We start from the raw sequence: 57,351 nt of genomic DNA on the forward strand, positions 1-57,351 counted from the left end.
TGGCACGGCTGGGACGGAAGTCGCTGTCGTTCTCAAAATCGGTGGAGCTGCATGACAAAGTCATCGGGCATTATCTGAACATAAAACACTATCAATAAGTTGGAGTCATTACCGAAGAGTCGAACACAATATGGCTGGCGGCATCCCCAAGGCTATAGCCAATCTTCTCTTTGATAGAAATCCTATCCCCTGTAGACATATAAACTCCCGTTTTTGGTTTTACGTTATGAAACCGGTTTCTGCGGGAGCTATTTTTTACAGTTCTCAGGTCGGGATCTATTATGTTTTTCAGCTATCCTATTATGTTTTTCGCTTTATGTGATCGCGAAACGGATCTAATAAATAGGGAAAAGGTTTTTTGTTTTATGGCTCACAAATTAAAAATCGTCACACTTATTTTAATTATGAATTGTTTTGTTGCAGAGAAACCACAAATATAACAATGGTGGGGAATAAAAAACCCGGAGCATTCCGGGTTTTATCAGTCTGCTGAATATACAAACGACACAAACTAGATGTGCAGTTCTTTCAGCGTCTCTTTTGGCAGCGCCAGTTCATCATTGCTATTGATGCGTACACCACGGTCGATAATGTGGCGCGCAATCTCCTGCGCTTCGCTGAGGGAGTGCATCTCATAAGTCCCGCACTGGTATACGTTCAGCTCTGGGATCTGATTTTGATCCTGCACTTTCAGCACGTCTGCCATTGCCGCTTTCCAGGCATCGGCTACGCGCTGCTCGTCCGGCGTACCAATCAGGCTCATGTAGAAACCAGTACGGCAACCCATTGGCGAGATATCGATAATCTCAACGCCGTTACCGTTCAGATGGTCACGCATAAAGCCAGCAAACAGGTGCTCCAGGGTGTGGATCCCTCTTTCTGGCATCACTTCCTTGTTCGGAATGCAAAAACGCAGGTCAAAAACCGTGATCGCGTCGCCGTGCGGGGTGTTCATTTTCTTCGCCACGCGAACGGCTGGGGCTTCCATACGGGTATGATCGACTGTGAAGCTATCTAACAACGGCATTTCGTAACCTCCGATATCACCTTCATGCTCACGCGTGCTGCACTTTTTTTCTATTCACGGATAACTGTAACCACTTGAATAGACACAACTTTATGCAATTCACCGCGCTCCGCTTCAGGATAATGTGATTTTTTTAAAAATAAACTGAACTCTTTGTTCCCATGCCAGTCTTAGTATATGAAAGACGCGCATTTGTTATCATCATCCCTGATTCAGAGATGTATATTTTGGCCACAGTGATGTGGCCTTTTTCTTTTGTATCAGGCGTGTCTCGCCAGCAGTGCTTCAAACGGTTCGTTATCCGCCTCTTCAATCTGCTGCTGACGTGCGCGGGAAGCATCACGCTCCTTCGCAAAATCCTCTTCGCTCAGAATCTCCAGCGGCTCCTCACGCAGCATCGTACGATACTGTTCGGCCAGCGCCTTGCCGGTACCGCCAATGCCTTCATCAAGCATAGAACGCAGAATACGCGCCGAGAAGGTTAAATCTGGATTATCAAAGCAGGCGACCAGCTCATCGCATACCTTCTGGTATGCCGTGCCGCCATTAATGCCGTCCAGCGTCTGCGCGACGCGCTTAAGATCGTGGAACAGATCTTTACCTACTTTCGTCAGCGGGAACTGCGCCGTTTCACAGCCAATGCCCAGCGTCAGGCCCGGCTTACGCCCTTCCAGAATCACGCGATTCCAGTTCGTGCGCGTACACAGCAGCTCATCGCTGCTCATCTCTGGCGCATCCGCCAGCACGCACCAGACCATAAACAGGTCAAGGAAGCGAATCTGCTGCTCGTCGACGCCAATTGGCGAGAACGGGTTGATATCGAGTGAGCGAACTTCAATGTACTCGATACCGCCGCGCAGCAGCGCATCGGAAGGCGTTTCGCCGTCGCGCGTGACGCGTTTAGGACGAATGGGCGCGTACAGCTCGTTTTCAATCTGCAGAATGTTGCTGTTGATCTGCAGGTGCTTACCGTCCTTCTCAAGGCCGATACGGGCATACTCTTCCGACGGGGTTTTAATCGCGCGCTTTAATCCTGCCACATACTCGTGCAGTTCGTTAAACGTAATTCCGAGATTGCTTTGCGATTTATTGGTATAGCCAAGGTCGCTAAGGCGCAGAGAGGTGGCGTACGGCAGGTAGTACATGCCGCATTCCGTTTTCTCAAACGGCAGCGTGGTCGGCTTGCCCTGCAGGAACGAAGAGCAGATTGCCGGTGACGCCCCGAACAGATACGGGATCACCCAGCCAAAGCGGTAGTAGTTGCGAATCAGACGGAAATAACCGGCTGAAATTGCCTCTTTATCGTCGGTGCCACACTTCGCCTGCCAGAAGGCCATTGGCAGCGAGAAGTTGTAGTGTACGCCAGAGATGGTCTGCATCAACGCGCCGTAGCGGTTCTTCAGACCTTCACGATACAGCGTTTTCAAGCGGCCGATATTCGACGTGCCGTACTGCGCCAGCTCAATCTCCTGACCCGGTGCAATGTAGCAAGGCATGCTCAGCGGCCACATGCGTTCGTCGCCCAGCTGACGTGCGGTGTAGCGATGCACGTCACGCAGAAGCGTCAGCATATGGTCGATGTCGCCGTCGACCGGAGTAATAAACTCCAGCAAGGCTTCTGCAAAGTCCGTGGTGATCCATTTGTGGGTCAGGGTTGCGCCAAGCGCTTCCGGGTGACCGGTTGTTGCCAGAGAACCATCTGCATTAACACGCAGCGTTTCGCGCTCAAGTCCGCGGTGGATCCCCTGAAGAGCCTGAGGATGTTTTTCCAGCCAGGACAGCGCCTGTGATACGTCCGGGATCAAATTGACCTCCCGCCTGTCGAATTCATTTTATTAAGCATAATTGTCATCGTGGAGATGCGATATTCCACCTGCCATCCAATTAGTGCCACCACGTCATGCCCTGAAGCGTCAGCGCCGCGACTGCGACGTACCGTAACGCTTTCCCCAGGCATAAAAAAAAGAGTACTGGTCCCCAGGAAATACGCATCCACCCTGCCAACAGGCACAGCAAATCGCCGATAACCGGCATCCAGCTCAGCAGTAGCGTCGCCGCGCCGTAGCGTCGGAGCCAACCCACTGCCTTTTCCTGCCATCGCGATGTTTTGCGTAATGGAAAAAAACGACCAAGAATAACGTTAGTAGCCCCGCCAAGGCTATTACCCATTGTTGCTATTACTACCAGAAGCCAGGGCTTACTCGCGCCAGAAAGCAGCAGCGCGACCAGCACGGCTTCGGAGTTACCCGGCAGCAGCGTTGCACTGAGGAAGCTGCTTGCAAACAGCGACCCCAGCGCCAGAAATTCACTCACAGCAGACGAACGTCAACGGCGTCCATTCCTGCCGCCGCAGCGGCCTGAAGCCCAAAATCGGCATCTTCAAACACCACGCAACGCTCAGGCGGCACGCCGATCAACTCGGCGCACAATAAGAACGTATCCGGCGCGGGCTTATGCTGTTTAACATGATCGGCGGCGACAACGGCCGCAAAATAGTGACGCAGTCCCAGATGCGCAAGCAGCGCTTCAGCCACGGCGCTTTCGCTACCGGTACCGACCGCCATAGGGCGACGACCGTGCCACTCCTTCACCACCTCAATAAGCGGTAATGGCGTGACCGAATCCAGCAGCATCGATTTTACCGCCGCGGTTTTTTCACGTGCGAGAAGATGGGGATCTAAATCGGCTTGATGGCTTTCAATAATCGCCTGGGCAATGCGCCAGGTTGGAGAGCCATTCAGGGCAACCATCGCCTGTTCGTCGAACTGCATTCCATATCGTCCCAGCACGTCACGCCACGCTTTACGATGCGTAGGTTCCGTATCAAGAATGGTGCCATCCATATCAAAAATCAATCCAGCATAGCGTTCGTACATTGTCTTCTCACCCTTCGCCAACGTAGTGTTACTTTATCGTAAAAGGGGCTGATTGTCGCTGCCCGCCGCAGAGACGACAAAGGCACCGATAGGGTGCCTTTTTGCATGTTACTAGCTGAGGGGTTATTTAATCTGCATATCGTTTTCAACAACCCGCACGCCCTGTACCTGGCGCGTTACTTCTACCGCACGTTTTGCATCAGCTGCCGACGACACAAAGCCGCTCAGTTGCACGCGACCTTTAAAGGTCTGTACGTTAATTTCGCTGGATTTAATCTGCTTGTCGCTGAACAGCGCGGTTTTCACCTTAGTGGTTACGACCGTATCATCGATATAACCACCGGTACTTTCCTTGGTTGAAGAACCCGCACAGCCAGACAGCGAGATAGCTACCAGAAGCGCTGCACAAGACGCAGCCATTGCTTTGAACCATTTCATGGATTTCTCTCCTTGCACTCAGGTCACCAGAATAAGGGTGTCACAGAGATAAATTATAGTGGAAAGAATGGGTTGCCAATCAGAAAAGTGTGAAGAAGATTTTTTTGAGTAAAAAGAGAAAGATTAACTGGGGGAGAAATTTGAGAGAATGGATATTTCGAGATAATGGTGCATCCGGGAGGATTCGAACCTCCGACCGCTCGGTTCGTAGCCGAGTACTCTATCCAGCTGAGCTACGGATGCATCGGGAAAGCTAATTATCGTGCAAAACAAAGAATGGTGCATCCGGGAGGATTACTCGGCTGCGCCTCGCCCTAACGGGCCGTTGCTGAAGCAACGTTATCCTCCCTGGCGCTGGCGAAAAATTCGCAGACCGTGAAACAACAGCGCAACTGTTATCTCGGAGAAGATGGTGCATCCGGGAGGATTCGAACCTCCGACCGCTCGGTTCGTAGCCGAGTACTCTATCCAGCTGAGCTACGGATGCATCGGGAAATTTGCTTTACTGCCGATATTGATACCGCTATAAAAGCGACATCAAGTAAGAGATGGTGCATCCGGGAGGATTCGAACCTCCGACCGCTCGGTTCGTAGCCGAGTACTCTATCCAGCTGAGCTACGGATGCATCGGGAAACTTACTTTACTGCAGATTTGATATCGCTGCTAAAGCGTTATCGATTTTCTGTAACAACGCTAATGCGTTATCTCAGAGAAGATGGTGCATCCGGGAGGATTCGAACCTCCGACCGCTCGGTTCGTAGCCGAGTACTCTATCCAGCTGAGCTACGGATGCAAATGGCGGTGAGGCGGGGATTCGAACCCCGGATGCAGCTTTTGACCGCATACTCCCTTAGCAGGGGAGCGCCTTCAGCCTCTCGGCCACCTCACCAACAACACCTCTTGCGAGTGCTTCGAAGAACTTGTTTCTGCTCATCGTCGCTGTGTGGCGCACATATTACTTTCTGGGACTTATAAGTCAAACAATTTTCCGCAGATTTTTTTCGTTTGCACATTTCACACGCAATAAGCTGTTAAAAAAGACAGAATGCACGTTTTATCAACAGATAAATTGCGTTTTTGCCGGTATAGCAGCAAAAAAGAAAATGGGCGCAGAAGAGCTGGGTTGAGGAAAAAAGGAAGAAAAACGAGAGTAAAACGAAGAAAACTGCGAGAGGTGCGTCTCACCCGCGGGGTGAGACGCGAGAACTTAGTAACTGGACTGCTGGGATTTTTCAGCCTGGATACGCTGGTAGATCTCTTCACGGTGAACAGAGACTTCTTTAGGGGCATTTACGCCGATGCGCACCTGGTTACCCTTCACCCCTAAAACTGTCACAGTGACCTCATCTCCAATCATGAGGGTCTCACCAACTCGACGAGTCAGAATCAGCATTCTTTGCTCCTTGAAAGATTAAAAGAGTCGGGTCTCTCTGTATCCCGGCATTCTCCATCATATAACGCCAAAAGGTCAGCTATGACAAACACCTTCGTGTAAGCGGTCACGGCATCACACTCTGTTAAATGTAAGTTTAGCCGATCTACATGACTTCAACCTGACTTTATCGTTATCAGTATCGCATATGCAAGGTGCCTTAACATTTAACGTTAAGGCACTCGCATGCGTTTATTGTTATTACAGTTTAGCGCTGACCCAGCCTTTCACACTGGACAGTGCAACAGGGAGCGCAGCCGCGTCGGTACCACCAGCTTGCGCCATATCCGGACGACCGCCCCCTTTGCCGCCCACCTGCTGAGCGACCATGCCAACCAGCTCCCCTGCTTTCACACGGTCGGTCACATCCTTAGACACGCCTGCAATCAGAGAAACCTTACCTTCTGCGACCGTCGCCAGTACGATAACCGCAGAACCTAGCTGGTTCTTCAGATCGTCGACCATAGTACGCAGCATCTTCGGCTCAACGCTGGCAAGCTCGCTCACCAGAAGGTTAACGCCGTTAATATTCTCAGCTTTACTGGAAAGGTTTGCGCTTTCCTGTGCCGCGGCCTGCTCTTTCAGCTGCTGCAGCTCTTTTTCCAGCTGACGCGTACGTTCAATAACGGTACGCACTTTTTCGGTGACGTTATGGCTGTCGCCTTTCAGCAACTGCGCAATATCGCTCAGTCGATCGCTTTCAGCGTGCAGCATGGCAATCGCACCTTCACCAGTGACAGCTTCGATACGACGAACGCCTGCCGCGGTGCCGGATTCGGACACAATGCGGAACAGACCGATATCGCCGGTACGAGAAGCGTGAGTACCACCGCACAGCTCGGTAGAGAAGTCGCCCATGCTCAGAACGCGAACGTGGTCGTCATATTTCTCACCGAACAGCGCCATCGCGCCCTTCGCTTTCGCCGCTTCGAGATCCATGATGTTGGTTTCGATTGGCAGGTTGCGACGAATCTGGGCGTTGACCAGATCTTCAACCGCACGAATCTCTTCCGGCTTCATGGCTTCGAAATGAGAGAAGTCGAAGCGCAGAACCTTATCGTTCACCAGCGAGCCTTTCTGCGCAACGTGCGTGCCCAGAACCTGGCGTAGCGCGGCGTGCATCAAGTGCGTTGCAGAGTGGTTCAGACGGATGCGTGCACGGCGTGCAACATCAACGTCAGCCTGCACACCATCGCCCACTTTCAGCGCGCCGGTAGCCAGCTTGCCGAGGTGACCAATTGCCTGGCCGTATTTCTGGGTGTCGCTGACCGCAAAGCTAAAGCCCGCGCCTTTCAGTTCGCCCTTATCGCCAACCTGACCGCCGGACTCTGCATAGAACGGAGTCTGATCAAGCACCACAACCGCTTCCTGGCCAGCAGCAATAGCGTCTACCGCTTTGCCGTCAACGAACAGCGCAGTCACTTTGCCGTTCAGTTCCAGGTGGTCATAGCCTTTAAATTCTGAAGCACCATCAACGCGAATCATCGCGTTGTAGTCGGCGCCAAAACCGCTGGACTCACGCGCACGACGGCGCTGCTCTTCCATCGCGGCTTCGAAGCCAGCTTCGTCAACCTTGATGTTGCGCTCACGGCAAACGTCCGCCGTCAGGTCAACCGGGAAGCCGTAGGTATCGTACAGACGGAAAGCGGTTTCGCCGTCCAGCGTATCGCCGGTCAGTTTTGCCAGCTCTTCGTCGAGCAGCGCCAGACCGCGCTCCAGCGTACGAGCAAACTGCTCTTCTTCGGTTTTCAGTACCTGCTCAACCTGCGCCTGCTGACGTTTCAGCTCTTCGCCTGCTGCACCCATCACTTCTACCAGCGGGCCAACCAGCTTGTAGAAGAAGGTGTCTTTCGCGCCCAGCATGTTGCCATGGCGGACGGCGCGACGAATGATGCGACGCAGCACGTAGCCGCGGCTTTCGTTAGACGGCATCACGCCATCGGCAATCAGGAACGCACAAGAACGAATGTGGTCCGCAATCACGCGCAGAGACTTGTTGCTCAGATCGGTCGCGCCGGTCGCTTTCGCCACCGCGTCGATCAGTTTACGGAACAGGTCGATGTCATAGTTGGAGTTCACGTGCTGCAGCACAGCGGTGATACGCTCCAGACCCATACCGGTATCCACGGACGGCTTCGGCAGCGGTTCCATGGTGCCGTCAGCCTGACGGTTGAACTGCATGAAGACGATGTTCCAGATCTCAATGTAACGGTCACCGTCTTCTTCTGCAGAACCCGGAGGGCCACCCCAGATGTGGTCGCCGTGGTCATAGAAGATTTCGGTGCACGGGCCGCAAGGACCGGTATCGCCCATCTGCCAGAAGTTATCCGAAGCGTACGGCGCGCCTTTGTTGTCGCCGATACGGATGATGCGCTCACGCGGGATACCGACTTCTTTTTCCCAGATTTCGTAAGCTTCGTCATCGCTCTCATAGACGGTGACCCACAGACGCTCTTTCGGCAGGGCGAACCAGTTCTCACCGGTCAGCAGTTCCCACGCGTACTGGATAGCGTCGTGTTTGAAGTAGTCGCCGAAGCTGAAGTTGCCCAGCATTTCGAAGAAGGTGTGGTGACGTGCGGTGTAACCGACGTTTTCCAGGTCATTGTGTTTACCGCCCGCACGCACGCAACGCTGCGCGGTGGTCGCGCGAGAATAATTACGCTTGTCGAGACCGAGGAACACATCTTTGAACTGGTTCATCCCGGCATTGGTAAACAGCAACGTAGGGTCGTTATTCGGCACCAGGGAGCTGCTGGCAACTATCTGATGGCCTTTACTATGGAAAAAGTCGAGAAACGCCTGACGGATCTCAGCGGTGCTCTTGCTCATAATTATCCTGACATCAAGCTACACTTCATCCTTCAAACCGCGAGGCAACGGCTGTTTTCACCTCCGAACACGTACTGAAGTACCTGCCTGGAGCTTCTCTCGCCCATCGTTCTGATGCGGCTTGAATGATTTTGTGTATTAAGGAATATTCGTCACCGACGCGGATTGCTTTAAAAACAACCCGCCTCCGGACGGAAAAAGTGGGAATAAGATAAGTTTTCTTTAAAGGGAAGTAAAATCCCCAGTGCGGTCAATCAGCAAAATTTCGCCATATTTCCTGGATATCTTCCATCAGGTAGCCGCGATAGAGCAAAAAACGCTGGATTTTGACCTTTTCCGCAAAAGTGGTCGGCAACGGTTCACCGTATTTTCTTACCGCCTGATCGCGCGCCAGTAAAGCCCAATCAATGTCGCACTCGCGCATGGCCTGCTCGATGGCTTCGCGGGCAATGCCCTTCTGCCCCAGCTCCTGACGGATCCGCGCCGGGCCATATCCTTTGCGGCTGCGCCCGGCCATAAACTGCTGCACAAAGCGGCTATCGTCGAGGTAGCGGTTTTCAAAGCACCAGGCCACCACCTTTTCAACCTCTTCCGGCGGCGCGTCGATAGGCTCAGGACCATTTTTCCCCATCACTGGGGCGGTAAGTTTACGTCGCAGCTCCTGTTCGCTGTGATCACGCATTGCCAGAATGCGAATGGCGCGATCCAGCAGGCGAGCATAGGCGGAACGACGCGGTGAGTTTTCGGTCATGATGTTTTACCGTCGTAATAAATGCAAAAAGGGCTGCATAAGCAGCCCTTCGTCTCAGTTCAGAGATTATCAGAAGTCTTCGTTGGTTTCTTCGACGCTGTTGTTATCAACGGCGAAGTCCGGCGTAGAGTCCTGGTTGTTGAGCAGCAGCTCACGCACTTTCTTCTCAATTTCTTTCGCCGCAGCCGGGTTCTCTTTCAGCCAGGAGATAGCGTTCGCTTTACCCTGACCAATTTTGTCGCCGTTGTAGCTGTACCAGGCACCCGCTTTTTCGATCAGCTTCTCTTTCACGCCGAGGTCGACCAGCTCGCCGAAGAAGTTGATACCTTCGCCGTAGAGGATCTGGAATTCAGCCTGTTTAAACGGCGCAGCAATTTTATTCTTCACAACCTTCACGCGAGTTTCGCTACCCACCACGTTGTCGCCCTCTTTCACCGCGCCAATACGACGGATATCAAGACGTACGGAAGCGTAGAACTTCAGCGCGTTACCACCGGTAGTGGTTTCCGGGTTACCGAACATCACGCCGATTTTCATACGGATCTGGTTGATGAAGATCAGCAGGGTGTTGGACTGCTTCAGGTTACCCGCCAGTTTACGCATCGCCTGGCTCATCATACGTGCCGCGAGGCCCATGTGAGAGTCACCGATTTCGCCTTCGATTTCCGCTTTCGGCGTCAGCGCCGCAACGGAGTCAACGACGATAACGTCTACAGCACCGGAACGCGCCAGCGCGTCACAGATTTCCAGAGCCTGCTCGCCGGTGTCCGGCTGGGAGCACAGCAGGTTGTCGATATCAACGCCCAGCTTGCGAGCATAAACCGGGTCCAGCGCGTGTTCAGCATCGATAAACGCACAAGTTTTGCCTTCACGCTGTGCTGCGGCAATAACCTGCAGCGTCAGGGTAGTTTTACCGGAGGATTCTGGCCCGTAAATTTCGACGATACGGCCCATTGGCAGGCCGCCAGCGCCCAGCGCGATATCCAGTGAAAGCGAACCGGTAGAGATAGTTTCCACGTCCATGGAGCGGTCTTCACCCAGACGCATGATGGAGCCTTTACCGAATTGCTTTTCGATCTGGCCCAGCGCTGCAGCCAACGCTTTCTGTTTGTTTTCGTCGATAGCCATTATTACTCCTGTCATACCGGGTGTTACCGGATAGTGAATTCTGTTCTGTTGAGGCAATTATACTGTATGGTCATACAGTATCAAGTATTTTGTAGAAATTGTTGCCAGAGGAGATTGAGCGCATAAGCGGTCGCCTGTCGACGCACCGATTCACGGTCGCCGTCAAAGCATTCACGCTGGGTAACGCCTTGCCCGGTGGCGCTTGCTACGCCGAACCAGACCGTGCCAACCGGCTTTTCCGCGCTGCCGCCGTCCGGCCCGGCAATGCCGCTAACCGACACCGCAAAGTCAGCCCGCGCCGCGCGCAGTGCTCCAATGGCCATCTCAACCACCACCGGTTCACTCACCGCACCGTGCTGTTCGAGCGTCACTTCACGCACGCCAATCATCTGCGATTTGGCCTCGTTGCTGTAGGTCACAAACCCACGCTCAAACCAGGCAGAACTGCCAGCGATATCGGTAATGGTTTTGGCTATCCAGCCGCCGGTACAGGACTCTGCGGTGGTCATCGTCGCCCCACGCGCTTTCAGCGCCAGGCCAACCTTTTCACTCAGCTGCATTAATTCTGAATCTGTCATCATCGCTCCGCTTCAGCCCGATAAAGAGGCCATCAAAGATAGCACTTTCAGAACAGATGTGGGGACGGGATGGTGATTTTACGAGGGGGATTCCGAAATTGAACGCCCCGGAAGAACCGGGGCGAGGAAGTGCCGGGTTTAGCGCATGCTGGCGGCGATAAGCTCCACGTTATGACGCAGCATTTTGACGTAGCTGTCCGCCACGCCGCCCGATTTCGACAGCGCTTCCGGATACAGTTCGCCGCCCGGCTGCGAGCCGGTAGCCGCGGCAATCTGTTTCACCAGGCGCGGATCGAGCTGGTTTTCCATAAACCAGGTGTGTACGCCATCGGCCTTAATTTGCTTAATCAACGCTGCCACCTGCGCCGCGCTGGCCTCGCTTTCTGAAGAGAGCCCTTGAGGTGCCAGGAAGGTGACGCCGTAGGCGCGAGAGAAGTAGCCAAAGGCATCGTGGCTGGTCAGCACCTTACGCTTCGCCTGCGGAATGGCGCTGAACTGCTGCTTCGTCCAGCTATGAATATCGTTAAGCTCGCCAATGTAGCGTTTGCCGGAAGCATTGAGCGCCGCGCTATCTTCCGGGTCAGCCTTCACCAGGCCAGTCAGGATATTCTGCGCGTACAGTGCGCCGTTTGCCGCGCTGTTCCAGGCGTGCGGGTCGGTCACCGTTTTGCCATCTTCATCCAGAGTGTGGGTTTTTACGCCCGTTGAAGCCACCACCAGTTCACCTTTAAAGCCCGATGCTTTGATAAGGCGGTCCATCCAACCTTCCAGCCCCAGACCGTTGACCACCACGACATCCGCTTTGCTGAGCAGCGCGCTATCTTTCGGCGACGGCTCGAAGGTATGCGGGTCGCCGTCCGGGCCAACCAGCGTGTCGACGTGAACGTGATCGCCACCCACCTGCTTCACCATGTCGCCCAGCACCGAAAAGCTGCTGACCACGTTGAGCGTCTTTGCCATCGCCCCCTGCGCCGCCAGCCCTAACGCCAGCGCCATAATCACCCCAATACGTTTCATCTTGTCCCCTTTCCTCTTCATTTTAACCAGCTCACGGTCAGCCGGCTTCGCTTGCCAAACAACACAGAAATCAAAAAGATACCGCTCGCGGTTAGCACAATCGACGGTCCGGCGGGCAGATTCGCGGCCCACGACAGACTGAGCCCCATCCAGGCACATACGCCGCCTATCAGCGCCGCCAGCAGCAGAATTGACGGTAAGGTTTTCGCCCAGCAGCGCGCCGCAACGGCGGGCAGCATCATGACCCCCACCGCCATCAGCGTGCCCAGCACCTGAAAACCGGCCACCAGGTTGAGCACCAGCAGCGCCAGAAACAGCCCGTGCAACAACACGGGCAGCCAGCGCGCATTCACCTGTAGCCAACTGCTATCAAACGCTTCGCTCACCAGTCCCCGGTAGAAAAGCGCAATGCAGAGCAGCGTCAGGCTGGCGACCCCCGCCACAAACAGTGCGGCATCGTTATCCACCGCCAGAATCGAGCCGAACAGCAGATGCAGCAGGTCAACGTTGGAGCCGCGCAGCGAGACCAGCGTGACCCCCAGCGCCAACGACCCTAAGTAGAATCCGGCGAAGCTGGCATCCTCTTTCAGCGGCGTGCGTCGGCTAACCCAACCGGCCACCAGCGCCACCGTAATGCCAGCAATAAAGCCGCCTACGGTCATCGCCAGCAGTGACATGCCGTTGACCAGATAACCCACCGCCACGCCGGGAAGAATGGCATGCGACAGCGCGTCCCCCATCAGGCTCATCCGCCGCAGCAGTAAAAAGACACCGAGGATGGTGGTACTGAGCGACAGCGCGAGGCACACCACCAGCGCCCGGCGCATAAAGCCAAACTCGATAAAGGGTTGGAAGAAGGTGTGCCAGATCATGCGTGCCTCGCGGATTTGAATGCAGAAAGCACGTCGCGGGTATGCCCCCAGCAGGCGTTCTGTGGTGCCAGCAACAGCGTTTCCGGGAAGTACTCCGCCACGCGTTGATTGTCATGCAGCACCGCCAGCACGGTCTGCCCCTGCTGATGCATCTCCTGAATTACCCCCATCAGGTCATGACTGGTGGCTTCATCAATGCCGGTGAAGGGCTCATCAAGCATCACCAGCGGCGCGCGCTGTACCAGCACGCGGGCAAAGAGCATGCGCTGGAACTGGCCGCCGGAAAGTGCGTCAATGGGTGTTTTCGCCATGCTTTCCAGCCCCACTCGCGCCAGTGCAGCGGCAATGCGCTGGCGCGTGTCGCTACGCAGGCCACGCAGCAATGAAATTCGCGGCCACGCCCCCTGGCTCACCACGTCCAGCACGGTTAACGGAAACTGCGACTCCAGCGCATGACGCTGGGCCAGCCAACCGATCACCGGGCGTGAAGGTGCCCAGCGAATGACGCCGCTTACCGGCGGAATAAATCCCGCCAGCGTTTTCAGTAAAGTGGATTTTCCGCAGCCGTTCAGGCCGACAATCGCCGTCATGCTGCCTTTGTGAATGACGCCGCTCAGCGATGGCGTAATCGCCACGCCTTCATAGCCAGCCACCAGGTTGTCCAGTTCAATCATGGCAGCGACACCGCCCACCAGACCATCAGCCACAGCACGCTCAATAGCGCGCAGGCCAGCAAAACCCGCGTCACGCTGCTGGCCATAAAAACAGGAGTGAACATCTTCGCCTCATCATTTAATGTTATAACGTAACAGTATTGAATTAGCAGTAAGATGTAAACGGCAGAAAATGATGCGAAATGTAACAAGCTCCCCTCTGAACCGAGGGGAGCCAGAAGGAAGGATTACTGACCGCGCGCCTGAGAGACTGCCAGACCCAGCTGCCAGACGGCCATCGCATAGTGGGTACTGTGGTTATAGCGGGTGATGGTGTAGAAGTTCGGCAGACCGTACCAATACTGATAGCCCGTGCCGATATCCAACCGCAGCAGGCTGGCCTGCTGATGATTACCCAGCGGCTGCATCGGCGTTAAGCCTGCCGCCGCCAGCTGCGAAACGCTGTATTTGGTTTTGAAGCCATTCTCCAGCCCCGGAGCCTGACCCATCGCCTGCACCGCCACCGCGTCGCCACTCACCCAACCGTGCTGTTTGAAGTAGTTCGCCACGCTGCCGATGGCATCTTCCGGATCCCACAGGTTGATATGACCATCACCATTGAAATCAACCGCATACTCTTTGTAGGAAGACGGCATAAACTGCCCGTAGCCCATCGCCCCGGCAAATGAGCCTTTCAGATCCAGCGGGTCATCCTGCTCATCACGCGCCATCAGCAGGAAGGTTTCCAGCTCACCGGAGAAGTACGCCGCGCGGCGCGGATAGTTGAAGGAGAGCGTCGCCAGCGCATCGAGAATGCGCGTTTTACCCATCACTCGGCCCCAGCGAGTTTCCACACCGATAATCCCGACGATAATTTCTGGCGGCACGCCGTATACCTGCGAAGCGCGCTGCAGCGCGTCCTGATGCTGGTTCCAGAACACCACGCCATTCTGGACGTTATCCGGCGTAATGAACTGATTGCGATAGCGCAGCCACGCCCCGTTCGGGCCGGTTGGCGGCAGGCCGGTCGGTGCCTGCCTGTCCATCAGGCGCAGCACGTAGTCCAGGCGCTTGGCCTGAGAGAGGATTTCATGCAGCTGCTGTCGGTCAAAACCGTGCTTGCTCACCATCTTGTCAATGAACTGCTCTGCCGCCGGGTTGTTAGCAAAATCACCGGTCGGAATTAGCGCATTGTGCTGAGGTTCAAGGAGAAAACCGCCGGAAGTGGTTGCCGGAGATTCAGCCGTTTTAGGTTTGCTACTACAGGCAGCGAGCAGGACACACAGGGGGAGTAAAGCCAGAACACGACGCTTCAACATGGGACATCCGTTTAACAATATCAGCAAGAGTTAAATATGGTAAAGCATCCGCCACGCTGCAAGGAAGCACTGGAGGCCGCGAGGGGAAAAAAAACTCCACAGACGAACTATCCATGATTCAATCGATGATCTTCCGGGAGAGAATGTTTTATCATCGCCGCGCAAAACTGGACCGTGTGACGCGCTAATTATCGGAGAAAGTCATGAGTGATTTTTTGTTAGAGGCCGGGCGTAAGGCCCTGTTACTGGAACTGCAGGAAGCAAGCCGCCTACCCGACCGTCTTGACGAGACCTTTGTTCAGGCCGCCAACGCCATCCTGAACTGCAAAGGAAAACTGATTGTTTCCGGGATGGGCAAATCCGGCCATATCGGCAAAAAGCTGGCCGCCACCTTCGCCAGCACCGGCACTCCGGCGTTCTTCGTCCACCCGGCGGAAGCGCTGCACGGCGATCTGGGCATGGTGGAAAGCCGCGACGTGATGCTCTTTATCTCCTACTCTGGCAGCGCCAAAGAGCTCGACTACATTATTCCGCGTTTGAAAGAGAAATCCGTGGTGCTGCTGGCAATGACCGGCAAAGCCAACTCCGCGCTGGCGCAGGCGGCCGACGCCGTTATCGATATTTCCGTTGAACGTGAAGCCTGCCCGATGCACCTGGCGCCAACCTCCAGCACCGTCAACACGTTGATGATCGGCGACGCGCTGGCGATTGCCGTGATGCAGGCGCGCGGCTTTAATGAAGAAGATTTTGCGCGCTCTCACCCGGCAGGTGCGCTGGGCGCACGCCTGCTCAACCGCGTTCACCACCTGATGCGTCAGGAGAGCGATGTCCCGCAGGTCACCGTTCACGCCAGCGTAATGGATGCGATGCTGGAACTCAGCCGCACCGGCATGGGAATGGTGGCGGTCTGCAACGATCAATCACAGGTTCAGGGCGTGTTCACCGACGGCGATCTGCGTCGCTGGCTGGTGAGCGGCGGTTCGCTGGCGGATTGCGTTAACGACGCGATGACCAAGGGCGGCGTGACCCTGCACGATCAGGCCCGCGCCGTGGATGCTAAAGAACAGCTGATGAAGCAGAAAATCAGCGCCGCCCCGGTGGTAGATGACAACCACCGGCTGGTCGGCGCGATTAACCTGCAAAACTTCTACCAGGCCGGGATCCTTTAATCCTTCAGCCCCAGACGCTTCGCCAACCGGTGCAGGTTGGCGACGTCTGTCTCCAGCGCCCGGGCGCTTGCCGCCCAGTTATGTTGATGTGTCTCCAGTGCCTGACGAATCATCTGCCGCTGAAAATGCTCGGTGGCGTCGCGCAGGTTATTCACCGTTGCCAACGGGGCCGCAACCTCAGCAACCACCGCCGTCGGCGTACCTTCCTGGAATGCAAAGTGCTGCGCTTCCAGCACCACCTCGCCGTTGCTGCGCGTGGTTGCCCGCGCCAGCACCACCGCACGGTGTACCGCGTGCTCAAGCTCGCGCACGTTACCCGGCCAGCCGTAGTTTTGCAGATGCGCCCGTGCGCCGCTGCTTAATACTACTCGCGACAATCCAAGCCGCAGCCGACACTGCTCGCAGAAGTAGCCCGCCAGCAGCACCACGTCGTCACCCCGTTCGCGCAGCGGCGGCACGGATAGCGGGAATACGCTCAAACGATGGAACAGGTCTGCACGAAAGTTGCCCGCCAGCACCTCTTCGCGCAGGTCGCGGTTGGTCGCAGCCAGCACCCGCACATCAACACGCAGGCTGCGGTCATCCCCCACGCGCTGAATATCGCCATACTGCAGCACGCGCAGCAGCTTGGCCTGCAGCGCCAGCGACAGCTCGCCAATTTCATCTAAGAACAGCGTGCCGTTGTCGGCCATCTCAAACTTGCCGCTGCGGTTGCTGATAGCCCCGGTAAACGCCCCTTTGACGTGGCCAAACAGCTCGCTCTCGGCCACGCTCTCCGGCAGCGCGGCGCAGTTCAGATACACCAGCGGGCTGACCGCGCGCGGCGAGCCCTCATGAATCGCTTTTGCCACCAGCTCTTTCCCGGTGCCGGTTTCGCCGCTTATCAGTACGTTCAGGTCGGAAGCGGCGACAATCTCAATCTCTTTTTTCAGCTGCGTCATGCCCGGCGACAGGCCAATCATCTGCGTCTCTTTCACCTGCTCGAAGTCGGTCGGCGCGCCCGGCAGCATGTTCTGGCTTTCAAGCTGTTCAATCAGCAGCGCGTTGCTGAGCGCCCCCGCCGCCAGCGCGGCAATCAGCCGCAGCTCTTCATCGCTGAAGACGTCGAACTGGTCCGGCGACATACCGTCGAGAGTCAATGCGCCAATCAGGTTTTGCCCGGCAAACAGCGGCAACCCGATGCAGGCGTGGACCTTCAGGCTCTCCTGGCCAGGGATCAGGCCGTCGTACGGGTCCGGCAAATCGCTGTCGGCCGGGAAACGCACTACGTCACCCGCACGGGCAATCGCCTCCAGCCGCGGATGCCCTTCGAGGGTAAAACGCCTGCCGAGCACGTCTTTCGCCAGCCCATCAATCGCCAGCGGAATAAACTGCCGCGCGTCGTAGCGCAGCAGCGCGGAGGCATCACACTCCAGCACCTGGCGAAGCGTGGTGATCAGACGCTGAAATCGGTCCTGATGGCCGACGCCGCGCTGGAGTTCAATGGCGATGCCTGCTAGCACATCAACGGAAAAGCTCATGGCGTACCTCGTACAGTCATTTTGACAATGCATAATGTCATATTGACAATATTAAGCATAGTCATTTTGACTAACAATAAAGAGGTATAAATTAATTAAACCAATAAAATCAATCAATTAAAAAGTTGGCACGCAACCTGCAATTAGCAATACATCTTTTTTGAAAAAACGCTGAATTAATTGAGGTTGCTATGTCTATTCTGGTTAAAAATAACATTCATTGGGTTGGTCAACGCGATTGGGAAGTACGTGATTTCCACGGTACCGAATACAAAACGCTGCGCGGCAGCAGCTACAACAGCTACCTTATCCGTGAAGAGAAAAACGTCCTGATTGATACCGTCGACCATAAATTCAGCCGTGAATTCGTGCAGAACCTGCGCGGCGAAATCGACCTGGCTGATATCGACTACATCATCATTAACCACGCCGAAGAAGACCATGCCGGTGCGCTGACCGAGCTGATGTCGCAGATTCCGGATACCCCAATCTACTGCACCGCCAACGCCATTGACTCCATCAACGGCCACCACCATCACCCAGAGTGGAATTTCCACGTGGTGAAAACCGGCGACAGCCTGGACATCGGTAACGGCAAACAGCTGATCTTCGTTGAAACCCCGATGCTGCACTGGCCTGACAGCATGATGACTTATATGACCGGCGACGCGGTGCTGTTCAGTAACGACGCCTTCGGCCAGCACTACTGCGACGAACGCCTGTTCAACGACGAAGTTGACCAGACCGAACTGTTCGAACAGTGCCAGCGTTACTACGCCAACATCCTGACCCCGTTCAGCCGCCTGGTGACGCCAAAAATCACCGAGATCCTCGGCTTCAACCTGCCGGTTGATATGATTGCCACCTCCCACGGTGTGGTATGGCGTGAAAACCCAACTCAGATCGTCGAACTGTATCTGAAATGGGCGGCGGATTATCAGGAAGACCGTATCACCATCTTCTACGACACCATGTCCAATAACACCCGCATGATGGCGGATGCGATTGCTCAGGGGATCAACGAAGTTGACCCGAACGTGGCGGTGAAAATCTTCAACGTCGCCCGCAGCGATAAAAACGAAATTCTGACCAACGTCTTCCGTTCTAAAGGCGTGCTGGTGGGGACTTCAACCATGAACAACGTGATGATGCCGAAAATTGCTGGCCTGGTGGAAGAGATGACCGGCCTGCGCTTCCGTAACAAACGCGCCAGCGCCTTTGGTTCTCACGGCTGGAGCGGCGGTGCGGTTGACCGTCTGTCTACTCGTTTGCAGGATGCGGGCTTTGAAATGTCTCTGAGCCTGAAGGCGAAATGGCGCCCGGATATCGACGCGCTGGAAATCTGCCGTCAGCACGGCCGTGAAATTGCCCGTCAGTGGGCGCTGGCTCCACTGCCAGAAGCCACGGCAAAACCAGACGCCGCGAAAGAGGCCTGCGCCTGTGCCGCCGCTGCCGCAGCCGACCTCGGCCCAAGCATGCAGTGCAGCGTGTGTCAGTGGGTTTACGACCCGGCAAAAGGCGAACCAAACCAGGACGTCCAGCCAGGTACACCGTGGAGCGAAGTCCCGGATAACTTCCTGTGCCCGGAATGTTCATTAGGGAAAGATGTCTTTGACGTGATGGCGACGGAGGCAAAATGAATCATGGCATCGTGATCATCGGCTCGGGCTTCGCGGCCCGCCAGCTGGTGAAGAATATTCGTAAACTCGACGCGGGCGTCAAACTGACGCTCATCGCCGCCGACAGCATCGACGAGTACAACAAACCGGACTTAAGCCACGTGGTGAGCCGGGGGCAAACCGCCGCCGACCTCACCCTGCAAACCGCAGGCGAGTTCGCCGAGCAGTACAACCTGAACCTGTTCCCGCAGACCTGGGTGACCGGCATCGACGCCAATGCGCATGTGGTGAAAAGCCAGAATCATGAATGGCAGTACGACAAGCTGGTGCTGGCAACGGGCGCGTCAACCATCGTGCCGCCGGTGCCGGGCAAAGAGTTGATGCTGACCCTCAACAGTCAGCAGGAGTTCGGGGCCGCGCAAAGTACGCTGCGCGATGCCCAACGCGTGCTGATTATCGGCGGCGGCCTGATTGGCAGCGAGCTGGCGATGGACTTTAGCCGCGCCGGTAAAGCGGTCACCGTGGTCGATAATTCCGCCAGCGTGCTGGCCTCGCTGATGCCGCCGGAAGTGAGCAGCCGGTTGCAGCATCGTCTGACCGACATGGGTATTCATCTGCTGCTGAAATCTCAGCTGCAGTCGCTGGAGCAGACCGCCACCGGCATTCGCGCCACCTTTGACCGCGACCGTCACGTCGAGGTTGATGCGGTGGTGGCCGCCACCGGCCTGCGCCCGGAAACCGCGCTGGCACGCATGGCGGGCCTTGAAATTAACCGCGGCGTGAAGGTCGATAGCACCCTGCGTACCAGCAACCCGGATATCTATGCGCTGGGCGACTGCGCGGAGATCAACGGTACCGTGCTGCCGTTCCTGCAGCCGATTCTGATGAGCGCGATGTGTCTGGCGAAGAATATTCTCGGCCAGTCCGGCGAGCTGAAGCTGCCAAACATGCTGGTGAAGGTGAAAACGCCGGATCTGCCGCTGCATCTGGCCGGTGAAACCCGCCGTCAGGATTTGAACTGGAAGATTGAAACCCGCGCCGACGGTATGCTGGCGCAAGGCTACGACGAAGGCCAGCAGCTGCGGGCATTCGTGGTTAGCGAGGAGCGAATGAAAGAGGCCTTTGGTCTGTTGAAGTCGCTCGCGAGTTAAGAAGTCAACGCACTGTCCGCTGTATCACTTAACCTCAAGCGCAAGGACGCGCTAATGTCTGATTTTAGCCCCGCTGCCCCGGGGCTTTTTTTGTTTTTTCGCCCGGCGTTTCCCCGGCGGCGCTACAGATCGAATGTAGCCCGGCCAAGCGTAGCGCCGCCGGGAATGGCTCAAATCTTAACGCACCACCAGCGCGTCATAGTTACGCCAGCGGTAGTTGACCATCGACACCAGCCAGCAAAGCGCGAACAGGCCAATGACCACAAAGCCCGCGTTGCCAAGGTTGTCACTCAGCATCGACACACCGCTCCAGATGCCGCCGGTCAGGTCGAACTTATCGATAATCAGCCCCAGCGCTTCCAGCCCGCCGATAAACAGCGCAACCACCACGGAGGCACCGGTAATAGTCATGTTGTAGTAAAGCTTGCGCTGCGGCTTGTTGAAGGCCCAACCGTACGCGCCCACCATCAGAATGTTATCCAGGGTGTCAACCAGCGCCATGCCGCTCGCGAACAGCGCCGGGAAGACCATAATCGACCACATTGACATCCCGCTGGATGCGCTGGCGGCAGAGATGCCCAACACGCCAATTTCAGTGGCGGTGTCAAAACCGAGGCCAAACAGGAAGCCCACCAGATACATGTGCCAGCTCTTGCCAATCAGGCGGAAAGTACGGCTGAACAGCGCGCTCATCATGCCGCCCGTCACCGGCAGGTCAGCGGAAACCGACTCGCCTTTTTTCAGCGCCTGGAAGCTGCGCCACACGCCGCGCAGAATAATCAGGTTGACCAGCGCCATCGCCAGCAGGAACACCGCCGACACGGTGGTGCCGATGATGCTGCCGGTGTCGTGGAACCAGCTCATCTTATGCTGGAACGCGGTCGCCGTGGCGGCAATCGCCACCGATGCCAGCACCACGATGGAGGAGTGGCCAAGTGAGAACCAGGCACCGACGCCAAACGGGCGCTTACCCTGCTGCATCATTTTACGGGTGACGTTATCAATCGCCGCAATGTGGTCAGCGTCCACCGCATGACGCAGGCCGTAGCCCCATGCCAGCAGACTGGCGGCCATCAGCGCGCCGTTATGACCAAATGCCTGCCATGCCCAACCCCAGGCCAGTAAATTCGCCAACACGAGAACCATAACCAGCAGCGTTGCGCGCGGCTGTTGACGAAGAACATTCCACAACATGAGTAACTCCTTAAACCAGATGGCGAGCTGCAGCAATCACAGACTGCCCGTATGAAATTGCCCCATCCCCCGCGGGTAAACGCTTTGGAAAGAGCAAAGTGAAATCGTGTAGATAGTGCGTAAGGCGACTGCGCAGCAGCGCGTTGTGCAGCACGCCGCCGCCGAAAGCCAGCGTCGAGAGCGACAGACGCTCTGCATGCTGACGCATTAAGGCGGCAATGCCCTGCGCCAGCGCATCATGAAACGCCCACGCTTTTTGCGCCGGGGTTGCCTGCCAGCTCAGCCATGCCTGCCAGAAGGTGGCGAGATCCAGCTGATTATCAACAACCGGCATCGTCACTGGATGTCTCACGCCCGCACAGCCCGACGCCAGCGCTTCCAGCCGACAGGCGGCCTCGCCTTCGTAGCTCAGCGCCAGCGGCGCGCAGCCGACCGCACAGGCCACCGCGTCAAACAGGCGGCCGCAGGAGGACGCCACCGGACTGTTGATCCCGCGCTGAATCGCCTGCGCCAGCAGCGGCCAGTTTTGCTGCTGTACGGTCTGCGTAGCATCAAACGTTTCCCAGCCGGGCACGAACGCCAGGCAGTGCGCTAGCAGGTTACGCCACGGCTGACGCGCCGCCAGGTCACCGCCCGGCAGCGCCACGGCGGGTAGGCCGCCAAGATGTTCACACTCACGGTAGCTCACGCGCAGACACTCACCGCCCCACAGCGCGCCGTGTTCACCCATGCCGATACCGTCGAGCGCCATCGCAATCACCTCACCGCCGTCAAGCGGCCAGTCGTGCTCGGCAAGGCAGGCGGCAATGTGCGCGTGATGATGCAGCACCTGATGCTGCGGCAGCGCCAGTTCAGCCGCCCATTGGGACGAACGATAGGCCGCATGGTAATCCGCCACCACCGCCTGCGGCGCAAAGTCATAAATGGACTGCATCAGCGCCAGCGCCTGCCGCCACTGGGCTTCCACGCCGTCGTCGGTCAGGTCGCCAAAGTGCTGGCTGAGTACCGCCCGGTCGCCGCGCACCAGGCAGAAGGTATTTTTCATGTCCGCGCCGAGGCAGAGCATCGGCGGTACATCGCGAAAGCCCGGCGGCAGGCTCAATGCATCCGGCACATAGCCGCGCGAACGGCGCAGCATCTCACCGCTCTGACGCACCACCGAATCGTCCATACGCTGCACGATATCGCGGTTGTGCAGCAGGAAGCCGTCGGCAATATCGGCCAGATCGGTCAGTGCATCATCGTTGGTCAGCGCCGGTGGCTTACCGCTCAGATTACCGGAGGTCATCACCAGCGGGCGCGCCAGCGCCTGCATTAGCAGATGCTGTAGCGGGTTGGCGGGCAGCATCACGCCAACCTCCGCAAGATCCGGCGCAATCTCCGGACAGACCCCAGGAATCAGATGTTTATCCACCAGCACAATCGGTGCGGCGGGGGTTTTCAGCAGCGAGCGGGCGTCAATTGACAGCGCGTCGGCGTTTGCCACCATCACCGCTAGCGGTTTTGCCGGGCGATGTTTGCGCGCACGAAGCGTCGCCACCGCCGCAGAATTTCCGGCATCGCAGGCCAGATGGAAGCCGCCAATGCCCTTCACTGCCACAATGCCACCGGCATCAATCATGGCGATAGCGGCGGCAAGCGCCGCCTCTTTTTCCGCGCGTTGTTCGCCGCTTTGCCACATCAACCACGGCCCGCACTCGGCGCAGGCCACCGGCTGGGCGTGAAAACGGCGGTCATAAGGATTACGGTACTCCGCCTCGCACTGCGGGCAGAGCGGAAACGCCGCCATCACCGTCAGCGGGCGGTCATAGGGCATGGCGTGAATAATGGTAAAGCGCGGCCCACAGTGGGTGCAGTTGATAAACGGGTAGCGATAGCGCCGCTCCTGCGGGTCGTTCATTTCTGCCAGGCACGCCGGGCAGGTTGCCGCATCCGGGACAATCTGGGTGCTCATCGCCCCGGCACCGCTCTGGCGGATGGTAAAATCGGTCGGCAGCGTCGGCCACTCAAAGGGCTCGACGTGGGTACTATCAATGCGCGCAAGCGGCGGGCAGTACTGGTACAGCGCGGCGATAAAGTCCGCTTCGTCACCGTACAGGCGCAGCAGTACCCCGGCGCTGTCGTTGCAGACATCACCGAGGCAGCCGCGCTGTTTGGCTAGCTGCCAGACAAAGGGACGGAAGCCCACCCCCTGTACTTTTCCGCAGATGCGGATCTGCACGCCGTTTGCGTTCATCTGATTACCCGTTAAGCGCCGCGTTCAGGCGCGTTTTCATCGACTGATAGCTATCCTGCGCGTAGATTTCGGCCCAGTTCTGATCCTCAATCGCCTCGACTTTCACCGCGCAGTACTTGGTTTCCGGCGTTTTCGAGATAGGGTCGAGGTTATCCTGGGTCAGTTCGTTGCAAGCACCAATCCACCATTGGTAGGTCATATAAACGCTGCCGTGATTGATGCGTTCGCTCACGCAGGCGCGGCTAATCACTTTGCCGCGACGTGAGGAGACCCACACCAGCTGCTTATCATGCACGCCAAGCAGGTTGGCATCCTGCGGATTCATTTGCACAAAGCCTGGCTCATCAGCGAGCGATTGCAGCGCCGCGCAGTTGCCGGTCATCGAGCGACAGGAGTAGTGCCCGACCTCGCGTACGGTGCAGAGCACCAGCGGGAAGTCGGCGTCCGGCGTTTCGGCTGGCGCACGCCACGGTGCCGCGAACAGGTGGCCTTTACCGTCAGGCGTGGCGAACTGATTGCCTTCGTACAGATACGGCGTCCCCGGATGGTCAAGGGTCGGGCACGGCCACTGTACGTGCCCCATCTCCCCCATTTTCTCGTAGGTGACGCCGTAGAACAGCGGGCACAACTCGCGCATTTCGTCCCAGATTTGCTGGTTGTCGTCGTAGTGCATCGGGTAGCCCATTTCGCTTGCCAGCAGGCTGATAATTTCCCAGTCGCGCTTGACGTTATAGGTCGGTTCGATGGCTTTTTCGAAGCGCTGGAAGCCGCGGTCGGCGCAGGTGAAGACGCCGCCGTGTTCACCCCATGAGGTGGCGGGCAGCAGCACGTCCGCCTGCTCGGCGGTCTTGGTCATAAAGATGTCCTGCACCACCACAAAGTCGAGCGCTTCAAACCCTTTGCGCACCAGACCTAAATCCGCCTCGGTTTGCAGCGGGTCTTCGCCCATGATGTAGTAGGCTTTCACCTTCCCTTCGATGGCCAGATGCGGCACTTCGGTAATGCGCACGCCGACTTTATCGTCCATCAGGCTGGCATCTATGCCCCAGGCTTTGGCGAACTTCTCGCGCACGGCGGCGTCCACCACATCCTGATAGCCAGGGAACTGGTTTGGCAGCACGCCCATGTCGCACGCGCCCTGCACGTTGTTCTGCCCACGCACCGGGCCAACGCCGACGGCTTCACGCCCGAGGTTACCGGTCAGCAGCGCCAGGCTTGCCAGCCCTTTCACCACGTCAACCGCCTGGCCAAACTGGGTGACACCCATGCCCCACATAATGGTCGCCGACGGCGCGGCCGCATAGGTGCGCATCGCCTGACGAACCTGCATGGCCGGAATGCCGGTCAGGGATTCCACCGCTTCCGGCGCGTAGTCTTTGACGATTTCGCGCAGCTCATCAAGCCCGGTGGTATAGCGAGAAACGTACTCGTGGTCGTACAGGTCTTCTTCCAGCAGCACGTGGGCGAAAGCGTTCACCAGCGCCATATTGCTGCCGTTACGCATCTGCAGATGCTGGTCGGCGATGCGCGCGGTTTCAATACGACGCGGATCGCAGACGATAATTTTGGCCCCTTTGTCTTTCGCCTTAATCACGCGACGCGCCACAATCGGGTGCGAGTCCGCGCAGTTGTAGCCAAAGACCAGCAGGCAGCGGGAGTTTTCAATATCGCCGATGCTGTTGCTCATCGCGCCGTTGCCCAGCACGTCCTGAAGCCCGGCCACCGATGGGCCGTGGCAAACGCGCGCGCAGCAGTCGACGTTATTGGTATGCAGCACGCCGCGGGCGAATTTCTGCATCACATAGTTGGTTTCATTGCCGGTGCCGCGCGATGACCCGGTGGTCATAATGGCGCGCGGCCCGAATTTGGCTTTGATATCGCCAAGACGCTTCGCGGTATAGCGAATCGCCTCATCCCAGCTCACGGGAGTGAACTTGCCGCCTTTTTCATAGCGGATCATCGGCTGCGTTAATCGGGGGGTCAGCAGCTTGGTGTCGTTCAGAAAATCCCAGCCGTAATAGCCCTTCAGGCACAGCTCATTCTGGTTGGTTTTACCGTCGGCGGCCTCGGCGCGGATAATTTTACCGTTGTCGACAACCAGCTTCAGTTTGCAACCAGCCCCACAGTAAGGGCACACACTCGTGATTTTTTTCATCAGTAACAGACCTGTTAAAAGAGAAATAAGGATGATTAAAGAGAGATAGACGCGGCGCTATCAAGCGCGGCGCGACGGCGTTTTTCCGCGCTCAGCTGTTCAAGCTTGCTGCGGTCGACGCAAAACAGCGCGTGAGTCGGGCAGGCTTCCATACAGGCTGGGCCAGCTTCACGGTGGTAGCAAAGGTCACACTTGTTGGCTTCCGCTTTCTCCGCACGCACCTTCAGGCCCGCACCGCTGTTACGAACCACCGGACGCACCACCACTTCCATCGCACCATAAGGGCACGCCACCACGCAGGTTTTGCAGCCGATGCAGCGTTCCTGCATCACGTGGATAAAGCCTTTATCGCGGCTGATTGCGCCGTTCGGGCAGACGTTAGCGCACGGCGCGTCTTCGCACTGGCGGCAGGCGGTGGCGGTAGAGACATCTACGCCTTTAATAACGTGAATACGGGGCAGGAAAGATTGCGGCGTCAGCGCGGCGCAGTCCTGATCTTCCTGGTGGGAAACCACGCATGCGACTTCGCATGTCCGGCAGCCAATACATTTACTCGCATCAGCAATGATGAAACGGTTCATCAACTTCTCCAGCAATGACAGTGAATTCGCGGGAGAATGCATTATTCGAGCCAACTTTTAGTTAGCTGTTTTTTAAGGAGATTTTATTGCTGATGATGAGAGATAAGCTGTCATCGTCACTTATGACGATGACAGATGACGACGCTAAGCGTGCGGACCGGGGACGATGGATTCACGCTCAATCAGTTCACCAGGGAAGGTTTGCTGATATTTAAAATCCCCGCCGTCGAGCATGAAAATAAGGCGGTGGATGGTCTCTTTGATCATTTCCGTGACCGGAATTCGCACGCTGGAGAGCGACGGCACCATATACGGTGCGAGAGTAATATCATCAAAACCCAGCACCGAAACCTGCTGCGGTACGTTTATTCCGCGCGCATGCAGACGTTTAATCGCCCCGACCGCCATATCGTCATTACTGGCGACCAGCGCGCTAAAGTTCACCTTACTGTCTAGCAGCGCATCCACTCCGGCGGCACCGGTCGCGGGCGTCCACTTTCCTTGTACAATCAGCTCATTACGCACGGCAATGCCGTGCTTCGTCAGCGCGTCTTTATAGCCGGACAGGCGTTCAATACCGGTAGGAGAATCCAGCGAGCCGGTAATAAACGCAATATCGCGATGGCCAAGGAGAATTAACCGCTCCACCGCATTCTGACTGGCGGATTTTTGATCGCAATACACGCAGTGGCTGCTATTTCGCCGCAGCCGACGGTTAATCACTAATATCGGCTGCTGTTGCTGCTGAATAATGTCGTCAATATCGTCGACGCTCAGAAAACGGGGATAAATAATAATGCCGTCACAGCGCAGGTCGAGCAGGTACTGAATGGCATCTCGCTCCTCCTCGGCGCTGTGCTTACCGTCCGCCAGAATCAGCCGCCGCCCGTGATCTTCGGTCATGCTCGCCGCGTGGAACAGCAGCTCGCTGAAATAGACCCCGTGATAGAGCGTATTGGTGACCACCAGCCCCAGCGTCTGCGTCTTTTTGGTCGCCAGGTTACGTGCCAGAAGATTAGGCCGATAGCCACTCTCTTCAATGGCCAGAAACACCCGGTCTTTCGTCTCCTGACTGACATAACCGTTGCCCGATAGCACCCGGGATACGGTGGCTTTCGACACGCCCGCCCGTCGCGCCACCTCCAGCATTGTCGTCATAGTCATACCTTTGAGAAATCATTTGCCAGCAGTGTACTTCACCGTTTCGCTATTTTCAGCATCCACCGATCTGCGCGCTTTTTGCCCAACGTTGGTTCATGTGATCGGTTTCACGAATTAATCAAAAACAAAAATTAGATCTTGATGTAACAAAAATAACGCATGAATATTATGTGGAACCGGTTTCCTATGCAACGTTTCATCACCCCGCCACACCGGGCGATGAGCGATAAGTACCCTACTGATAAAACAGGATTTTCCGATGTCTAAAAACTATGCGGCTCTGGCGCAATCCGTGGTGGGCGCGCTTGGCGGCGTGGAGAACATCTCCGCCGTCACGCACTGCATGACCCGCCTGCGCTTTGTACTGAAAGATGAAACGCAGGTCGACAGCGCCAGCCTCAAGGGCATCAGCGGCGTGCTGGGCGTGGTGCGTAACGATAACCAGTGCCAGGTGATTATCGGCAACACCGTCTCCCAGGCCTACCGTGAGGTGGTGAACCTGCTGCCGAGCAACCTGCAGCCTGCCGCCCCGGTCGGAAAACCGAAGCTCACCTTACGCCGCATCGGCGCCGGGATCCTCGACGCGCTGATCGGCACCATGTCGCCGCTGATCCCGGCGATTATCGGCGGTTCGATGGTTAAGCTGCTGGCGATGATCCTCGAGATGACCGGCGTGCTGCCAAAAGGCGCACCGACGCTCACTATTCTGACAGTGATCGGCGACGGCGCGTTCTTCTTCCTGCCGCTGATGGTCGCCGCCTCTGCGGCGGTGAAGTTCAAAACCAATATGTCGCTGGCGATTGCTATTGCCGGGGTGCTGGTGCATCCGAGCTTTATTGAGCTGATGGCGAAAGCGGCCCAGGGCGAGCACGTCGAATTCGCCTTTATCCCGGTAACGGCGGTGAAGTACACCTATACCGTGATCCCGGCGCTGGTGATGACCTGGTGCCTCTCCTACATCGAACGCTGGGTCGATAAGATCACCCCGGCGGTCACCAAAAACTTCCTCAAACCGATGCTGATCGTGTTGATCGCCGCACCGCTGGCGATCCTGCTGATTGGCCCGATTGGCATCTGGATCGGTAGCGCCATCTCCGCGCTGGTGTACACCATTCACGGCTACCTCGGCTGGCTGTCGGTCGCCATTATGGGCGCACTGTGGCCGCTGCTGGTGATGACCGGGATGCACCGCGTCTTTACGCCCACCATCATTCAGACCATCGCCGAGACCGGCAAAGAGGGCATGGTGATGCCGTCGGAAATTGGCGCCAACCTGTCGCTCGGCGGTTCGTCGCTGGCGGTGGCATGGAAAACCAAAAACCCGGAACTGCGTCAGACCGCGCTGGCGGCGGCCGCTTCCGCCATTCTGGCCGGCATTTCTGAACCGGCGCTGTACGGCGTCGCCATCCGTCTGAAACGCCCGCTGATCGCCAGCCTGATAAGCGGCTTTATCTGCGGCGGCATTGCCGGTGCCGTCGGGCTTGCCAGCCACTCCATGGCCGCACCGGGCCTGTTCACCAGCGTGCAGTTCTTCGACCCGGCCAACCCGATGACGATCGTCTGGGTATTTGGGGTGATGGCGCTGGCGGTGGTGCTCTCCTTTGTGCTGACGTTGATTCTTGGTTTTGAAGATATTCCCGTCGAAGAGGCCGCCGCTGAGGCGCGCAAGCGTCAGGCCACCGCGCCTGCCGGTGCGGCAGCGGCACGAATTTCATAATTTTTTAGCGAGGTAACGCATGTCGACATTTCCGCAAGGGTTTCTCTGGGGCGGCGCCATTGCCGCCAACCAGGCCGAAGGGGCTTATCTTGAGGGCGGCAAAGGGCTGACCACCGTGGATATGATCCCGCACGGCGTAAACCGCCTGCCGGTGAAGCTGGGGCAAGAGAAGCGCTTTACGCTGCGCGACGATGAGTTCTACCCGAGCCATCAGGCGATCGATTTTTATCATCGCTACAAAGAAGATATCGCGCTGATGGCGGAGATGGGCTTTACCGTATTCCGCACCTCGATTGCCTGGAGCCGACTCTACCCGAACGGCGACGAACTGACGCCAAACGAAGCGGGCATCGCTTTCTATCGCGACCTGTTCCTCGAGTGCCAGAAGTACGGCATTGAGCCGCTGGTCACCCTGTGCCACTTCGACGTGCCGATGCATCTGGTCACCGAGTATGGTTCATGGCGCAACCGCAAAATGGTCGATTTTTTCGCCCGTTACGCCCGCACCTGCTTTGAGGCGTTCGACGGGCTGGTGAAGTACTGGCTGACCTTCAACGAAATCAACATCATGCTGCACAGCCCGTTCTCCGGCGCGGGGCTGGTGTTTGAAGAGGGTGAAAATCAGGATCAGGTGAAATACCAGGCCGCGCACCACGAACTGGTCGCCAGCGCACTGGCCACCAAAATCGCCCATGAGGTCAACCCGCAGAACCAGGTCGGCTGCATGCTGGCGGGCGGTAATTTCTACCCTTACTCCTGCAAGCCGGAAGACGTGTGGGCGGCGCTGGAGAAAGACCGCGAGAACCTGTTCTTTATCGACGTGCAGGCGCGCGGCCGCTATCCAGCCTACTCGGCGCGGGTGTTCCGCGAGAAAGGCGTGACGATCGCTAAAGAAGCGGGCGATGACGAGATCCTCAAGCACACCGTCGATTTTGTTTCATTCAGCTACTACGCCTCGCGCTGCGCGTCGGCGGAGATGAATGCCAACAATACCAACGCGGCAAACATCGTGAAGTCGCTGAAAAACCCGTATATCGAAGCCAGCGAATGGGGCTGGGGCATCGACCCGCTCGGCCTGCGCATCACCATGAACATGATGTACGACCGTTACCAGAAGCCGCTGTTCCTGGTGGAAAACGGTCTTGGCGCGAAAGATGTGGTTAACGCCGACGGGCAGATTGATGACGATTACCGCATCAGCTATCTGCGCGAGCATATTCGGGCGATGGGGGAAGCGATTGAGGACGGTATTCCGGTGATGGGTTACACCACCTGGGGCTGTATTGATCTGGTGGCTGCCTCAACCGGCGAGATGAGCAAGCGCTACGGGTTTGTCTACGTTGACCGTGATGATGCGGGGAATGGGACGCTGGCGCGGACGCGTAAGAAGTCGTTCTGGTGGTATAAGAAGGTGATTGCCAGCAACGGGGAAGATTTGGCGTAGGTGCCATCCCGGGGTCGGCGTAAACGCCTCGCCCGGGCTACGAGTCGAATGTAGCTCGGCCGAGCGTAGCGACGCCGGGAATTACTCTTCGTCCTCAGCTTCCAACTGCGCAAACCCGCCGTTCCCCCGCCACCCTTCAAGACGCTGATAAACCACTTCAACCGCGTCTTTGATCGCCTGGGTCATTGGATAGTAAAACCCAACGATATCCGGCTGAATACCGAGGAATATCACCTCACCCACGTCGTCTTTCAGCTGATCCACCAGGTAATTCAGCGGCATATTGTGGGTGGTCATCATAAACATTTCGGCGATGTCGTCCGGGTCGATAATGCGAATCTCGCCCGGGTTCAGCCCCATATCGGTGGCATCAACAATCAGCAGGCGAGCTGGGTTCAACTCGCGGATCGCCACAATATCGTTTTCCGGCGCGCTGCCGCCGTCAATCACAACCCACGCCCCTTTCGGCTGGGCTGCACACATTTCTGCCAGCAGAGGGCCAGCGCCATCGTCGCCCATCATGCTATTGCCGACACAGAGTAAAACGTCAGTCATGGTCATTCCTCAATCGTAAAATCAGTCGCGCAGGCGACGCACCATCAGATAGATGGCGCTCTCCTGATGAATGGCGTGCAGCATATTGAGCATCGCCTGGCTCCACTCTTTTTGCTGCGGGGTTTGTGACGCCCGCGCTTTATCAAACGCGTTCGCCAGCATCGACACGTGGTTGCTGTCGATGACAATCTCGCCGTACTTCGGCACGCCTTCCATCTTGCGCCGCGCCGTGCTGTCCGCTTCAAGCGTAGCAATCCACGCCAGATATTCATCCCACGGGCAGGTCAGCGCGGCTTCGAGGCAGTCGATGACCCCGAGGTGGTGGCCAATCGCCAGGCTGTAATAGACAACCTGCTGCGCCTCGGAAGGCGTGGCATCGTTCTCATCAATAAATTTACGGCTCAGTTGACTGAACACCACCTGTTCGCTCATCGAATACGTGCCTCTTCTACTACGTGGTTAAGCTGCGTGACGATTTCCGTCAGACGCGGATCGTTTTCTGTGGCCAGCCACTGCTGAACCTGAGTGTCACCCTGGCCCAGATGCAGCATATAGTCGTCGGCAATCTGGCGACCATAACGATAGCCCGCCAGACGGCGCGCGGCGCGGTCAACCTGCACGCGCAGCGGCTGGACCATATCCGGATGCAGAATTTCAGCCGGCTGTGCGTCCAGTTCACTTGGCGCACGCGCGTGGATTTTCTGCTCCAGCAGACCCAACGCCATGGCGAAGCCGTACAGCGTTGCCGCAGGCGTTGGCGGGCAGCCTGGAATGTACACGTCTACCGGTACAATTTTATCGGTGCCGCCCCAGACGCAGTACAGGTCGTGGAAGATACCGCCGCTGTTGCCGCAGGCGCCGTAGGAGATACAGATTTTCGGGTCCGGCGCGGACTGCCAGGCGCGCAGCGCCGGCGAACGCATGGCGCGGGTCACCGCACCGGTAAACAGCAGAATGTCAGCATGACGCGGTGACGGCACCACTTTAATACCAAAACGTTCGGCGTCGAACAGCGGTGAAAGCGTGGCAAAGATTTCGATTTCGCAGCCGTTACAGCCGCCGCAGTCCACGCGGTACACGTAGGCGGAACGCTTGATGTTTTTCAGCAGCGACGCTTTCATGCTGGCGATAGATTCTTCTACCGTCATCGGCACCGGCATGCCGTTGTCGTCGCGTGACCCTATTAAGTTGCTCATCAGATGGCCTCTTTCATGTGGCGAGTCAGGTCAATACGGTCGGAAGGCACCAAACATTTCTGACGCTTACATTCCGGGCAGGTCTCAAAGCTTTCGCGGTGATTTTCCGCGCGGCTGTCGCCGTTGTGCTTGAGCAGCGCAATGGCGTAATCAATCTCTTTTTGCACCGCAAACGGACGGTTGCAGACGCGGCAGTTGCAGATATCAAAACGGGACTGCTGCAAGAAATCTTCTTTCTTCCACACCGCCAGTTCGTACTCCTGCGACAGCTTGATCGCCGCCGTCGGGCACACTTCTTCGCAGCGGCCGCAGAAGATGCAGCGGCCGAGGTTGAACTGCCACGCCAGCTGATTGCTGACACGGTCGGTTTCCACCGTCAGGGCGTTCGACGGGCAGGCGTTCACGCACGCCGCGCAGCCGATACACTGCTGCGGGTTGTGTTCCGGCTTGCCGCGGAAGTTTTTATCAACCGGCATCGGTTCCAGCGGATAGGACGATGTCGTAGTGCCGGTTTTGATGACTTTTTTGATAAAGGTAAACATGACGATTCCTTATTTCAGCGGCGAGTTCTTACGCTCGATGCTGTAGCGCTCAAGCTCTTTGTACGGCACGACCTTGCTCTTCTTCTTACGCACGTCAACCACGGTCATACGGTCGGTACAGGAGTAGCAAGGGTCGAGGCTACCGATAATCAGCGGCGCATCGGAAACGGTGTTGCCGCGCAGCATGTAGCGCAGGGTTGGCCAGTTGGCGTAGGTCGCCGCGCGGCAGCGCCAGCGGTACAGCTTCTGGTTGTCGCCGGTCATGCTCCAGTGAATATCATCGCCACGAGGCGCTTCTGAGAAGCCCAGCGCGAAACGGTTTGGAATATAGGTGAACCCTTCCACCGCCAGCGGGCCGCCCGGCAGGTTATCGAGGCCGTAATCAATCATGTTCAGCGCGGTGAACACTTCGTTGATACGCACTTTCAGGCGGGAGATAACGTCACAACCCTGCTCGCTGTGTACTTCCATCGGCAGCAGACCGTAGCCCACAAACGGGTGATCGGCACGGGTATCACGGGCGTGGCCGCTGGCGCGAACCATCGGGCCGACGTTACTGAAGTCACGGGCGATTTCCGGATCCAGGCGGCCGATACCGACGGTGCGCTGTTCCATGTTCGGGGTGCTCAGCAGAATATCCACCAGGTCCTGCACGTCGCGACGCATCTGCTGCGCCAGCTGACGGGTCTGGATCATGTCGTCTTTCAGGAAGTCACGACGGATGCCGCCAATCAGGTTCAGACCGTAGGTTTTACGCGCGCCGGTGAGGATTTCCGCCATTTTCATGGAGGCTTCACGAACGCGGAAGAACTGCATAAAGCCAGAGTCAAAGCCGGTGAAATGGCACGCCAGGCCGAGGTTCAGCAGGTGCGAGTGCAGACGCTCAACTTCCAGCAGAATGGCGCGGATCATCTGCGCACGTTCCGGCACCACGATGCCCATCGCGTTCTCGACGGAGGTGGTGTAGGCGGTGCTGTGGGCAAAACCACAGATGCCGCACACGCGGTCAGACAGGAATGTCACTTCGTTGTAACCCATGCGGGTTTCCGCCAGTTTTTCCATGCCACGGTGGACATAGAACAGACGGTAGTCGGCGTCGATAATGTTTTCGCCGTCAACGAACAGGCGGAAGTGGCCCGGTTCATCGGAGGTGACGTGCAGCGGGCCAATGGGCACGACGTTGTTTTTCTTGCTGCCCAGCTCGTTGATGAACTCGTAGGTTTCGGCATCGGTGGTCGGTGCCGGGCGCTGACGGTAGTCCATGCTGTCTTTACGCAGCGGGTACAGCTCGTCTGGCCAATCATCCGGCAGCACCAGACGACGTTCGTCAGGCAGGCCCACCGGGCGCAGGCCGTACATGTCGCGCACTTCGCGCTCGCCCCAGACTGCCGCCGGAACGCGTGGCGTGACGGACGGGTATTCGAGGGTGTTCGGGTCGACTTCGACGCGCACGGTAATCCAGCACTTAGTGCCTTTTTCCATCGACAGCACGTAGTAGACCGCATAGTGTCCGTTCAGTTTACGTTCGTCGTTGCCGAACAGCACCGACAGCCAGCCGCCCTGCTGGTAGTAAAGAAACTCGACGACTTCCGGCAGGTAGTTCACCTTCACGGTAATCGTTAACTGGTCTTTGGTCTGCCAGGCTTCGTCCAGCACCACGCCCGGGAAGGACTGGTGCAGCGCAGCGAGGTAGTGTTGACCCACTTTTTCTTCAGACATGCTCAAAACTCTCTTATCACGCCACCAGCAAGGAGACGAAGGCTAAAAAGGCTAAACCGAACCCGGTCCAGGTGATACGACCGGTAATATCCAGACGCAGACGCGCCATGCTGTTTTCGAACAGCGCGATAATCAGCACGCCAACCACCAGCTTGACGATGGCGGTAATCACGGCAACCACCAGACCACCAACGCTAAAGCTGGTCATCTGTCCCCACGGGATGAAGACGCCAACGAACATCTGCAGCACCACCAGCTGTTTCAGGCTGATGCCCCACTTCAGCACGCCGAAGCCGCTGCCGCTGTATTCAGACAGTGGGCCTTCCTGCAGCTCCTGCTCCGCTTCCGCTAAGTCGAACGGCAGTTTGCCCATTTCGATAAAGGTGGCGAAGGCACAGGCGCAGAAGGCCAGCGCCAGCGGAATGCTGCGGCTGACCGGCCAGTGGTAAACCGTGGCAGTGATGTTACTGATATGGGTAGAGCCTGCGACCAGCGCAGCGACCCACAGACCCAGCAGCAGAATCGGCTCCACCAGCACGCCGAGCATCGCTTCACGGCTTGCGCCGATGGCGGTGAACGGGCTACCGGTGTCGAGACCGGCAATGGCGAAGAAGAAACGCGCGACGGCAAACAGGTAGATAAGGGTAATCAAGTCGCCCAGACCCGGCAGCGGGGAAGCAACAGTCACCACCGGCAGCGCGGTCGCAATCGTCAGCATCACGCCAACCATCACAAACGGCGTCAGGCGGAACACCCAGCCGGAAGCGTCCGGGCCGATGCTCTGACGGCCCAGCAGTTTGATGATGTCGCGATACTCCTGCATCACGCCCGGCCCGCGACGGTTATGCAACCGTGCGCGCAGCACGCGGGTGATACCAGACAGCAGCGGCGCGACGGCAAACAGCACCAGCGCCTGCAGTACAGCAAATAGGAACGTCATGTTCAGGCTCCTCGAGAGATGACAATCACGACCAGCACCGCCAGTTCAACCAGCGCCAGGCGTTGCAGCAGCAGCGGCGCCGCCGCGTTCTGCCAGCCCGGAACCAGAGAGACCGGGTTAAGCCATTTGCGCAGTTTCAGTACCGGGGCAAAGGCCTGTTTCACCGGCATCGCAAAACCGTGCGCGGTGATCACCATGGATTGTTCGTGGTCGTAACCACAGACCCACGCCGCGCCGCGAGAACGGCTTGGCAGGCGGTTGCCTTTGAGCAGCGCCAGAATGATGAACGGCAGCAGCGGGCAGGCAATCAGCAGCAGGGTAATCATCGGCTGGGAGACCACGGTGTGCGCGGTAGCCATCGGCAGCGGCACGGCGGCGCTCAGCATTGGCAGCAGCCACGGCGCGGCAACGCCGCCAACGATACACAGCAGCGCCATCACCACGGTGCTGATCGCCATCAGCAGCGGCGCGCAGCAGGCGTTTTCCGCCTCTTTAGTGCGCGGTGCGCCAAGGAAGGTAACGCCGTAGACTTTCGCCATACACATCACCGCCAGTGCGCCGGTGATCGCCAGGCCAACGGCCAGCAACGGCCCCAGCAGACGACCAATAAACGCCCCGCTGGTGCTCAGCTTGAAGAAGGACTGGTAGATAACCCATTCGCCAGCAAAGCCGTTCAGCGGCGGCAGCGCAGCCATCGCCATCAGGCCGACCAGCATTGCCAGGGAGATCATCGGCATACGTTTACCGATACCGCCCAGCTTCTCGATGTCGCGGTGGCCGGTACGGAACCAGACGGAACCCGCGCCGAGGAACAGCGTGGTTTTGAACAGGCTATGGTTAAGCAGATGGTACAGACCACCGGTCAGACCCAGCGCCACCATCACCGGCTCCTGCAGTGCCAGGCCGGTCACGCCGACGCCTAAACCGAGCAGGATGATGCCGATGTTTTCCAGCGTGTGGTACGCCAACAGACGCTGAATGTTGTGCTCCATCAGCGCGTACAGACCGCCGACAAACGCGGTGATCATGCCCAACACCAGCAGCGCAATGCCCCACCACAGCGGCTGAACATCACCCAGCAGCGACACGGTGAGAATGCCGAGCAGACCCACTTTCATCACCACGGTAGAGAACAGCGCGGCAGCCGGTGCGCTCGCGTTGGCGTGAGCCTGCGGCACCCAGCCGTGCAGCGGGATAATCCCTGCCAGCAGGCCGAAGCCCATCACGCAAAGTACCCAGATGTCAGAACCGATTGGCAGCATCTGCGCACGTTCGTTCAGCAGCACCAGATCCAGCGTGCCGTAGCGCTGCCACAGCAGCAGGCAGGCAATCGCCAGCAGAATAGTACCCAGACGGCCCAGCGCAAACCACAGCTTGCCGGAGGAGGCGCAGCCGGTGAGGAACGCGCCGCACAGCGCCATGATTTCCGCCATCACCACCAGCGAACCGAAGCTGCTCGCCACGATCGCGAAGACGGCAGCCGCCAGCAGGATGTTAATCAGCAGGCCGTTGCTTTTGACGTTCGGATGACGATGCCAGTCAATGTTGTAGAGGCTGACAAACAGACCGCACAGGCCGAGCGCAATCAGCCATACCGCGTTCAGCGGGGAGACCAGCACGCTGTAGTGCACCAGCGACAGGCTGCCCATCACCGGGTAACCGTGAACCAGCACCTGAACGCCCGCCAGGCCCGCGCACAGGCTGCCCAGCGCGCCGCCGATACCGGCAACAAAACCGCTCAGGGATTTATTAAACGACAGCACAAAGGACAGCACGGCGGCGGCGGCAAACCAGGCCACTGCGCTATTAATCAACGTCATGACGCTCATTTCGCCTCTCCTTGTTGCGCCTGGAACAGCGTCAAATCGCCTAAGTCGGTATGGAAGGTCAGCTCACGTTTGCGTTTGCTGACGCGGGCGATGTCCATGTTGTTCACCAGATGCAGCGCTTTGGTCGGGCAGGTACGCACGCAGGCTGGGCCTTCTTCGTCGAAGTGGCACAGGTCGCATTTCACCGCGATGGCGCGGATGCCAGGCACCCAGTCCAGCAGCGTACTGACGCGAGCCGGAGCCGGCGGTGCAGGCAGCGCTTTCGGCGAGTTGGCGTTGGCCGGGATATCCAGCGGACGGCTGCCGGAAAATTCAATCGCCCCAAACGGGCAGGCAATGCCGCACAGTTTGCAGCTCACGCACAGGCTTTCGTTCAGCTGTACGGCGCCATCGACGCGGGTTATCGCATTTACCGGGCAAACCCCGGCACACGGCGCGTCTTCACAGTGGTGACACATCTGTGGCGCGGATTCTTTTTCATTGAGCATTACTCTAAGCCGCGGCATAGATTGCAGGCCGTGGTGGCGATGCGTTTCCGCACAGGCCGCTTCACAGGTACGGCAACCGATACAAACGGTAGAGTCAGCAATTACAAAACGATTCACCAGGTCTTCCTCAGGTGACAGTCATTTTTGACGAAATCATGCAGAGCAAGTGTCATTTCGACACCCGTCGACACACCGATAATCAAGCGTGAGAAGCCCGTTGAGGCTCTTGTGCCAGCTGGCTGAAACTCACCGGGCTGTCGCTTTCAAGCGCCGCATACAGGGTGTCGTATACCGGCGAAATTTTTTCCAGGTAATGCTCCAGCACCTGCTCGCGGTCGCGGATATTGACGGTGCCGTCAATAAAGCCGTTCATGCTCATCTCGGCGCTGCCTACGCACTGTTTATTCAGGCCGTCGCGGGTTTCAACTACGTACTCAACGGTGTGGCTGTTAAAGCCGCTGGCCAGGCTCACAGAAACCACGAAGTGTTCGAACAGCACGAAGCTCAGCTCTTTCTCTGGCGCGCAGTTCATGGCGTGATGCAGACGCGCTTTGGACAACGTAATCCCTTGAACCAGAGAGTTGCAGTAGACACGCCATTGATCCTGATGGCGGCGGTGACGATCGGCGATATAGTCGGCCTTCTCGCTAATTTCCCAAATAGTCATGTCGGTTACCCGGTTAATAGAAACAAGCCTCCTAAGCACTTTTCATGCCATGTTTTCAACCTACTGATTTAATTTAATTTTAGTGAAATGACACTGCCGGAGTGACATGTCATTTCGTCAGTGCGACATCGTCATCGACAGTCTTTACGCCCCATATTTCATCTCTGGCATCGTTATTGCATTACTCCTGCGAGTGATGTACCAGGAGGCGTTATGCACGAAATCACGCTCTGCCAGCGAGCGCTGGAAATTGTCGAACAACAGGCGATACAAAACGGCGCGAAACGCGTCACCGGCGTCTGGATGAAGGTCGGCGCTTTTTCTTGTGTAGAGACGAGCGCAATGACCTTTTGTTTTGATCTGGTGTGCCGCGGCACGCTGGCTGAAGGCTGTACACTGCACGTCGAAGAACAGGAGGCGGAATGCTGGTGTGAATCCTGCCAGCAGTATGTTCAGCTCGTGTCAGTTCACGTGCGCCGTTGTCCGCAATGCCATAGCGACAACCTGCGCATCGTCGCCGACGACGGTTTACAGATTCAGCGAATTGAAATTGATCAGGAGTAAAGTATGTGTACCACCTGTGGTTGTGCCGATGGCAACCTCTATATAGAGGGCGATGAACGTAACCCGCACTCGCTGTTCCGCAGCGCGCCTTTCGCCCCGGCAGGCCGTCCGGCAATCTCCATTACCGGCGTCAGAACCCGAGAATTTGAACCGCAGGCCGCGGATAACGGCGACCTGCACTACGGCCACGGCGAAGCGGGTACCCACGCGCCGGGCATGAGCCAGCGTCGGATGCTGGAAGTCGAAATAGATGTGCTGGATAAAAACAACCAGATTGCCGCCCGCAACCGCGCACGCTTTGCCGCCCGCGAACAGCTGGTGCTGAATCTGGTCTCCAGCCCTGGCTCCGGTAAAACTACCCTGCTCACCGAAACCCTGATGCGTCTGAAAGACCGCGTCTCCTGCGCCGTTATCGAAGGCGACCAGCAGACGGTGAACGACGCCGCGCGTATCCGCGCCACCGGCACCCCGGCGATTCAGGTCAACACCGGTAAGGGCTGCCACCTTGATGCGCAGATGATTGCCGACGCTGCCCCGCGCCTGCCGCTTGAGAGCAACGGGATTCTGTTTATTGAGAACGTCGGCAACCTGGTCTGCCCGGCGAGCTTTGATCTGGGCGAACGCCACAAAGTCGCCGTGCTGTCGGTCACCGAAGGTGAAGACAAGCCGCTGAAGTACCCGCATATGTTTGCCGCCGCGTCGGTCATGCTGCTCAACAAAGTTGACCTGCTGCCGTACCTCAACTTCGACGTTGAGAAGTGCCTCGCCTGCGCGCGCGAAGTGAACCCGAATATTGAAATCATCCTGCTCTCCGCCACCAGCGGCGAAGGCATGGATAGCTGGCTGAACTGGCTGGAGACGCAGCGATGTGCATAGGCATTCCGGGACAAATTTCTGCCATTGATGGCGTACAGGCGAAGGTAGATGTTTGCGGCATTAAGCGCGACGTCGACCTGACGTTGGTCGGCGCAGTGGACGAAAACGGTCAGTCGCGCATCGGCCAGTGGGTGCTGGTGCACGTGGGTTTTGCCATGAGCATCATCAACGAAGAAGAGGCGCGCGATACCCTCGCGGCGCTGGAAAATATGTTTGAAGTCGAGCCCGACGTTGGCGCGCTGCTTTTTGGCGAGGAACGGTAATGCGTTTTGTTGATGAGTACCGCGCGCCCGAGCAGGTGATGCAGTTGATTGCCCACCTGAAAAGCCGGGCGCAGCATCTGGCCTATACCGCTGAACGCCCACTGCGCATCATGGAAGTGTGCGGCGGCCACACGCACGCGATTTTCAAATTCGGTCTCGACCAACTGCTGCCGGAGAACATCGAATTTATCCACGGGCCGGGCTGCCCGGTGTGCGTACTGCCGATGGGGCGCATCGACACCTGTATTGAAATCGCCAGCCATAAAGAGGTGATTTTCTGTACCTTCGGCGACGCTATGCGCGTGCCGGGGAAAAACGGCTCGCTGATGCAGGCGAAGTCACGCGGTGCGGATATCCGCATCGTCTATTCGCCGATGGACGCCTTAAAGCTGGCGCAGCAGAACCCGGACCGTAAAGTGGTGTTCTTCGGCTTAGGCTTTGAAACCACCATGCCGACCACCGCTATTACCCTGCAGCAGGCGAAGGCGCAGAAGGTCAGTAACTTCTTATTTTTCTGTCAGCACATTACGCTGATTCCAACGCTGCGCAGCCTGCTCGACCAGCCGGACAACGATATCGATGCGTTTCTGGCACCGGGCCACGTCAGCATGGTCATCGGCACCCACGCCTACGGCTTTATCGCCAGCGACTATCAGCGCCCGCTGGTGGTGGCAGGTTTTGAGCCGGTTGACCTGCTGCAGGGCGTGAACATGCTGGTGGAGCAGAAAATTGCCGCCGCGCCTTGCGTCGAAAACCAGTACCGCCGCGTGGTGCCGGACGATGGCAACCTGCTTGCACAAAACGCCATTGCCGAGGTGTTTGCGGTCAAGGGCGACAGCGAATGGCGCGGCCTGGGGTTAATCAACGACTCCGGTGTACAACTGACGCCAGACTATCAAGCATTCGACGCGGAAGCGCACTTCAAACCGCAGCCACAGCGCGTCTGTGACGATCCGCGCGCCCGCTGCGGCGACGTGCTGACCGGCCGCTGCAAACCACATCAGTGCCCGCTGTTTGGCGCGACCTGCAACCCGCAGAGCGCGTTTGGCGCGCTGATGGTATCGTCAGAAGGCGCCTGCGCCGCCTGGTATCAATATCGCAGTCAGGAGGCAGAAGCATGAAAAGTATTCAGTTAGCGCACGGGAGCGGCGGGCTGGCGATGCAGCAGCTGATCGACAGCCTGTTTATGAAAGCCTTCGCCAACCCCTGGCTGGCAGAGCAGGAAGATCAGGCGCGTCTGTCGCTGGCCTCGCTGACCGCCCACGGCGACCGCCTGGCCTTCTCCACCGACAGCTACGTCATTGACCCGCTGTTCTTCCCCGGCGGCAATATCGGCAAGCTGGCGATTTGCGGCACCGCCAACGATGTGGCGGTAAGCGGCGCGGTGCCACGCTACCTCTCCTGCGGCTTTATTATTGAAGAAGGGCTGCCGATGGAGACGCTGGAGGCGGTGGTCAACAGCATGGCGGAGACGGCCAAAGCGGCGGATATCGCCATCGTCACCGGCGACACCAAGGTCGTGGGTCGTGGCGCGGCGGATAAGCTGTTTATCAATACCGCCGGAATGGGTGCCATCCCGTCCGATATTCACTGGGGCGCGGCAACGCTCACCCCGGGGGATCTGCTGATGGTCAGCGGCACGCTCGGCGACCACGGCGCGACCATCCTCAATCTGCGCGAACAGCTCGGCCTTGACGGCGAACTGCAAAGCGACTGCGCGGTGCTGACGCCGCTTATCCAGAGCCTTCGCCCGATTGCTGGGGTGAAAGCGCTACGTGATGCCACCCGCGGCGGCGTCAACGCGGTGGCCCATGAGTTTGCCGCCACCAGCGGCCACGGTGTTGAAATTCATGAACAACATATTCCGCTGAAAGACGCGGTGCGCGGCGTGTGCGAATTATTAGGGCTTGACGCGCTTAACTTCGCAAATGAAGGTAAACTGGTGATCGGCGTGACCCGCGAAGCAGCCGATGAGGTGCTCGCCGCACTGCGCGCCCATCCGCTGGGGCGTGATGCCGCTATCATTGGCGAAGTCACGGAACGCCGTGGGGTTCGCGTTGCCGGGCTGTACGGCGTGAAACGCACGCTGGATCTTCCTCACGCCGAACCGCTGCCACGAATCTGTTAACAGGCCGCTCAAGGTCTGAAATTTATTATTATTATTAGAGCTTATCCCCGTCAGTATGATGACGGGATAGGCTTTTGGCGATCGCACCCACCGCGGTGCATTTATGGGCAAGCTACATGTCGTATACACCGATGGGCGATCTCGGCCAGCAAGGGCTGTTTGATATCACCCGGACTCTTCTCCAACAACCCGATCTGGCCGCACTCAGCGAAACGCTGGCGCAGCTGGCAAAACAATCTGCGCTAGCGGACAGCGCGGCGATCATCCTGCTGCAGCCGGGAAACCACCGCGCGGGCTACCACGCCACGCATGAAGCGGGTAAACCCATCGCCTATGAAGACGATAGCGTGCTGGCGAACGGCCCGGTCAGACGACTGCTGTCACGCCCCGACGCCCTGCACTGCAGCTACAGCGAGTTTCACGAAGCCTGGCCGCAGCTGGCCCACAGCGGGCTTTACTCGCCGTTCGGCCACTACTGCCTGTTGCCGCTGGCGGCGGAGGGACGCATCTTCGGCGGCTGCGAGTTTATCCGCCAGAACGACCAGCCGTGGAGCGAAAAAGAGTACCAGCGCCTGCACACCTTTACCCAGATTGTTGCCGTCGTCACCGAACAGATCCAAAGCCGGGTGACTAACAACGTCGATTACGATCTGCTGTGCCGCGAGCGCGATAATTTCCGTATTCTGGTGGCGATCACCAACGCCGTGCTGTCGCGCCTCGACATGGACGATCTGGTCGGCGCGGTAGCCAAAGAGATCCACTACTACTTCAATATCGACGCCATCAGCGTGGTGCTGCGCGGCAACCGCAAAGGCAAGCTGAACATCTACTCGACGCACTATATTGACGTCAACGATCCGGTGCACGATCAGAGCGAAGTGAACGAATCCGGCACGCTGACCGAACGCGTGTTTAAGAGCCAGGAGATGCTCAAGCTCAATCTCCACGAACAGGACAAACTGGCCCCGTACGAGCGCCAGCTGTTTGAAATGTGGGACGATAAAATTCAGACGCTGTGCCTGCTGCCGCTAATGTCGGGCGACAAGATGCTCGGCGTGCTTAAGCTTGCCCAGTGCGACGAAAAAGTGTTCTGCGCCGCCAACCTGAAGCTGCTCAAGCAAATTGCAGAGCGCGTCTCCATTGCCGTCGATAACGCCCTCGCCTATCAGGAAATACACCGTCTGAAAGAGCGTCTGGTGGACGAGAATCTCGCGCTGACCGAACAGCTGAACAACGTTGACGGCGAGTTTGGCGAGATAATCGGCCGCAGCGAAGCGATGTTCAACGTGCTCAAGCAGGTTGAGATGGTGGCGCCAAGCGACAGCACCGTGCTGATCCTCGGCGAAACCGGCACCGGTAAAGAGCTGATTGCCCGCGCCATCCACAATCTGAGCGGCCGTAACAGCCGCCGGATGGTGAAGATGAACTGCGCGGCAATGCCGGCTGGCCTGCTGGAAAGCGACCTCTTCGGCCACGAGCGCGGCGCATTTACCGGTGCCAGCGCCCAGCGCATTGGCCGCTTTGAACTGGCGGATAAAAGCTCCATGTTCCTCGATGAAGTGGGCGATATGCCGCTAGAGCTGCAGCCGAAGCTGCTGCGCGTGTTGCAGGAGCAGGAGTTCGAACGCCTCGGCAGCAATAAGCTGATCCAGACAGATGTACGCTTGATCGCCGCCACTAACCGCGATCTCAAGCAGATGGTGCTGGATCGCGAATTCCGTAGCGATCTTTACTATCGCCTGAATGTCTTCCCGATCCACCTGCCGCCGCTGCGCGAGCGCCCGGAAGATATTCCGCTGCTGGTCAAAGCCTTCACCTTTAAAATCGCCCGCCGTTTGGGGCGCAACATCGACAGCATTCCGGCGGAAACGCTGCGGACCTTAAGCCAGATGGAATGGCCGGGTAACGTGCGCGAGCTGGAAAACGTGATTGAGCGTGCGGTGCTGCTGACCCGCGGCAGCGTGCTGCAGCTTTCTCTGCCGGAGCTGGCCTTTGCCAGCGAAGCGCCGCCGGAGCCAATGCCGATGGCGGAGTCGCCGAAAGAGGGAGAGGACGAATATCAGCTGATTGTTCGGGTGCTGAGAGAGACCAACGGCGTAGTGGCCGGGGCGAAAGGCGCGGCGCAGCGTCTGGGGCTTAAACGCACCACATTGCTCTCAAGAATGAAACGCCTGGGTATTGATAAAGATACGTTAATGTAAAAACTGTGGCTATACTGACCTCTGATTCAATAACGAGTGAATGGAGGCAGTATCGTATGGCAGTTTCAGCACGCAACCAATTAACAGGCACCATCAGCGCAGTCTCTACCGGCGCGGTCAACGACGAAATCGAACTGACCCTGCCGGGCGGCGCAAAGCTGGTCGCTATCGTCACTCACAGCAGTAAAGAAGCGCTGGGCCTGGTCAATGGTAAGGAAGCCATTGCGCTGATTAAAGCCCCGTGGGTCACGCTGGCAACCGAAGACTGTGGTCTGAAATTCTCCGCCCGCAACCAGTTTGCCGGTGAAGTCACTCAGGTGACCGAAGGCGCGGTGAACGCTACCGTACATATCAAAACCGATGCTGGCTTTGAGATTGTTGCCGTGGTCACCAACGAAAGCCAGAGCGAGATGAAGCTGGCGAAAGGCAGCCGCGCGATTGCGCTGATCAAAGCATCCGCGATTCTGATCGCCACCCGCGCGTAAGTTTTCTCCGGCGTCGCTGCGCTCGGCCGGGCTACATTCGGTTCGTAGCCCGACCGAGCAACGCGACGCCGGGAATAGCACCCGCCTCACACCTTCTCGTTTCTCTATTTATGAAACATCGTTTTGTGAATTCATTCCCGTTCTCACGATGTCATGGATGATAAATAAGCGTTTTCCCCGTGGAGACGTCTATGATTCGCTTACCTCTGTCCGCCGCTCTTGCCCTGGCATTTTCCGTACAGACGGCTGTTGCCGCCCTACCCGTTTTTTCCATCTGGCCCGGTGGCGAAGCGCCTGGCGCTAAAAACAGCCCGGTGAGCTACGCGCTGGTTGAACGCAGCAAAGATCCGAGCCTGCCGGACCGTGCCGTTACCGGCATCCGTGCCCCGGAAATCACCGTCTATGCCCCGGCACATCCGAACGGCGTCGCGCTGCTGGTCACCCCCGGCGGCTCCTACCAGCGGGTGGTGCTGGATAAAGAAGGCAGCGATTTAGCCACGCCGTTTAACGCCAAAGGCTACACCCTGTTCGTGATGACCTACCGTATGCCCGCCGATGGTCATGCCGAAGGGGCCAATGCGCCATTAGCTGACGCCCAGCGGGCGCTGCGCACGCTACGCGCTAACGCCATGAAGTGGCATATTGATCCGCAAAAAATTGGCGTGATGGGCTTCTCTGCTGGTGGTCACGTGGCCGCAAGCCTGGAGACGCGCTACGACGAAACGGTATATTCCCCGCTCGATGCCGTCGATAAACAGAGCGCACGCCCCGACTTCGTGGTGCTCGGCTACCCGGTTATCTCGATGGATAAAACCATAGCTCACCCCGGCTCGCGCACGGCGCTGATTGGCGACACGCCAACGGCCGAGCAGATTAAGCACTACTCTCCCGAGCGGAACGTCACCGCACAAACGCCGCCAACCTTCCTGATGCACGCGGTGGATGACCCGTCGGTACCGGTCGATAACTCGCTGGTGATGTTCAACGCCCTGCGCGCGCACAATGTGCAGACCGAGCTGCATCTGTTCGCCGAAGGGAAGCATGGATTTGGTATTCGCGGTGCCAAAGGCCTGCCCGCCGCCGCATGGCCAGAGCTGGCGATGAACTGGATTGCTTCGCTGCCGTAAAACTCCCCCGGCGTCGCTGCGCTCGGCCGGGCTACATTCGGTTCGTAGCCCGGCCGAGCAACGCGACGCCGGGTATTGCACCCAGACAAAATTGAGATCTCATTTTTCCCTTTTGATCACAATAATCCAGTAAATCACCTCATTCTCTTCTGTCTCCCCGCCCCGCATTTGCCTAACGTAGATCCCATAACAAACGTCAGGTTAATCCTCCGAGGAGCCCGCAAAATGACTAATCGTATTCAGCGCCTGAAAGACGCCCTCTTCGCCAACCCGCGCGAAATCTCCCTTGAACGCGCCGTCCTCTACACCGAAAGCCATCGTCAGACCGACGGCGAGCCGGTGCTCATTCGCCGCGCCAAAGCCACCGCCCATATTCTCGATAACGTCGCCATCAGCATTCGTGAAGATGAGTTGATTGCCGGGAACCGCACCATCAAACCACGCGCCGGGATTATGTCGCCGGAGATGGACCCGTACTGGCTGTTAAAAGAGCTGGACCAGTTCCCGACTCGCCCGCAGGACCGCTTCAACATTAGCGATGACGATAAGCGCCTGTACCGCGACGAACTGTTCCCGTACTGGGAAAAGCGCTCGATGAAGGATTTCATCAACGCCCAGATGACCGACGAAGTAAAAGCCGCCGTCAGCACGCAGATTTTCAGCGTCAACCAGACCGACAAAGGCCAGGGCCATATCATTATCGACTACCCGCGTCTGCTGAATAACGGCCTGGACGCGCTGGTTAATGAGATGCACGCCCATCTGCGCGAGCAGCCTGATAACGTCTTTTATCAGGCGGTGCTGATTCTGCTGGAAGCCTCCCAGCGCCACATCCTGCGCTACGCCGCGCTGGCCGACGAGATGGCAAGCGGCTGCAATGACCCGCAGCGTCGTCAGGAGCTGGAAACCATCGCTAGCATCTCGCGCCATAACGCCGCGCAGAAGCCGGAAAACTTCTGGCAGGCCAGCCAGCTGTTCTGGTACATGAACATCATTTTGCAGTATGAGTCGAACGCCAGTTCCATCTCGCTCGGCCGCTTTGACCAGTACATGCTGCCGTTCTGGCAGGCGTCGCTGAACCATGGTGAAGACCCGGCGTTTATGCAGGAATTGCTCGAATCCTTGTGGGTGAAGTGCAACGATATCGTGCTGCTGCGTTCCACCAGTAGCGCCCGCTACTTCGCGGGCTTCCCGACCGGCTACACCGCCCTGCTCGGCGGCCTGACCGAGAACGGTCGCAGCGCGGTGAACATCCTCTCCTTTACCTGTCTGGATGCCTACCAGAACGTGCGCCTGCCGCAGCCGAACCTCGGCGTGCGGGTCAACGAACTGATTGACCGCCCGTTCCTGCGCAAAACCGCCGAAACCGTGCGCCTCGGCACCGGGATTCCGCAGATCTTCAACGATGAAGTGGTGGTGCCCGCGTTCCTCAACCGCGGCGTGTCGCTGGAAGATGCGCGCGACTACGCGGTGGTCGGCTGCGTCGAACTGTCGATTCCAGGGCGCACCTACGGGTTGCACGATATCGCCATGTTCAACCTGTTGAAGGTGATGGAAATCGTCATGCTTGAGCACGAAGGCAATGCGCAACTCACCTACGACGGCCTGCTGACGAGCATTCGCGACAAGATTCGCCACTACATTAAGCTGATGGTGGAAGGCAGCAATATCTGCGATATCGGCCATCGCGACTGGGCGCCGGTGCCGCTGCTCTCCTCGTTTGTTGAAGACTGTATCGCCAACGGCAAAGACATCACCGACGGCGGCGCGCGCTACAATTTCTCCGGCGTACAGGGTATCGGAATCGCCAACCTGAGCGATTCGCTGCATGCGCTGAAAGGAATGGTGTTCGACCAGCAGCGCATGAGCTTCGACGAACTGCTGGCGGTGCTGAAGGCCAACTTCGCCACGCCGGAGGGCGAGAAGGTTCGCGCACGGCTGATTAACCGCTTTGAAAAATACGGTAACGACATTGACGATGTTGATAACATCAGCGCCGATCTGCTGCGTTTTTACTGCAAAGAGGTGGAAAAGTACCGTAACCCGCGCGGCGGCCAGTTTACGCCGGGCTCCTATACCGTTTCCGCCCACGTACCGCTGGGGTCGGTAGTTGGCGCGACGCCGGACGGACGTTTCGCCGGTGAACAGCTGGCGGACGGCGGGCTGTCGCCGATGGTCGGCCAGGACGGTCAGGGGCCAACGGCGGTGCTGAAGTCAGTGAGCAAGCTCGATAACTATCTGCTCTCTAACGGCACGCTGCTGAACGTCAAGTTCACCCCGGCGACGCTGGAGGGGGAAAGCGGTCTCAACAAGCTGGCGGATTTTCTGCACGCCTTTACCAAACTCAAGCTCCAGCATATTCAGTTCAACGTGGTGAACGCCGAAACCCTGCGCGAAGCCCAGCAGCGCCCGCAGGATTTTGCCGGGCTGGTGGTTCGCGTGGCGGGCTACAGCGCCTTCTTTGTCGAACTGTCGAAGGAGATTCAGGATGACATTATCCGCCGCACCGCGCATCAACTGTGAGGTGATTGAGACGCGCGCCGACACGGCGCGCATTTTCAATATCCAGCGCTATTCGCTTAACGACGGTCAGGGCATCCGCACGGTGGTGTTCTTTAAAGGCTGCCCGCATACCTGCCCGTGGTGCGCCAACCCGGAGTCGATGTCGCCGAAAATCGAGACCGTCCGCCGGGAGAGCAAGTGCCTGCACTGCGCCACCTGTTTGCAGGATGCTGAGGAGTGTCCGTCCGGGGCGTGGGAACATATTGGCCGTGACGTGACGCTGGAATCGCTCGAACGGGAAGTGCTCAAAGACGACGTGTTCTTCCGCGCGTCGGGCGGCGGCGTAACGCTTTCCGGCGGCGAAGTGCTGATGCAGGCCGAGTTCGCCACCCGCTTTTTGCAGCGCCTCAAACAGTGGGGCATTCGCACCGCCATTGAAACCGCGGGCGATACCTCCCCTCGCCGCCTGCTGCCGCTGGCGCAGGCGTGCGATGAGGTGCTGTTTGATCTGAAAATCATGGACTGCACGCAGGCGCGTCAGGTGCTCAGCATGAACCAGCCGCGGGTGCTGGAGAACTTTCGCCTGCTGGCGGCGGAAGGCATCAAAGTGATCCCGCGGCTGCCGCTGATCCCCGGTTACACCCTCAGCACCGAGAACGTCGCGCAGATTCTGGCGTTTCTGGCGCCGCTGCCTATTGAGGAAATACATCTGCTGCCGTTCCATCAGTACGGCGAGCCGAAGTATTCCCTGCTGGATCGCGAGTGGGCAATGGCGGGGATAAAAGCGCCGGAGCCCGAGGAGATTGCACCGATTCAGGCGATGGTGGAACAAGCGGGATATCGGGTGGTGATGGGGGGTTAACGATGCCAGACCGCACCGTACAAGTCCCCTCGCCCCTTTGGGGAGAGGGTTAGGGTGAGGGGAACAGGCCAGCACGGTGATAAACCCTCACCCCAGCCCTCTCCCTTAGAAAGGGAGAGGGGGCCGTCCGTGCCAATGCGTTAAACTCTCATTCCACATCCAACAACCACTTCTGCGCCGGGGTCAACCGGCTCGCCGTTTCCGGCGTTAACCAGCGGCGCTGATCCTGCTGCGCGGTATCCGCACGGTCGATATACAACCCGTGAAGTACCCGGCGGCGAGAGCCTTCGCGGTTGGTGGTGCCACCGTGCCAGGCGTGGGCGTTGTAGATCATCACACTGCCTGCTGGCGCCTCAAAAATCACCTCATCCGGGTGCGGCAACCCCACATCCTCCAGCACCTCTTCCGGCAATTCCGGGCGCAGATGGGTTGCCGGAATAATCCGCGGCGCGCCGTTGGCGGCGTAGAGATCGTCAATCGCCCAGATGGTGTTGACCAGGTGAACCTTCGGGAAATCCGGACGCGGCTTTTTCCAGTCAGCGTGTAGCGGCTGATGGCCGCCGTTGTACAGCGCCTCGCGGGCGTTGAGGCTGGAAATTTTAAACTCGCCCTCAAAGATATAGCGGCACGCCGACAAAATCAGCGGATGCGACCACACCTTCTCCCACACCACACCCTTGTTGACGAGGTTCGCCACGCGCGTCGCCGTCTCTTCCTGATGGTGCTCTACCGCCAGGTTCTCCCCTTCTTTCTCCACCAGATAGTCAATGCGCTCGCGCATCGCCGCCAGCCAGTCGGCATCCGCCACGCCGTGGACGATGGTGTAACCCTGAGTATCCAGTTCATGTTTCATTGTCGCTGACAGTTCGCCACTCGCGCCCAGCGCCTCCAGCCAGAATGCCGCTTGCTTGTCCATACCGCCCTCTCTTTTGTTAACCATTTCACAACATGTATGAAAAGTTACTGCACGAGCGGTCGGCATTCTGTATGAGATAGCTACACAACACTGGATTTTTGTGTACAGCAAAATAAAGTGTGATGAGATTCAAAATCCAGAATAATAACCAGGACATGAGCATGTCAGAGCAATCCCTCGTCCCCGTGCTGGAGCAGCTGCTTGCCCGGCAAAGCGACCTTATCGTGCGGTTTCCGCAAACCTCACAGCCCGCGCCGGAGCTGGCGATGAGCGTGTCGTTTCCCCGTCTGGAGATCGTGCTGGAAGGCGAGCTTGCCGACGGTTGCCTGAGCGCGCCGCTCGGCCCGCTGCAGGCGCTCTATCTGCCCGGTGGCCGCTGGAACGCCCCGCAGTGGCAAGGCCCGGCTACCACGCTGAGCATTCTGTTCAGCAAACAGAAGCTCGGCTTCAGCCTGCAGCGGTACGACGGCAAAAAATTTGTGGAAATTCGTAAGCAGCACGTGGCGCGGCTGGGCCCGCGGGTGGGATCGTATCTGCTGCTGGCGATGAACGAACTGGCTATTCGCCCGGTGATGCCCACGGCGCAGATCGTGCTGAGCGGGCTGCTGAGCCACTGTATCGATCAGCTTACCCATCTGGCGGATACGGTGAGCAAAAGCAAAGAGCTGTTTCTCGCCATTCAGGAGTATATCGACGAGCACGCCGCTGAGGCGCTGAGTCGGGAGACGGTGGCGAAGAAGTTCCATATTACGCCGAACTACCTGTCGCATCTGTTTCAGAAGTCCGGCTCGGTGGGATTCAATGAGTATCTGACCGCCGTGCGGCTTGAGCTGGCGAAGAAATTACTGCGTGGGTATGAGATGAAAATCAAAGAGATAGCCCATCACTGCGGCTTTGAAGACAGCAACTACTTCTGCCGAATCTTCCGCAAGCACACGGCGCGTTCGCCGTCAGAGTACCGCCGTCACTGCCGCACGATGTAGCTATTTTTTCGGGCGATATTTTTCCGGCAGCTCCGGCACCGGACGTCGATCGTCAATCAGATGACGGATGGTCAGGATCGGGTGACGCCACAGCATACGCGGGCCAGCCCAGCGCATAATCTGCTTCATCTCTTCGCGTTTGGCGGGCTGATAGCAGTGCACCGGGCACTGCTTACAGGCTGGTTTTTCCTCGCCAAACACACACTTATCCAGTCGTTTATCGGCATAAGCATTCAGCGCCAGGTAGTGCTCTGCATCGTCCTGCGCCTGCGGGCAACGTTGCTGATAAAGCGCAATCATGCTGCGGATGGTCCGTTTCTCACGGTCGATGCGTTTGCCTGCCATAGCCTGTTCCTCACCAATAAAGATGCATTAATAATACACGTTTAATGATGCTTTCGCAGCCGCTTTATGCCTCGTGCTTGTCCACGTGGCCCAGCGGTTTTTCCGGGAAGCAGACGTCGCGCACCCGGCGTTTCAGCTCGGCGGCATCCGGGAAACCCTCGTCGCGCTTGCGATCCCAGATAAGCTCCTCGCCCACGGTAATGGTAAAAATTCCACCGGTACCGGGCACCAGGGTCACCGAGGCGATATCGGTGCTGAAAGTGTGCAACAGCTCCTGCGCCATCCAGCTGGCGCGTAGCATCCAGTTGCACTGGGAACAGTAGGTGACCGTAATGGCGGCTTTCTGCGTCATAACATTCTCACAATGAATTAAAGGACTAATTGTAATCAAATTGTTGCATGCATAGAGATTTATTTGCAAACTTTATTGCAAATGATAATTCCTATCATTACTATTCGCATCACATTAAACGGAGTCGTTCGAAGCGCTTATGGAAAAGCCGACTTCTGGAAGTAGCGAGTGAGCCAATACTAATAACGATGAAAGGCATGGCAACTATGTACAAATCCATTCAATCAGAGGCGTGGTGCAAGAAAAGCCTACTGGTAACCTCTTTGCTTGCAGCGATTTACCAGACTTCCGCCGTTGCGGCTGACACACAGGACAAAACCGCGGCGGTAGACACCGCCGAGCAGATGACCGTCACGGCGCCAGCTCCGGTACTGAAGTCGGGCAATCAGCACGCCATTAGCGCGCAGGAGTTGCAGGACAAAGGGGCCAACGACTTTGGTTCCATCATGCGTTATGAACCTCTGATTGGCGCGACCGGCTCCAGCGGCGGCTCCGGCAACGGCAAAAGCGGCTTCGACCGTGGCGGCTACACCGGCTACAACATTCGCGGGCTCGAGAGTAACCGCGTCGGTATCGACGTGGACGGTATCGCCCAGCCAAACGCCACCGGCCGTAGCTACGTTAGCCGCGCGGGCCAGAACACCTTCGGCATTGGCCGCGACTATATTGACCCGTACATGTACGGCAGCGTCGATATTCAGTCCGGTGCCACCGACACCGAAACCGCCAACTCTTCTATCGGCGGCAACGTCTCCTTCCAGCCGAAATCGGCGGACGACTACCTGCACCCAGGTAAAACCAGCGCCTTTAGCTACCGCAGCGGTTATGACTCCGCTGACCGCAGCTGGCACAACGGCCTGACAGCGGCGGGCGGTGATGAAACCCTGCGCGGGATTTTCGTCTACAGCCGTCGTGATGGTCAGGAGACCACTACCAATAGCTCAAGCGTCGACGCTTTCCCGGCAAACTGGCACTCTGACGCGTTTATGACCTCGGGGATCTGGCAACCAAACGATCAGCATAAACTGACCAGCACCCTCGATTACTACCATAAAACCAACCATACCCATTACGACGTCTGGAACGACAGCGGCAGTAAGACCATTGGTAACGCGCAGCAGACCAGCCAGACCCGTCGCTGGGGGCTGAGCCTGAAAGATGACTGGACGCCGATGAACGACTTCATCGACAGCATGTCCACCAAGGTGTACTACCAGCACACCGAAGCGCACGACCAGACCTACATGCCGGACAGCTTCACCAGCACCATGGAAACGGTCTACTCAAACTACGATACCGATACCTGGGGTATGCAGACGGCATTGGCAAAAACGCTTGGCCGCCACGATCTGAGCGCTGGCTTCAACGCTAGCACCACCAAAACCCAGCGTCCGTTCAGCCAGTCGCCGATCCCGAGCGTCTTCAGCGAGATCATGCAGCCGGAAGCAGACAGCCGTGAATACACGGTAGCCGGCTTCCTGCAGGATCAGATCAACTTCGATCTCGACGGCCATAACGCGGCGGTGATCCCGGGCGTCCGCGTGGTGCATCAGTCCACCAAGCCGGAGAATCTTAGCAGCCTGACCACTAACAGCACGGTGCTGACGGAGTCGTCGGTTTCTAATCTGTATGGCAAAAATTCAGATACTCAGGCGCTGCCGTCGCTGACCTTCCAGTACGACATCACGCCGCGCATGATGACCTATCTGCAGTACAAACGCGGCGCGGAGTTCCCGAACACCAGCCAGCTGTACGGATCATGGAACCTCGGTTCCAGCTACGCGGGCCGCGGCCAATACGCGCTGATCGGCAATACCGATCTGAAAACCGAGACCAGCGACAACTTCGAATGGGGCATGAAGGGCGAGGTGACCGAAGGGATCACCATGCGTACCGCGCTGTTCTACAACAGCTATAAAAACTTTATCGCTTACACCCGTTACACCCGCGCGAACAACCCGGGCCAGTTCACTAACGTACCGTCAAACATCTACACCATTTACCAGGCGGAAAACCGCGATAAAGCCTATATCTACGGCGGTGAGATCAGCGCGAAGTTCAACTTCGGCACCTGGTTTGAACAGGTTGATGGCCTGAGCGCCACCCTGGCTTACGGCTACAGTGAAGGGCAGTCGAAATCCAGCTATAACGGCGACAAATATGTCGACCTCGATAGCGTTGCGCCAATGAAAGCCATCGTCGGCGTGGCGTGGGATGACCCGGCCAAAGTCTACGGTACCGCGCTGACCGCCACCTTCGTGAAAGGCAAACGCGCCACCACCACCAACCGCGAAAGCTACACCAACACCGGCAACACGCTGACGGATTCCACCAAAGAATATATGCGCGTACCTGGCTACGGCATGCTCGACTGGACGGCTTACTGGCGCGTGGCGAAGAACGTCCGTATCAACGGCGGGGTGTATAACCTGACCGACCGTAAATACTGGGACTACCTGAGCAGCCGCAACATTGAAACGTCCACCAACCAGGACGCCAATGATAAATCGCTGGCGGTCATGCCGGGCCGCACCTGGCAGCTGGGCGTTAACGTCGATTTCTGATAACAACATCAATGAAACCTGCCCCCGGCTACTGGCCGGGGTAATTATAAGGAAGAGAGCTATGCAAAACGCACCAACCGAACTGTGGCAGCGCTATCAGGACGTTAAAGCCAACGGTACTGCCAAATACGCTCGCGACATCGCTGCCGTGATGGGCATCAGCGAAGCGGAGCTGACCGAAGCACGCGTCGGCCACGATGCCGTTCGCCTGCAGGATAATGCCCGCGCGATCCTTGCCGCGCTTGAAAACGTGGGCGAAACCAAATGCATCTGCCGCAACGAATATGCGGTTCACGAGCAGGTTGGCGCCTTCACCCACCAGCACCTTGACGGCCATGCAGGCCTGGTACTGAACCCTCGCGCGCTGGACCTGCGTCTGTTCCTGAGCCAATGGGCCAGCGCGTTTCACGTCAACGATCAGGGTCGCGAAAGCATTCAGTTCTTTGACCCGCACGGCGACGCGGTGCTGAAGGTTTATACCACCGATGCCACGGATAGCGCGGCCTGGCAGGGGCTGATTGCTGAACAGACGCAATCAACCCCAACGCCGCTGGCCCTTCGCCCGGTAGAAAATGCCCGCTACGCCGAGACGGCAGACGGTGCGGCGCTGGAAAAAGAGTGGCGCGCAATGACCGACGTGCATCAGTTCTTCGTGCTGCTGCGCAAATACAACCTCTCACGCCAGCAGGCTTTCCGTCTGGTGAGCGATGACCTGGCCTGCCGTATTGACACCGAAGCGCTGCCTCGCCTGCTGGAAACCATCCAACAGGACGGCAACGAATTTATGATTTTCGTCGGCAACCGCGGCTGCGTGCAGATCTTCACCGGCACGCTGGAGAAGCTGACGCCAATGCGCGGCTGGATCAACATCTTCAACAGTACCTTCACCCTGCACCTGCGCGAAGAAACCATCGACGAAGTGTGGGTCACGCGCAAACCGACCGTGGACGGCCACGTCACCAGCGTGGAACTGTTTGCCAAAGACGGCACCCAGATTGCGCAGCTGTACGGCCAGCGTAGCGAAGGCCACCCGGAGCAGACGCAGTGGCGCAACCAGGTAGATAGCCTGACGGCGGAAGGCCAGACCGTATGAAACGCCTGCTGATACTGTTAGCTGCGCTGCCGCTGTTCTCCAGCGCCGCCGAGCGCATTATCACCCTGGGCGGCGACGTCACCGAAATTGTCTACGCGCTGGACGCGCAGTCTCAACTGGTGGCGCGCGATAGCACCAGCACCTGGCCTGCGGCAACCCAGTCGCTGCCGGACGTCGGCTACCTTCGCCAGTTGAGCACCGAAGGCATCCTCTCGCTGCGCCCGACGCTGGTTCTTGCCAGCAGCCAGGCGCAACCGTCGCTGGTGCTGCAAAAGGTGGAAGGCAGCAAGGTTAAGGTGGTGAACGTGCCGGGCGGCTACGACGCCACGGCAATGGATAACAAAGTTCAGGTCATTGCCGATGCGCTGGGCAAGCAGACGCAGGGCGATGCGCTGCGTAAAACGCTGCACGACGATATGTCAAAAATCCCGGCGCAACCGCTGAACAAGCGCATGCTGTTTATTCTCAGCCACGGCGGTTCCGGCGCGCTGGTGGCCGGTCAGCAAACGGCGGCAGACGGCGCCATCAAGCTGGCTGACTTACAGAACGCCATGCAGGGTTTCGACCACTACCGCACCATGTCGCAGGAAGGGGTCATTGCCAGCCTGCCGGATCTGGTGGTGATCTCCGCTGATGGCCTGAAAGGCATGGGCGGCGAAGCCGCGCTGTGGAAGCTGCCGGGGCTGGCGCAGACGCCTGCCGGGCGCAACAAGCAGGTGCTGGTGATTGACGATATGGCGCTGCTAGGCTTCGGCCCGCGCACGCCGCAGGCGCTGCAACAGCTGCGCCAGAAAGCGGAGCAGTTACACTGATGAACGTCACCGCCTCACGCCAGCTGTGGCTGATGGTGCTGCTGCTCGTTGCCCTGACGCTGTTTGCCACCACGCTCGGCGCGATGCGCCTGCCGCTGGCAAGCATCTGGCCGTCGGGCGATGAGGTACTGCGCCATATCTGGCTCACCATCCGCCTGCCCCGCGTCCTGCTGGCGCTGCTGGTTGGCAGCGCGCTGGCGCTCTCCGGCTGCGTGATGCAGGGGCTGTTTCGCAACCCGCTGGCGGACCCGGGTCTGCTCGGGATCAGCAGCGGCGCAGCGCTGGCGGTTTCATTCTGGGTGGTGCTGCCGATTTCGGTACCGGTGCTGGTGGCGCTCTACGCGCCGATGCTGGCGGCGTTTATCGGCAGCCTGGCGGTGATGGCGGTGATTTTTGTCCTCAGCAAAGCGGGGGACGGTTCGCTCTCCCGCCTGCTGCTGGTCGGGATTGCGATCAACGCTCTGTGCGGTGCGC

At 57.9% G+C, this 57,351-nt stretch carries 53 protein-coding genes and 5 tRNA genes (1 of these 58 only partly in view); 21 read left to right on the top strand and 37 right to left on the bottom strand.

The window, feature by feature from the left end; translation table 11 throughout:
* Window positions 1-98 (top strand): IS1 family transposase (locus tag FHC49_RS12305; protein WP_000851394.1); only part of this gene is annotated, 98 nt, incomplete at its 5' end.
* A gap of 413 nt (window positions 99-511) precedes the next feature.
* On the opposite strand, the gene luxS is transcribed toward FHC49_RS12305, so the two are convergent.
* The 19 genes from luxS to mltB form a co-directional block, all read right to left on the bottom strand.
* A complete protein-coding gene (gene luxS / locus FHC49_RS12310; RefSeq protein WP_185668708.1) occupies window positions 512-1,027 on the bottom strand; it encodes an S-ribosylhomocysteine lyase in 516 nt (171 codons plus the stop codon).
* A gap of 260 nt (window positions 1,028-1,287) precedes the next feature.
* The gene (gene gshA / locus FHC49_RS12315; protein WP_185668707.1) at window positions 1,288-2,832 is read right to left on the bottom strand and encodes a glutamate--cysteine ligase; all 1,545 of its coding nucleotides are present in this window, start codon (window positions 2,830-2,832) and stop codon (window positions 1,288-1,290) included.
* Between the two features lie 79 nt (window positions 2,833-2,911).
* Window positions 2,912-3,340 (bottom strand): YqaA family protein, encoded by a 429-nt coding sequence (locus FHC49_RS12320; RefSeq protein ID WP_185668706.1) that lies wholly within the window; start codon window positions 3,338-3,340, stop codon window positions 2,912-2,914.
* Window positions 3,337-3,903, bottom strand: coding sequence for a fructose-1-phosphate/6-phosphogluconate phosphatase (yqaB, locus tag FHC49_RS12325; protein WP_220439904.1), 567 nt, complete (start codon window positions 3,901-3,903; stop codon window positions 3,337-3,339). Before yqaB ends, FHC49_RS12320 begins: the two co-directional genes overlap by 4 nt.
* A gap of 123 nt (window positions 3,904-4,026) precedes the next feature.
* The gene (locus FHC49_RS12330) at window positions 4,027-4,341 is read right to left on the bottom strand and encodes a BON domain-containing protein (protein ID WP_035897502.1); all 315 of its coding nucleotides are present in this window, start codon (window positions 4,339-4,341) and stop codon (window positions 4,027-4,029) included.
* A 166-nt stretch (window positions 4,342-4,507) separates the two neighbouring features.
* Window positions 4,508-4,584 (bottom strand) — tRNA-Arg (locus FHC49_RS12335).
* Between the two features lie 167 nt (window positions 4,585-4,751).
* Window positions 4,752-4,828 (bottom strand) — tRNA-Arg (locus tag FHC49_RS12340).
* 62 nt (window positions 4,829-4,890) lie between these two features.
* Window positions 4,891-4,967: transfer RNA gene (locus tag FHC49_RS12345), tRNA-Arg, on the bottom strand.
* 91 nt (window positions 4,968-5,058) lie between these two features.
* Window positions 5,059-5,135 (bottom strand) — tRNA-Arg (locus tag FHC49_RS12350).
* Between the two features lie 3 nt (window positions 5,136-5,138).
* Window positions 5,139-5,231, bottom strand: a tRNA-Ser gene (locus tag FHC49_RS12355).
* Between the two features lie 318 nt (window positions 5,232-5,549).
* The gene (gene csrA, locus FHC49_RS12360) at window positions 5,550-5,735 is read right to left on the bottom strand and encodes a carbon storage regulator CsrA (RefSeq protein WP_000906486.1); all 186 of its coding nucleotides are present in this window, start codon (window positions 5,733-5,735) and stop codon (window positions 5,550-5,552) included.
* Window positions 5,736-5,975: 240 nt separating this feature from the next.
* Entirely contained in the window at window positions 5,976-8,603 is a 2,628-nt protein-coding gene (alaS, locus tag FHC49_RS12365) for an alanine--tRNA ligase (RefSeq protein WP_220439905.1), read from the bottom strand.
* A 250-nt stretch (window positions 8,604-8,853) separates the two neighbouring features.
* Window positions 8,854-9,354: a recombination regulator RecX gene (gene recX / locus FHC49_RS12370; protein ID WP_185668072.1), complete on the bottom strand. Its 501-nt coding sequence runs from the start codon at window positions 9,352-9,354 to the stop codon at window positions 8,854-8,856.
* Between the two features lie 69 nt (window positions 9,355-9,423).
* A complete protein-coding gene (gene recA, locus FHC49_RS12375; protein WP_035892538.1) occupies window positions 9,424-10,482 on the bottom strand; it encodes a recombinase RecA in 1,059 nt (352 codons plus the stop codon).
* Window positions 10,483-10,562: 80 nt separating this feature from the next.
* On the bottom strand, window positions 10,563-11,060 hold the full coding sequence (gene pncC / locus FHC49_RS12380; protein WP_185668079.1) for a nicotinamide-nucleotide amidase: 498 nt from the start codon (window positions 11,058-11,060) through the stop codon (window positions 10,563-10,565).
* A 138-nt stretch (window positions 11,061-11,198) separates the two neighbouring features.
* Complete coding sequence (locus FHC49_RS12385; protein WP_185668071.1) at window positions 11,199-12,077, bottom strand: metal ABC transporter substrate-binding protein; 879 nt, start codon at window positions 12,075-12,077, stop codon at window positions 11,199-11,201.
* A 17-nt stretch (window positions 12,078-12,094) separates the two neighbouring features.
* Window positions 12,095-12,949: a metal ABC transporter permease gene (locus FHC49_RS12390; RefSeq protein WP_185668070.1), complete on the bottom strand. Its 855-nt coding sequence runs from the start codon at window positions 12,947-12,949 to the stop codon at window positions 12,095-12,097.
* A complete protein-coding gene (locus tag FHC49_RS12395; protein WP_185668069.1) occupies window positions 12,946-13,656 on the bottom strand; it encodes a metal ABC transporter ATP-binding protein in 711 nt (236 codons plus the stop codon). Before FHC49_RS12395 ends, FHC49_RS12390 begins: the two co-directional genes overlap by 4 nt.
* 194 nt (window positions 13,657-13,850) lie before the next feature.
* Window positions 13,851-14,921: a lytic murein transglycosylase B gene (mltB, locus tag FHC49_RS12400; RefSeq protein ID WP_185668068.1), complete on the bottom strand. Its 1,071-nt coding sequence runs from the start codon at window positions 14,919-14,921 to the stop codon at window positions 13,851-13,853.
* A 203-nt stretch (window positions 14,922-15,124) separates the two neighbouring features.
* Here mltB and gutQ point away from each other — a divergent pair, with 203 nt between their 5' ends.
* A complete protein-coding gene (gene gutQ / locus FHC49_RS12405; protein ID WP_220439906.1) occupies window positions 15,125-16,090 on the top strand; it encodes an arabinose-5-phosphate isomerase GutQ in 966 nt (321 codons plus the stop codon).
* On the opposite strand, the gene norR is transcribed toward gutQ, so the two are convergent.
* The gene (gene norR, locus FHC49_RS12410; protein WP_220439907.1) at window positions 16,087-17,610 is read right to left on the bottom strand and encodes a nitric oxide reductase transcriptional regulator NorR; all 1,524 of its coding nucleotides are present in this window, start codon (window positions 17,608-17,610) and stop codon (window positions 16,087-16,089) included. The two genes, gutQ and norR, sit on opposite strands and share 4 nt — an antisense overlap.
* A 191-nt stretch (window positions 17,611-17,801) precedes the next feature.
* Between norR and norV the strand changes: the two genes are divergently transcribed.
* Both norV and norW read left to right on the top strand, forming a co-directional pair.
* A complete protein-coding gene (norV, locus tag FHC49_RS12415; protein WP_220439908.1) occupies window positions 17,802-19,250 on the top strand; it encodes an anaerobic nitric oxide reductase flavorubredoxin in 1,449 nt (482 codons plus the stop codon).
* Window positions 19,247-20,380 carry an NADH:flavorubredoxin reductase NorW gene (gene norW / locus FHC49_RS12420; RefSeq protein ID WP_220439909.1) on the top strand — a complete coding sequence of 378 codons (1,134 nt, stop codon included), beginning with the start codon at window positions 19,247-19,249 and terminating at the stop codon, window positions 20,378-20,380. Before norV ends, norW begins: the two co-directional genes overlap by 4 nt.
* 177 nt (window positions 20,381-20,557) lie before the next feature.
* Here the strand turns inward: norW and FHC49_RS12425 are convergent, their stop codons facing one another.
* From FHC49_RS12425 to FHC49_RS12445, 5 genes are all read right to left on the bottom strand, one after another.
* Window positions 20,558-21,574 (bottom strand): HoxN/HupN/NixA family nickel/cobalt transporter, encoded by a 1,017-nt coding sequence (locus FHC49_RS12425; RefSeq protein WP_220439910.1) that lies wholly within the window; start codon window positions 21,572-21,574, stop codon window positions 20,558-20,560.
* Between the two features lie 10 nt (window positions 21,575-21,584).
* Entirely contained in the window at window positions 21,585-23,810 is a 2,226-nt protein-coding gene (gene hypF / locus FHC49_RS12430) for a carbamoyltransferase HypF (RefSeq protein WP_220439911.1), read from the bottom strand.
* Window positions 23,811-23,814: 4 nt separating this feature from the next.
* Window positions 23,815-25,965 (bottom strand): formate dehydrogenase subunit alpha, encoded by a 2,151-nt coding sequence (gene fdhF / locus FHC49_RS12435; RefSeq protein WP_220439912.1) that lies wholly within the window; start codon window positions 25,963-25,965, stop codon window positions 23,815-23,817.
* Between the two features lie 35 nt (window positions 25,966-26,000).
* Window positions 26,001-26,546: an electron transport protein HydN gene (hydN, locus tag FHC49_RS12440; RefSeq protein ID WP_185668054.1), complete on the bottom strand. Its 546-nt coding sequence runs from the start codon at window positions 26,544-26,546 to the stop codon at window positions 26,001-26,003.
* A gap of 144 nt (window positions 26,547-26,690) precedes the next feature.
* A complete protein-coding gene (locus FHC49_RS12445) occupies window positions 26,691-27,704 on the bottom strand; it encodes a LacI family DNA-binding transcriptional regulator (RefSeq protein ID WP_220439913.1) in 1,014 nt (337 codons plus the stop codon).
* Window positions 27,705-27,966: 262 nt separating this feature from the next.
* Between FHC49_RS12445 and ascF the strand changes: the two genes are divergently transcribed.
* Both ascF and FHC49_RS12455 read left to right on the top strand, forming a co-directional pair.
* Window positions 27,967-29,424: a PTS cellobiose/arbutin/salicin transporter subunit IIBC gene (gene ascF / locus FHC49_RS12450; protein WP_220439914.1), complete on the top strand. Its 1,458-nt coding sequence runs from the start codon at window positions 27,967-27,969 to the stop codon at window positions 29,422-29,424.
* Window positions 29,425-29,443: 19 nt separating this feature from the next.
* Window positions 29,444-30,868, top strand: a complete 1,425-nt coding sequence (locus FHC49_RS12455) for a 6-phospho-beta-glucosidase (RefSeq protein ID WP_220439915.1) — start codon at window positions 29,444-29,446, stop codon at window positions 30,866-30,868.
* A gap of 81 nt (window positions 30,869-30,949) precedes the next feature.
* Here the strand turns inward: FHC49_RS12455 and hycI are convergent, their stop codons facing one another.
* From hycI to hycA, 9 genes are all read right to left on the bottom strand, one after another.
* Window positions 30,950-31,423, bottom strand: coding sequence for a hydrogenase maturation peptidase HycI (gene hycI, locus FHC49_RS12460; RefSeq protein WP_220439916.1), 474 nt, complete (start codon window positions 31,421-31,423; stop codon window positions 30,950-30,952).
* Window positions 31,424-31,444: 21 nt separating this feature from the next.
* Window positions 31,445-31,855: a formate hydrogenlyase maturation HycH family protein gene (locus FHC49_RS12465; protein WP_065357866.1), complete on the bottom strand. Its 411-nt coding sequence runs from the start codon at window positions 31,853-31,855 to the stop codon at window positions 31,445-31,447.
* The gene (locus tag FHC49_RS12470) at window positions 31,852-32,619 is read right to left on the bottom strand and encodes an NADH-quinone oxidoreductase subunit B family protein (RefSeq protein WP_220439917.1); all 768 of its coding nucleotides are present in this window, start codon (window positions 32,617-32,619) and stop codon (window positions 31,852-31,854) included. The genes FHC49_RS12465 and FHC49_RS12470 overlap by 4 nt, the downstream gene beginning before the upstream one ends.
* Window positions 32,619-33,161: a formate hydrogenlyase complex iron-sulfur subunit gene (locus tag FHC49_RS12475; RefSeq protein ID WP_035892566.1), complete on the bottom strand. Its 543-nt coding sequence runs from the start codon at window positions 33,159-33,161 to the stop codon at window positions 32,619-32,621. Before FHC49_RS12475 ends, FHC49_RS12470 begins: the two co-directional genes overlap by 1 nt.
* A 9-nt stretch (window positions 33,162-33,170) precedes the next feature.
* Window positions 33,171-34,880: a formate hydrogenlyase subunit HycE gene (gene hycE, locus FHC49_RS12480; RefSeq protein ID WP_185668049.1), complete on the bottom strand. Its 1,710-nt coding sequence runs from the start codon at window positions 34,878-34,880 to the stop codon at window positions 33,171-33,173.
* A 16-nt stretch (window positions 34,881-34,896) separates the two neighbouring features.
* Window positions 34,897-35,820, bottom strand: coding sequence for a respiratory chain complex I subunit 1 family protein (locus tag FHC49_RS12485; protein WP_220439918.1), 924 nt, complete (start codon window positions 35,818-35,820; stop codon window positions 34,897-34,899).
* 2 nt (window positions 35,821-35,822) lie between these two features.
* Window positions 35,823-37,649: a formate hydrogenlyase subunit 3 gene (hycC, locus tag FHC49_RS12490; RefSeq protein ID WP_220439919.1), complete on the bottom strand. Its 1,827-nt coding sequence runs from the start codon at window positions 37,647-37,649 to the stop codon at window positions 35,823-35,825.
* Window positions 37,646-38,254 (bottom strand): 4Fe-4S dicluster domain-containing protein, encoded by a 609-nt coding sequence (locus tag FHC49_RS12495; RefSeq protein WP_185668046.1) that lies wholly within the window; start codon window positions 38,252-38,254, stop codon window positions 37,646-37,648. Before FHC49_RS12495 ends, hycC begins: the two co-directional genes overlap by 4 nt.
* An 82-nt stretch (window positions 38,255-38,336) precedes the next feature.
* Complete coding sequence (hycA, locus tag FHC49_RS12500; protein ID WP_185668045.1) at window positions 38,337-38,804, bottom strand: formate hydrogenlyase regulator HycA; 468 nt, start codon at window positions 38,802-38,804, stop codon at window positions 38,337-38,339.
* Between the two features lie 213 nt (window positions 38,805-39,017).
* Here hycA and hypA point away from each other — a divergent pair, with 213 nt between their 5' ends.
* From hypA to FHC49_RS12550, 10 genes are all read left to right on the top strand, one after another.
* Complete coding sequence (gene hypA, locus FHC49_RS12505) at window positions 39,018-39,368, top strand: hydrogenase maturation nickel metallochaperone HypA (protein WP_185668044.1); 351 nt, start codon at window positions 39,018-39,020, stop codon at window positions 39,366-39,368.
* A gap of 3 nt (window positions 39,369-39,371) precedes the next feature.
* On the top strand, window positions 39,372-40,244 hold the full coding sequence (hypB, locus tag FHC49_RS12510; RefSeq protein ID WP_185668043.1) for a hydrogenase nickel incorporation protein HypB: 873 nt from the start codon (window positions 39,372-39,374) through the stop codon (window positions 40,242-40,244).
* Window positions 40,235-40,507 carry a HypC/HybG/HupF family hydrogenase formation chaperone gene (locus FHC49_RS12515; protein WP_035892574.1) on the top strand — a complete coding sequence of 91 codons (273 nt, stop codon included), beginning with the start codon at window positions 40,235-40,237 and terminating at the stop codon, window positions 40,505-40,507. Before hypB ends, FHC49_RS12515 begins: the two co-directional genes overlap by 10 nt.
* Window positions 40,507-41,628 carry a hydrogenase formation protein HypD gene (gene hypD, locus FHC49_RS12520; protein ID WP_220439920.1) on the top strand — a complete coding sequence of 374 codons (1,122 nt, stop codon included), beginning with the start codon at window positions 40,507-40,509 and terminating at the stop codon, window positions 41,626-41,628. The genes FHC49_RS12515 and hypD overlap by 1 nt, the downstream gene beginning before the upstream one ends.
* Window positions 41,625-42,635 (top strand): hydrogenase expression/formation protein HypE, encoded by a 1,011-nt coding sequence (hypE, locus tag FHC49_RS12525; RefSeq protein ID WP_185668041.1) that lies wholly within the window; start codon window positions 41,625-41,627, stop codon window positions 42,633-42,635. Before hypD ends, hypE begins: the two co-directional genes overlap by 4 nt.
* 116 nt (window positions 42,636-42,751) lie before the next feature.
* On the top strand, window positions 42,752-44,836 hold the full coding sequence (flhA, locus tag FHC49_RS12530) for a formate hydrogenlyase transcriptional activator FlhA (RefSeq protein WP_185668040.1): 2,085 nt from the start codon (window positions 42,752-42,754) through the stop codon (window positions 44,834-44,836).
* 56 nt (window positions 44,837-44,892) lie between these two features.
* Window positions 44,893-45,321 carry a molybdopterin-binding protein gene (locus FHC49_RS12535; protein ID WP_123650573.1) on the top strand — a complete coding sequence of 143 codons (429 nt, stop codon included), beginning with the start codon at window positions 44,893-44,895 and terminating at the stop codon, window positions 45,319-45,321.
* Window positions 45,322-45,512: 191 nt separating this feature from the next.
* A complete protein-coding gene (locus FHC49_RS12540; protein ID WP_220439921.1) occupies window positions 45,513-46,448 on the top strand; it encodes an alpha/beta hydrolase in 936 nt (311 codons plus the stop codon).
* 225 nt (window positions 46,449-46,673) lie between these two features.
* Window positions 46,674-48,971 (top strand): formate C-acetyltransferase, encoded by a 2,298-nt coding sequence (locus FHC49_RS12545; RefSeq protein ID WP_220439922.1) that lies wholly within the window; start codon window positions 46,674-46,676, stop codon window positions 48,969-48,971.
* Complete coding sequence (locus FHC49_RS12550; RefSeq protein ID WP_220439923.1) at window positions 48,937-49,812, top strand: [formate-C-acetyltransferase]-activating enzyme; 876 nt, start codon at window positions 48,937-48,939, stop codon at window positions 49,810-49,812. Before FHC49_RS12545 ends, FHC49_RS12550 begins: the two co-directional genes overlap by 35 nt.
* Window positions 49,813-49,960: 148 nt before the next feature.
* Here FHC49_RS12550 and FHC49_RS12555 read toward each other — a convergent pair whose 3' ends face one another.
* Complete coding sequence (locus FHC49_RS12555; protein WP_185668035.1) at window positions 49,961-50,728, bottom strand: phytanoyl-CoA dioxygenase family protein; 768 nt, start codon at window positions 50,726-50,728, stop codon at window positions 49,961-49,963.
* A 161-nt stretch (window positions 50,729-50,889) separates the two neighbouring features.
* Between FHC49_RS12555 and FHC49_RS12560 the strand changes: the two genes are divergently transcribed.
* Window positions 50,890-51,711: a helix-turn-helix transcriptional regulator gene (locus FHC49_RS12560; RefSeq protein ID WP_220439924.1), complete on the top strand. Its 822-nt coding sequence runs from the start codon at window positions 50,890-50,892 to the stop codon at window positions 51,709-51,711.
* Here the strand turns inward: FHC49_RS12560 and FHC49_RS12565 are convergent, their stop codons facing one another.
* A complete protein-coding gene (locus FHC49_RS12565; RefSeq protein WP_220439925.1) occupies window positions 51,712-52,056 on the bottom strand; it encodes a nitrous oxide-stimulated promoter family protein in 345 nt (114 codons plus the stop codon).
* 64 nt (window positions 52,057-52,120) lie between these two features.
* Window positions 52,121-52,408 carry a SelT/SelW/SelH family protein gene (locus tag FHC49_RS12570; protein ID WP_185668032.1) on the bottom strand — a complete coding sequence of 96 codons (288 nt, stop codon included), beginning with the start codon at window positions 52,406-52,408 and terminating at the stop codon, window positions 52,121-52,123.
* 206 nt (window positions 52,409-52,614) lie between these two features.
* On the opposite strand from FHC49_RS12570, the gene FHC49_RS12575 reads away from it, so the two are divergent.
* The 4 genes from FHC49_RS12575 to FHC49_RS12590 form a co-directional block, all read left to right on the top strand.
* On the top strand, window positions 52,615-54,972 hold the full coding sequence (locus FHC49_RS12575; protein WP_220439926.1) for a TonB-dependent receptor domain-containing protein: 2,358 nt from the start codon (window positions 52,615-52,617) through the stop codon (window positions 54,970-54,972).
* 61 nt (window positions 54,973-55,033) lie between these two features.
* Window positions 55,034-56,065, top strand: coding sequence for a hemin-degrading factor (locus FHC49_RS12580; RefSeq protein WP_220439927.1), 1,032 nt, complete (start codon window positions 55,034-55,036; stop codon window positions 56,063-56,065).
* Entirely contained in the window at window positions 56,062-56,877 is an 816-nt protein-coding gene (locus FHC49_RS12585) for a hemin ABC transporter substrate-binding protein (RefSeq protein WP_220439928.1), read from the top strand. Before FHC49_RS12580 ends, FHC49_RS12585 begins: the two co-directional genes overlap by 4 nt.
* Window positions 56,877-57,351: the beginning of an iron ABC transporter permease gene (locus FHC49_RS12590; RefSeq protein WP_185668028.1), read on the top strand. Its footprint extends 521 nt past the window's final position; 475 of the gene's 996 nt are visible here — the first part of the coding sequence; its start codon is at window positions 56,877-56,879; its stop codon lies off the right edge, out of view. The genes FHC49_RS12585 and FHC49_RS12590 overlap by 1 nt, the downstream gene beginning before the upstream one ends.

Origin of the sequence: Kluyvera sp. EC_51 (assembly GCF_019584505.1) — a bacterium.
In the GTDB taxonomy this organism is placed as follows: Bacteria; Pseudomonadota; Gammaproteobacteria; order Enterobacterales; family Enterobacteriaceae; genus Kluyvera; species Kluyvera sichuanensis.

Bases quoted from the DNA above. Each gene is read 5' to 3' on its own strand.
- FHC49_RS12515 (WP_035892574.1), top strand. From the start codon at position 40,235: ATGTGCATAGGCATTCCGGGACAAATTTCTGCCATTGATGGCGTACAG.
- FHC49_RS12455 (WP_220439915.1), top strand. From the start codon at position 29,444: ATGTCGACATTTCCGCAAGGGTTTCTCTGGGGCGGCGCCATTGCCGCC.
- FHC49_RS12425 (WP_220439910.1), bottom strand. From the start codon at position 21,574: ATGTTGTGGAATGTTCTTCGTCAACAGCCGCGCGCAACGCTGCTGGTT.
- hycA (WP_185668045.1), bottom strand. From the start codon at position 38,804: ATGACTATTTGGGAAATTAGCGAGAAGGCCGACTATATCGCCGATCGT.
- hydN (WP_185668054.1), bottom strand. From the start codon at position 26,546: ATGAACCGTTTCATCATTGCTGATGCGAGTAAATGTATTGGCTGCCGG.
- FHC49_RS12565 (WP_220439925.1), bottom strand. From the start codon at position 52,056: ATGGCAGGCAAACGCATCGACCGTGAGAAACGGACCATCCGCAGCATG.
- hycC (WP_220439919.1), bottom strand. From the start codon at position 37,649: ATGAGCGTCATGACGTTGATTAATAGCGCAGTGGCCTGGTTTGCCGCC.
- recX (WP_185668072.1), bottom strand. From the start codon at position 9,354: ATGACCGAAAACTCACCGCGTCGTTCCGCCTATGCTCGCCTGCTGGAT.
- hypA (WP_185668044.1), top strand. From the start codon at position 39,018: ATGCACGAAATCACGCTCTGCCAGCGAGCGCTGGAAATTGTCGAACAA.
- norW (WP_220439909.1), top strand. From the start codon at position 19,247: ATGAATCATGGCATCGTGATCATCGGCTCGGGCTTCGCGGCCCGCCAG.
- FHC49_RS12560 (WP_220439924.1), top strand. From the start codon at position 50,890: ATGTCAGAGCAATCCCTCGTCCCCGTGCTGGAGCAGCTGCTTGCCCGG.
- luxS (WP_185668708.1), bottom strand. From the start codon at position 1,027: ATGCCGTTGTTAGATAGCTTCACAGTCGATCATACCCGTATGGAAGCC.
- FHC49_RS12465 (WP_065357866.1), bottom strand. From the start codon at position 31,855: ATGAGCGAACAGGTGGTGTTCAGTCAACTGAGCCGTAAATTTATTGAT.
- flhA (WP_185668040.1), top strand. From the start codon at position 42,752: ATGTCGTATACACCGATGGGCGATCTCGGCCAGCAAGGGCTGTTTGAT.
- gutQ (WP_220439906.1), top strand. From the start codon at position 15,125: ATGAGTGATTTTTTGTTAGAGGCCGGGCGTAAGGCCCTGTTACTGGAA.
- FHC49_RS12575 (WP_220439926.1), top strand. From the start codon at position 52,615: ATGTACAAATCCATTCAATCAGAGGCGTGGTGCAAGAAAAGCCTACTG.
- FHC49_RS12385 (WP_185668071.1), bottom strand. From the start codon at position 12,077: ATGAAACGTATTGGGGTGATTATGGCGCTGGCGTTAGGGCTGGCGGCG.
- fdhF (WP_220439912.1), bottom strand. From the start codon at position 25,965: ATGAAAAAAATCACGAGTGTGTGCCCTTACTGTGGGGCTGGTTGCAAA.
- mltB (WP_185668068.1), bottom strand. From the start codon at position 14,921: ATGTTGAAGCGTCGTGTTCTGGCTTTACTCCCCCTGTGTGTCCTGCTC.
- FHC49_RS12580 (WP_220439927.1), top strand. From the start codon at position 55,034: ATGCAAAACGCACCAACCGAACTGTGGCAGCGCTATCAGGACGTTAAA.
- norV (WP_220439908.1), top strand. From the start codon at position 17,802: ATGTCTATTCTGGTTAAAAATAACATTCATTGGGTTGGTCAACGCGAT.
- hypB (WP_185668043.1), top strand. From the start codon at position 39,372: ATGTGTACCACCTGTGGTTGTGCCGATGGCAACCTCTATATAGAGGGC.
- FHC49_RS12470 (WP_220439917.1), bottom strand. From the start codon at position 32,619: ATGAGCAACTTAATAGGGTCACGCGACGACAACGGCATGCCGGTGCCG.
- pncC (WP_185668079.1), bottom strand. From the start codon at position 11,060: ATGACAGATTCAGAATTAATGCAGCTGAGTGAAAAGGTTGGCCTGGCG.
- FHC49_RS12390 (WP_185668070.1), bottom strand. From the start codon at position 12,949: ATGATCTGGCACACCTTCTTCCAACCCTTTATCGAGTTTGGCTTTATG.
- FHC49_RS12485 (WP_220439918.1), bottom strand. From the start codon at position 35,820: ATGACGTTCCTATTTGCTGTACTGCAGGCGCTGGTGCTGTTTGCCGTC.
- recA (WP_035892538.1), bottom strand. From the start codon at position 10,482: ATGGCTATCGACGAAAACAAACAGAAAGCGTTGGCTGCAGCGCTGGGC.
- FHC49_RS12545 (WP_220439922.1), top strand. From the start codon at position 46,674: ATGACTAATCGTATTCAGCGCCTGAAAGACGCCCTCTTCGCCAACCCG.
- FHC49_RS12540 (WP_220439921.1), top strand. From the start codon at position 45,513: ATGATTCGCTTACCTCTGTCCGCCGCTCTTGCCCTGGCATTTTCCGTA.
- hypE (WP_185668041.1), top strand. From the start codon at position 41,625: ATGAAAAGTATTCAGTTAGCGCACGGGAGCGGCGGGCTGGCGATGCAG.
- FHC49_RS12445 (WP_220439913.1), bottom strand. From the start codon at position 27,704: ATGACGACAATGCTGGAGGTGGCGCGACGGGCGGGCGTGTCGAAAGCC.
- hypF (WP_220439911.1), bottom strand. From the start codon at position 23,810: ATGAACGCAAACGGCGTGCAGATCCGCATCTGCGGAAAAGTACAGGGG.
- ascF (WP_220439914.1), top strand. From the start codon at position 27,967: ATGTCTAAAAACTATGCGGCTCTGGCGCAATCCGTGGTGGGCGCGCTT.
- yqaB (WP_220439904.1), bottom strand. From the start codon at position 3,903: ATGTACGAACGCTATGCTGGATTGATTTTTGATATGGATGGCACCATT.
- FHC49_RS12570 (WP_185668032.1), bottom strand. From the start codon at position 52,408: ATGACGCAGAAAGCCGCCATTACGGTCACCTACTGTTCCCAGTGCAAC.
- FHC49_RS12330 (WP_035897502.1), bottom strand. From the start codon at position 4,341: ATGAAATGGTTCAAAGCAATGGCTGCGTCTTGTGCAGCGCTTCTGGTA.
- FHC49_RS12555 (WP_185668035.1), bottom strand. From the start codon at position 50,728: ATGGACAAGCAAGCGGCATTCTGGCTGGAGGCGCTGGGCGCGAGTGGC.
- FHC49_RS12585 (WP_220439928.1), top strand. From the start codon at position 56,062: ATGAAACGCCTGCTGATACTGTTAGCTGCGCTGCCGCTGTTCTCCAGC.
- FHC49_RS12475 (WP_035892566.1), bottom strand. From the start codon at position 33,161: ATGTTTACCTTTATCAAAAAAGTCATCAAAACCGGCACTACGACATCG.
- csrA (WP_000906486.1), bottom strand. From the start codon at position 5,735: ATGCTGATTCTGACTCGTCGAGTTGGTGAGACCCTCATGATTGGAGAT.
- hycI (WP_220439916.1), bottom strand. From the start codon at position 31,423: ATGACTGACGTTTTACTCTGTGTCGGCAATAGCATGATGGGCGACGAT.
- FHC49_RS12550 (WP_220439923.1), top strand. From the start codon at position 48,937: ATGACATTATCCGCCGCACCGCGCATCAACTGTGAGGTGATTGAGACG.
- alaS (WP_220439905.1), bottom strand. From the start codon at position 8,603: ATGAGCAAGAGCACCGCTGAGATCCGTCAGGCGTTTCTCGACTTTTTC.
- FHC49_RS12535 (WP_123650573.1), top strand. From the start codon at position 44,893: ATGGCAGTTTCAGCACGCAACCAATTAACAGGCACCATCAGCGCAGTC.
- hypD (WP_220439920.1), top strand. From the start codon at position 40,507: ATGCGTTTTGTTGATGAGTACCGCGCGCCCGAGCAGGTGATGCAGTTG.
- norR (WP_220439907.1), bottom strand. From the start codon at position 17,610: ATGAGCTTTTCCGTTGATGTGCTAGCAGGCATCGCCATTGAACTCCAG.
- hycE (WP_185668049.1), bottom strand. From the start codon at position 34,880: ATGTCTGAAGAAAAAGTGGGTCAACACTACCTCGCTGCGCTGCACCAG.